The sequence below is a fragment of the Paractinoplanes hotanensis genome (assembly GCF_023717965.1).
Lineage (GTDB): Bacteria > Actinomycetota > Actinomycetes > Mycobacteriales > Micromonosporaceae > Actinoplanes > Actinoplanes polyasparticus.
Genome location: NZ_JAMQOL010000038.1, coordinates 172781 through 230166 on the forward strand (window position 1 = coordinate 172781; position 57386 = coordinate 230166).

The following is a 57386-nucleotide window of genomic DNA, read 5'->3' on the forward strand; positions in this document are numbered from 1 at the left end:
ATGAGCCGCGCGTCGATCTCGGCCGGCCGGCGTCCGGCGAACGCGGTGCCGAACTGGTCGTTGAGCCGGTCGGCGATGTCTTGCGGGATCGTCCAGGCGAGCACGGTCCGAGGCGTCGTCCGGGCCGGCCGATCGTCGGGTTCGCCGGAGGTCTCCGCATGCACTCACTATACGCCCGGGGGTATGCGGCGATCGATGATGAGAGAGGACGAACGGCCCGTCCGGTTCACCAGGCGGCACTGTGAGCGATTGACGTCTCGTTGGAGTCGGGACTTAATCCCCTACAGCGTCGTCCGCTCCGCCAATACCCTGGGGGGTATCCGAGATCAGTGGGAGGTGGCGTGATGCGACGGTTGCTCGTGCTGGGCGCCGGTACGGCGGGCACGATGGTGGTCAACAAGCTGCGACACCGGCTGGCCCGCGCGGACTGGCAGATCACTGTGGTAGAACCCAGCGACACGCACTTCTACCAGCCGGGCTACCTGTTCCTGCCGTTCGGCATGTACCGCCCGGAGCAGGTGGTCAAGCCGACCCGGCCGTTGGTCGCCGGCGGCGTGAATCTGGTGCGTGGCGAGGTCGACCGGGTGGCCGCGGCCGAGAACCGGGTGCTGCTGTCCGACGGCCGGTCCCTGCCGTACGACTATCTGGTCATCGCCACCGGCGTGACCCCACGGCCCGACCAGACCCCGGGCATGCGCGACGGCGGGCAGTGGCGCCGGAGCATCTTCGACTTCTACACCTATGACGGCGCCCTGGCTCTGGCGCAGGCCCTGGAGGCGTTCGAGGGTGGCCGCCTGGTCGTGCATATCACCGATATGCCGATCAAGTGTCCCGTCGCGCCGCTGGAGTTCGTTTTCCTCGCCGATGCCTACTTCCGCCGGCGCGGGATGCGGGATCGGGTCGAGCTGGTGTATGCGACACCGTTGCCGGGAGCCTTCACCAAGCCGATCGCCGCCTCCCGGCTCGGCTCGATGCTCGACGAGCGCAAGATCACCGTCGAGCCGGATTTTCTGGTCGAGCGCGTCGACGGCACGTCGCTGGTGTCCTACGACGAGCGGGAGATCCCGTTCGATCTGCTGGTCACCGTGCCGCTGAACATGGGCGCCGACTACGTTGCCCGGTCCGGGCTGGGCGACGAGCTGAACCTGGTGCCGGTCGACCGGGGCACCATGCTCGCCAAGGCGTACGACAACATCTTCGCCCTCGGCGACGCCAACGACATCCCGACCTCCAAGGCCGGATCGGTCGCGCACTTCGCCGTCGAGGTGTTCACCGACAACTTCGTCGCCTACGCGGCCGGCAAGCCGATGACCGGCAGCTTCGACGGACACGCCAACTGCTTCATCGAGTCCGGCGACGGCAAGGCGCTGCTGATCGATTTCAACTACGACACCGAACCGCTGCCGGGCCGCTACCCGGCGCCGGGCCTGGGCCCGTTCCGGCTGCTCGACGAGGCAGCCGTCAACCACTGGGGCAAGCTCGCGTTCCGGTGGATGTATTGGAACGTGCTGCTGCCCGGGCGGCCGATCCCGTTGCCGGCACACATGTCGATGGCCGGCAAGCACATCCCGCAAGCCGAGGAGTGAACACCATGCCTGTCACCAGCATCGCCGGCCACGACGTCCACGTCGATGCCGAGGGCTTCCTGACCGTCTACGACGAATGGACCCCCGACCTGGCCGAGCAGCTCGCCGCCCAGATCGGCATCGACCTCACCGACGCGCACCGCAAGGTGATCGCATTCCTTCGCGACGACTACGCCGCACAGGGCGAGACGGCCACCCTGCGCCGGGTGTCCTCCCTCAGCGGGGTCGGCACCAAGGAGCTGTTCGCCCTGTTCCCCAAGAAGCCGGCCAAGAAGATGGCCTACATCGCCGGCCTGCCCAAGCCACACGGCTGCGTCTGAAACGGAGCATTGCCATGACCAGTACCGAAGCCGTTCCGGCGATCGTCCCGAATTTCGACGACGACCGCACCGAGGGCCGTAAGCTCGCCGTCATCTGTTCCAAGGGCACCCTCGACATGGCCTACCCCGGCCTGGTGCTCGCCAACGCCGCGCTGGGCGAGGGCGTCGAGACCCATCTGTTCTTCACGTTCTGGGGCTTCGACATGATCACGAAGTCGAGGATGGGGAATCTCAAGTTCACCCCGCTGGGCAACACCGCCACCCATCTGCCGCAAGGTGTCGGCGGTCTGCCCGGGATGACCGCGCTGGCCACCCGCCAGATGAAGAAGCAGATCGCCGATGTCGGGGTGCCCGAGGTGCCGGAGTTCCTGGAGCAGATCGTCGCCTCCGGCGGCCACCTGTGGGCCTGCCGGATGTCCGCCGACATGATGCACCTGAGCAAAGACGACCTCTACGACGGCGTGGAGGACATCATCAACGCGGCCGATTTCATCGAGAAGACCGACGGCGCCCAGCTGCTGTTCATCTGACCAGCGGTGCGTTGCGGCCGCGGACAGGTCGACGACGGCCGACCCCGGCGACGCAAGCGGTGCAGCCGGAGCAGAGTGACTGGAACGGGAGAGGCAGCGAGGAAGCTGCGCGCCGGCGGTCGTCGTGCGGCCTGTCGCATCAGTGCCCACTGTGTACCGATCTCAGACCAGGAAGACGGGGCATCCAGCGTGTTGGACCATGGCTCGGCTCACTGATCCGAGCATGGTCACGGGGTGCCCGCCGAAGCCGCGCCTGCCGACCACAATCGCGGCCGCTCCGTGTGAGAGGCCGGTCAGTGCGGATGCGGGGTCGGTGGCGGCGGTGCGGTGGTGCACGAGCACGCCCTGGATGGTTTCCGTGCGGCCGGCTGGTGCGAGGCCGTGGCGGGCGCTGAGCATCACCAGGTCGCAGCCGCGTAGGCCGGCTTCCTGCAGAGCGAACAGCGCTGCCGGGGTGATGACGCCCGGCTGTTCGACACCGACGACAACGGGACGCGTGCCGAAGCCCGTTCCGGTTGGCCGGCCTGGCATCCGGACCACCATGATCACTCCGTCGTGGTGGCCGGCCAGCCGGTCGGCGACACTGAGCCCGATGGCCGCGCTGGCGGCGCCGTGGCGATTGCCCACCACGAGCAGGTCAGCTGATGTGGACTGGGAAAGCAGCAGGGATGCTGGCGAACCGACGACAAGATGGCTGGTAACCGCTATCGATGGCGAGCACGCGTGCACGCGGTCGGTCAGCCGTTCGAGGAGCAGGGCGCCGGCGTCGCGCGCAGAGCTGAGCGCCCGTCGGGGCTGGACGTGCACGATGCGCAGGTTCCAGCCGCGCAGTTCGGCCTCGATCGCGGCATGGTCCACCGCCGTGTAGCCGGCGGGTGTTTCGTCCGCGCCGACCACAACGACACCGGTCGACGGGGTCGCTGCGAAGGGGGGCTCGGCGGGTGCACGCTTGGACTCGATGGCCTCATAGCCGGCGGCTCCGAGGTACCTGTTCAGGGCGTCCGCGTACCGCGTGGGACGGTTGACATCGCCGCTGTCTGCGCGGGCGTCCTGCTGTGTTCGGCGGTTGTCGAGATCGCTCACGGTGGACCTCCCGGAACGGTGTCTGTACTCCCATGACACCGCGAAGAAAGGCTGGTCACCAGAGCATTTGGTCCTGTTCGAGGCAGTCGGTCCGAAGGCGTGTTCGTCGGATCGGATCACCACGATCGGGCAGGGCGCGTGGGTCGGGCAGGGCCCGGCTGACCGATCCGAGCACGAGTTCATTCAGGGTGGGGTCGTGCCCTCGTGCCGATGACGAGCAGGTCGTACGGGGCGCAGGCGGCACGTAGCCGGTCGCGAAGCCGGCTGCGGCGCACGGTGCCGCACTCCTCACGCCTGCGCTTCGGCGTGCGGAACGATCATCGTCAGGTGGTGTGCCCGGTGCAAGGTGCTCATCGCGACGCTGCCGAGAATGATCTCCCGCACCGCCGACCGGCCCCGCGATCCCAGCACGAGTACCGCTGCTTCCCGCTCTCGAGCGGCCGCGGCCAGGGCGTCGGCGATTGCGGGCGCCGAGCCTTCGTGCCGGCTGCGCACCCGCACGACGGGGGATGGCGGCTCACGGAACTGTCCAGCCGGCGGATCGACGTCGATGTCCACACTGACGGGTACGACCTGCCGGCCGGGCATCAGGCGCATCGCCGCCTCGAGCGCGGCCGCCGCACCGTTTGACGCATCCCAGCCGACCAGTGCCGGCCCGGCCGGCAGGGCCGCGTATTCGGCGGCGAGCAGAGGATACGGACTCACCAGCACCGGCTGCGTGGCGTAGTGCACCACCATGTCGGACACGCTGCCCAGCACGGCGTGCGCACCGCTCAGCCCTCGTGCTCCGACCACGATCACGTCGGCGTCGTGTCGTCGAGCGAGATCGGTCAGCTCGAATCCCTCACCGCCGTAGGTGCGAGCCACCAACGGCTCGGCCACCCATCCCGCTGCCTGCGCCAGCGTGACACCCATCCCGGCGATCCGGTCGGCTTCCCGCCGGCCTTCGCGCTCCACCGCGGCGACGAATTCGTCGACATGGGCGGTTCCGCGCCAGAGCCGCCGCCGTAGTGGCTCGCTGGCGAGCGGGGGCGTCCACACGTGCGTCACCCAGACCGCCGCGGCGGGAAGCATCCGGGCGCCGATGTCGATCGCGGTACCGGCCGCGAGCGAGCCGTCGTACCCGGCCAGCACACGCACTGACGAGTCACCCATGGACGATCACTCCCTACCGCTGCCTTCTCGGATCGAGTCGATCTCAAGGATGTCGGTGCGGCGGCCGTACCGGCAGAGACGGTCGACCTGAGCCGCCGGGCCGATTTCCCCGCCCGAGAATCACCGCGCCGTCGGTCCTGTCACCAACGGCACTCATTCGGCACACCTGCGATGGGACTATCGCCTCTACCAGCCGGGGCCCACCGCCGGTGATCGTGGAGAACGAGTCGATCTCGGAGCATCACCACCCGGATCTGCTGCGACGACGTGATCGCGCGACTCGTTCAGTCGGCTCGGGCTTCGTGGACCAGGAGAGAAGATGACTACCTCGGTATCCCGCTCCAGCAACGCTCACCATGGGCTCGCTGCTCACGAAGTCGTGCTGCTGCTGCAGACCGACGCGCGCGACGGCTTGAGCACCGCGGAGAGTGCTGCGCGACTGGCGCGGTTCGGGCCCAACAGCCTGCCCGCGGCCAAGGGCGCCGGGCTGCTGCTGCGGATCGTGAGCCAGTTCCATCATCCGCTGATCTACGTTCTGCTCGCCTCCACTGCGATTACCGCGGCGCTGGGCGAGTACGTCGATTCGGCCGTGATCCTGGGTGTGGTGCTGATCAACGCGATCGTGGGCTTCATCCAGGAATCCAGGGCGGAGGCCGCGCTGGAAGGATTGCGGTCGATGGTGCGCACCCAGGCCATGGTGGTCCGCGACGGCCGTCAGCGGATCGTGCCGTCCGAGGATCTGGTTCCCGGTGATCTGGTGCTGCTCGAGGCCGGTGACAAGGTGCCGGCTGATCTGCGGCTGATCCGGCTGGCCGAGCTGCGGGTCAACGAGTCGGCGCTGACCGGCGAGTCGGTACCGGTGGCCAAGGACGAGGTCGTGCTGCCCGACTCCATTCCGGTCGCCGACCGGCGCAACATGGCTTATTCGGGCACCCTGGTCACGACCGGGGCCGGCACCGGCATCGTCGTCGCCACCGGCATCGAAACCGAGCTCGGGCAGATCCACCGCCTGGTCGGAGCCGCGCAAACCCTCGCGACACCGCTGACCCGCAAACTCGCCGAGTTCAGCAAGATCCTTACCGTCGGCATCCTCGGTTTGGCCGCGGCGACGTTCGCCATCGGCTTGTTGCGCGGTTATGACGCGGCGGAGACGTTCACCGCCGCGATCGCGCTGGCCGTGGGCGCGATCCCGGAAGGGCTCCCAGCGGCGGTCACCATCACGTTGGCTATCGGCGTGGGCCGGATGGCGCGGCGACGGGCGGTGATCCGCCGGCTGCCCGCGGTGGAGACGCTGGGCGGCACCACGGTCATCTGCACGGACAAGACCGGCACGCTGACCGAGAACCAGATGACGGTGCGGGCCGTGTGGACACCGGCGGCCGGCTACGAGGTAACTGGTTCCGGGTACGCCCCGGACGGCAGCCTGCGCACCACTGACGGTGCACCGGCGTCCCTCGACGGTGATGAGGCGCTGCGCTGGTGCTTGGTGGCCGGCGCCGCCTGCAACGACGCCACTCTGACGTCCGACGACGGGCGATACGGCATTCTGGGCGACCCCACCGAGGGCGCGATGCTCGTCGCCGCCCGCAAAGCCGGGATCGGTGCGGACCACGTCAGCCAATTCCTGCCGCGGACAGCGACCATCCCGTTCACCGCCGAACGCGGCTGGATGGCGACGCTCCACCGCTCCACCGGCCCGACCGCTGACACGCACGTACTGCTGGCGAAGGGAGCCGTGGAACGGGTGCTGAAGCTGTGCGGAGCGCAGATGGACGCCGACGGCACCAGCCGACCGCTCGATAATCACGGGGTGCTGACCGCTGCCGAGGGGCTTGCCGGCCGCGGACTACGGGTGCTGGCCACCGCCGTACGCCCCGGGTCCGACGAATTCGACGAGGAGACGCTGACCGGCAGCATGATTCTGGTCGGGCTGCAGGCCATGTTCGACCCGCCCCGGCCCGCCGCCACCGCTGCGGTCGCTGCCTGCCACACCGCAGGCATCGCCGTCAAAATGATCACCGGGGACCACGCCGCCACCGCTACCGCCATCGCGGAACAAACAGGCCTTCTCGGTCGCGGCGCGGGGGGCGACGGCGCCGTGTTGACCGGCACGGATCTCGCCGCGCTGCGTGCCGACGACTTCCCGGACGCTGTCGATCGTGCCGTTGTGTTCGCCCGGGTGTCGCCGGAGCAGAAGCTGCGGCTGGTCGAAGCGCTGCAATCGCTCGGTCACGTAGTCGCGATGACCGGTGACGGGGTCAACGACGCCCCCGCCCTGCGGCAAGCCGGCATCGGCGTGGCCATGGGCGCCGGCGGCACCGAGGTGGCCAAGGACGCCGCCGACATGGTGCTCACCGACGACGACTTCGCCACCATCGAAGCCGCCGTCGAAGAGGGCCGCGGCGTGTTCGACAACCTCGTCAAGTTCATCACCTGGACCCTGCCCACCAACATCGCCGAGGGCCTGGTCATCCTGGCCGCCATCGTGGCCGGCGCCGCGCTGCCGATCCTGCCCACCCAGATCCTGTGGATCAACATGACCACCGCGGTCGCGCTCGGTCTGATGCTCGCCTTCGAACCCAAAGAGGCCGGCATCATGACGCGGCCACCCCGCGACCCGGGTCAACCCTTGCTCACCCGCGCCCTGATGCTGCGGATCCTGTTGGTCTCCGCGTTGCTGGTCGCCGGATCGTGGTGGCTGTTCCAATGGGAACGCAGCAGCGGAGCCACCCTCGCCGAGGCACGGACCGCGGCGATGAACCTGTTCGTCGTGGTCGAGGCCTTCTACCTGTTCAGCTGCCGCTCACTGACCCACTCCGCCTGGCGGATCGGCCTGTTCACCAACCCCTGGGTCACCGCCGGCGTCACCGTCCAAGCCATCGGTCAGCTCGCCATCACCTACCTGCCCGGCATGAACACCCTGTTCGGCACCGCACCCATCGGCGCCGACGTGTGGTTGCGGATCCTGGCGATCGCAGCGGTGGCCAGCCTCGTGGTCGCCGTCGACAAACGCCTCCGCAGGCCCGCTTGACGAAGGCCCGCTTGACGAAGGCCCGCTTGACGAGCCGCGCGACCGCCGGCCGTGCGCGTACGGAGGTCAGTCCCGCTGCTGCTCGTCGCGGACGACCGCGACCGGGCAGGCGGAATGAAAGATCAGATGCTGGCTGACCGAACCGATCAACAGACCGACGAAGCCGCCATGGCCCCGATCGCCGACAACAATCAACTGCGCCTGACGCGACCATGAAGCCAGTACCGGCCCGGCCGCCCCCCGGCCCAGCTTCCGCTGGATCGGCAGGCCGGGATGGCTGTCGGCCAGGCCCGCCACCGCCGCCGACAACCTGCGGTCTTCTTCAGCCTCGAGCACGTCGAGGTCGTAGACCAACGGCATCGTGTCACCCGCTCCGGCCACCGCCGGTATGCGCCAGACATGCACGGCCACGAGCTCGGCGCCGCGCCACACGGCTTCGTCGGCGGCGAGTTCGAGCGCCCGCAACGACCGCGTGGATCCGTCGACACCGGCCACCACCGGCCCGTCATGCCTCGGCTTGCCCTTGACCACGATGACCGGACTGGATCCGTAGGTGGCCAGCTGCGTAGCGACCGTGCCGGCCAGCATGCCCTCGAACCGGCCCAGGCCCCGGTCGCCGATGACGACCGCAGCCGCGTGGCGGCTGCGTTGCAGCATGACGTACGCCGCAGGCCCGTCCGCCACCTCGGTCGTGACCACAATCTCGGGCGCCGCCTTCTCAGCGTGGGCTTTCGCCTCGGCGACGATCGCGTCGGCGTGGGCTCGTACCAGGACGGCCGGTTCGGGCGCGCCTTCCGCGGCCGGCCGTGCCGCGACCAACGCAGCCGGCCAGACGAACGCGTGGACGATGTGCAGCCGGGAACGACGCAGTTGGGCTTCGGTCGCGGCCAGTTCGACAGCGTCAAGACTTGACGATGATCCGTCGACACCGACCACCACGGGTGCGCTGGCAATGGCCGTCATCTCAGCCTCCGTTGCGATACTGGGCCGGTCGGGGACGCAAGATTCGACTCGGCGGCCCGTGGACGATCGGATCGGTACGCCCCCGGGGGTGCAACCTCGACGAGCGTCTCGGCAATCGTGACGCCGGATCGGCGCCGTCGGTAGGGCCGATGGTCCCGGTCCAGCGGCGCACGACAGGCGTCATGTAGGTGGGGCTGGAGGTGGCAGCGGCCCGCCCGCTGACTCGAAGTTACATTCTGTGTTGTTCTAGTATCCGAAAGTGGCCGGCATTGAGTCGTGGCTAGATCATGGTGACAAGCTCGGGTCGATTGTCGGTGCGCTGACGGCAGTGATTACGTTCTTTATCGACCGCCGATCAAGGGCCGCCAAGCGTCCGCAGGCCGTCAGGCATCGCGCCGGCCTCCCCACGGTATTCGCCCTGACTCTTCTCGCCGTCGGCTTGCTACTCGTGCCGGATCTTCCTGTGGCGCTGCGGGCCGCTGCGATGTGGACCCTGCCGGCATTGGGCGTCGTCGCGCTGATCATCGTGCTCAGGCCGCAACCAGCGGCGCGGCTCGCGAACCGGGGCCGACCGCCCGAGCTGGACCAACTGCTCATCCTCCAGCAGGCGGAGGTGTTCCACCGCTACAAGTTCATCGGTTTCCACGCTCCAGCACTGTCCGCGATCCACGTTCGCCAGTGGATGTCGGGACGAGGCGCGCTCGACGGTGTCCGGGCGGCGCCGGTCAGCGTCGACGACCTCTTGGAGCGGCAGGTGCACACGCTGATCCTCGGGGACGCCGGATCGGGGAAGTCCACCATGGCCGCATCGCTGGTCCAGGAGGCGGCGCGGCAGGTATCGTACGGGCGCTCCGCACAGATGGCCGTGGCGTGTCTGGCGGCCGACCTCGTCGGCCGCAAGCTGCCGGAGGCACTGCACATCGCGACTGGCCGCGACTTCGGTGTGGCCGTCACCGCCGCGACGTTTCAGCGGCCACCCTGGCCGGGCGGCACCTGGCTGGTGATCGTCGACGGCGTGGACGAGGTCATCGCGAGCGATGCCCGGGACCGCACGCTGTGGGACCTGCACGACCTTCTCGAGAAGGACGTCACGCTCCACCGGATCCTCGTCACTTCCCGGCCCCTACCCGCTGTCGAGCTCGCCGACCTGCGGCTGCCCGGCGTCGCAGAGTACGAGTTACGCCCGTTCGACCGCGCCGACCTCAAGAAGTTCGCCCAGCTCTGGTTCGACGCCCGGCTGCCCGGCGACCCGGACGAGGCGGCCCGCAATGCCACACGTTTCCTGGGCCGCCTCTCGGGAGCGCGGCTGGGCCCCGTGACCCGGATACCGCTACTGGCCTCGATCGCTGCCATGGTCTTCGAGCAGGACGAAAGCCAGGCATTGCCGACCAGCCGAACGCTGCTCTACGAATGCTTCGTCGACCACCTGATGAACGGGCGTCACCAGCTGTCCGCGGCGCGCGACGGGCTCGTGACGGCTTTGAGGTCCCGCGACCTGACCGCACGAGAGGTCGCCGACTGGGTCGAGGCCGACTTCAACCAGATCATCGGTCGGCTGCTGAACGCCGTGGGAGCGGCCACGTTCGACGACCCGTCCGCCGACCTGCTCGATGTCGCCCTCGAATGGCTCGACCGTAGCGCGCCGCACCCCCTGACTACGCTCCTGCCAGGAGAGCGGCAGCTCATCGACGGCGTCCTGCGGGCGACCGCGCTGCTGGCTCCCCGCCAGGGCCGGCTGTCCTTCACCCACCAGAGCTTCGCCGACTTCTTCGCCGCCCGCGCCACCGCCGGCAGCTTTGACACCGCTACGTGGCATGCCCTTGCCGCCGATCCCGCAGCCCGGAGCCGAGCAGCCTTCTCCGCCGCCGGGCAGCCCGCGTCTGCGTCCGATCACCTCGTGCAGGCACTCCTCGACGAGCACGATGACGCTGTCACGGCCGGTGACATGATCGCCGACGGGGTCCCGGTCGACGATCGCACCCGGCACCGGGTCGTGAAAGCCCTGGTCGAGCAGCTCAACCAGGAGACGCCGGCGACCGCCGAGTGTCTGCGCGTGCTCCGGGAACTGTGCGCTGACCTCGGTGCACTCGCTCAGATCGCCGAACTGGCGGACGACACCGGCACCAAGCCCTGGGCGTGCGCGATGCTCGGCGACGCGATCATCGACATCGACCGGACCGCCGGCGTACGCGTGCTCCGGCGCCTCATGAGTTCCGCACCGCCGGACGTCAACGGCTGGGTGGCCACCGTGCTCCACGAACGCGGTATACCGCTCGATCCCGTCCGCGAGGCGATGGACGCACCGGACGCCCGGCCGCAACAGCCTCTCGGCCGGATCGGCCGGCTGGCCCTCTCCCGCCGGGCCAATGATCCGACAGCAGGCGACCGGCAGCGGCTGGCGGCGGCGATCCGGCTCTGGGCCGACGGAGACACCGAGCCGCTGCAAGCATTGTTCGACGAGCCCGAAACCGACCTCGTCGTGCGGCTGCGGGCCGCCGTCGTGCTCGCCGGCCACGGCGACTACACATCCCTGCGAGCCCTGGCCAGCGGCGACAACCTGCTCACCGGCGCCAGTTCAACCACCTGGCTGCGGTTCCTCGCGGTCCTCGAACTCACCCGCAGCGACCCCCACGGCACCGGTGAGATCCTGCGTGTGCTGGTCGATGACTCCGGCCAAGTGCCACTCACCTACGGCGTGGCGGTCCTGCTCGCCCAGTCCGGCGATCCCGGGATCCTGGAGCAGATGACGTCCGAACCGGTTGCCGGCTCCTCCTGGCAACAGTCACCGGCTGTCCCGCTCGTCCTCGGCATCGCCGCCGCCGAGGCACTCGCCCGGCGCGGCGACCCGGGCAGCCTCCGCCGGGCGCTCACGGGACAACCAGCACCGGCCGCGCGGGCACTGCTATTGGCGGGACTGGTCCGGCTCGGCGACATTCCCGCGAACGAGCAGCTCCGCGATCTCCTGCGATCCCGTGGCCGATCCTGGCGGCATCACATCCATCCGTGGGAACGGCGACTGAGCTTGCGGGCACTGCTCGCCCAGCACGGCGACGATGACTCCCTGCGGTGGTTGCGGAGCCGCGCCCATCCACTGATGCCGCCGGCCAGGCGACTCGCCGTCGCCACCGTCATGCGCCGCGTCGACCAACCGGCCGGTACCGAAGCAATGCGCCGGATCGCCGCCGGCCGGTCGCAGCCGCCCCGCGTTCGAGTATTGGCGGCGGAACGCCTCGGCGCAGGTCCAGCAGAAGCCAGGCTGGCGCTTCGCGAGCTGCACGGCTCGCCCCGGACCAAGCTCGCCGCTGCGACCCGGCTGGCCCGGGTTCATCGGGACGACGAACTCGTCAATGCGATGCTCGACGATGCTGCCACCGCCACCCGCCACCGTAAGTACATTGTCGCCCTTCTCACCGACGGCCTCAGCGAATCCTGGCACGACAAAGAGGAGGCGTTGCTCGACCACGGTGAGTGGAAGAGGTTCGGCCGACCCGACCTGCTCTCGCCGGGCTTCCCGTTCCCAGCCCGGCCCCGGCACCCTCGCGCGCGAGCCACCCAGTTCCAGCGCCTTGCCGCAGACCCGGCCACTCCCATCGGTCTGCGCATCACCGCGGCCGCCGCACTGCTGCCCTCCGCCGCCGGGATCGAAGCTCTCAGTTCTCTGACCCGCGATCCCGATCTTCGCGGTCGGCACCGCCGTAAAGCGATGATCGCCATCGCGGCTTGGGATCCCGGCTCGGCACGTCCACTCGTCGTCGAAGCCATACGCCAGCGATGGCTGCCCCGCGCCCAGACGTGGCAGTTGCTGATAGCGCTGCTCGACCTTCCCGCCAGAGACGAGGACGGCGTGCTGGATTCGCCGGAGTTCGACACCATCGCCCGGCGAATCTTGACGTTCCTCGACGGAGCGCGGATCACCCAGCCGTATCTACTGGCACGCTTGCTCGCCGGCCGGCCCACACTGGATCCGCTCCGGCGATCTCCGACGTCAAGATCCTGAGAATTCTCGTCGGTGGCATGGCCGGTACTTCTGGCCCTGGTGACGGAGCCGGCCATCGGGTGATGGTGACTCGGCTCCCCATCCGAACGATCCGGCACGGCGCTGATGTTCTGCGCGTCGAAGCAATCGGCGACCTCGACGAGGAAACCGCGCGGATGCTGCGGGACGCGCTGACCCGGGCGGCGCTGCAGTCCCCCGCCGGCTGGAGGTAGACCTTGGCCGGGCCATATTCTTCGCGCCCGCGAAGCCGTCAGCCACGAACATGTGTGGCGCAGTCCTGCGCGGCCCTATCAGTCGGCCGGCCAAGTCGCGGTGTGTATCCCACCCTTTATGTCGTTGCCGGGTGTGCCGCCGGCACACCCGGCAACGAAGACTACGCGGGTAGCCGATCTATACGTCGCCCATCCCCATCGTTGTCAATTGACCGCCCCGCGACAAACCGGCTGACCACCGGTCAGTAGCCGTCGGCGGCTGTGTCGTTCTTGGGCGCGCCGTAGCCGTCGTCCTTCGGCTTGTCGTCCGATTGGTGGCTGTGGTCCATCCAGCCGCGGTCGCGCTCGACAGTGAGAACCCAGCCGCCTCGGCTGAAGCCGACGCGCACGGGGTCGCAGCCGTAGTCGTCCCAACGGCCCTGCAACTCACCGATGTGACCAGCGATGTCGCAGGTGGACAACGAGCGGAAGTAGCCGACGACGTCATCACGACCGATGTGTTGCTGCGCGCCGGCCTTGACGTCCGATTGCGCCCCGTTACCGGCGGCCAGAGCCGGGCCGGCGCCGATCGCGACGCCGGCCATCAAGCCCATGGCGGTCGCCGAAATGATGCGAACGGTGTTGGTCAATTCCGTACTCCTTAACGTGAACCGCGGACACTTCCGCAAGATCAGCAGAGCACGCGAACCGGCCGGTGAAGGCCTTACGACACACCTAGGTCGCGCCATCGGATGAAAGGGCTGTGCCGCCTCAATCGGTGGAAGTCTCGGAAAGCCGCTTCGCGCATCCGTCCGGCCCGTCCGGCCCGGGCATGGACCCAGAGCCTCGGGCGGCGAGGTGGAAGAGGGCGTGATATCCATGGGCGTACCCGTCGCGGAAGGCGCGGTCACGGTCCATGCCATGCATGTACCACTGATGAATGCGTCCGGCGCCGTAGGCGCCTAGCACGGAAAGCACGACGCAGGCGATGATCTGCAGAGAGCCACTGTTACCGATCGGCATAATTTGACCCTAGAACCCGGGCGTATACGAGCGATATGCGGCCGGCAGCGCTCGATGAAAAACCTTGGTACAGGATTTCTGACCGATCATCCATGTTTCGTCGACGGGTCGCTGTCAATCGCATTCCGAGCACCTCGGAACGAAGTTGAAGGGTGTCTTTCCCGGTTCGCGGAGGAAAGACACCCTTCAACTGTCTGGGGCGACGGGTCGACGCCAATCGGTTCAGTATGACGTATGTACTCCACGCTCCGTCGGATGGGCAACGGGTTGCGCCGGACCTCCCGAATTCCGGTCCCTCATCATGGTGATGATCGACCGCGACGCGTTGTCATATCCGGTGCGGTACGCCTCGTCCCGTTCAAGGCCACGTTTGTGCCATTGATGGATCCGGCCGAAGGCGTACGCGCTGGACAACAGGAAACCCAGCGCAAGCGTCAACATGACTATCTCATTGCCGGGTGCAATCATCCTTCGCCTGCCATGCGGTGGTTACCTTTCAATCGGTCAAGTGGCATTGACGGCCGAGGTCGATTACCGCCGCCGGCGCAGAAGGCAGCTCCTGGCCAGATTTCTGTGGCGGCAGGCTGGGCGGCGCCGAGGTAGCGCGCCGGCTGCTGGGAACGTCGGCGAGGGACCGGCCGGGCCCCGAGATTGACTGGGGTGCGAGAGCGACTGCTTTCGTGGACGTCGTGGCGCCGCTGGGTGATCCAGCCGTTGGCTCTCGTCCCGCCGACTGAGTGCGAGGGCAAAGACCATCAGTAAAGCCAGTAGCTCAACCTTGCTCACCGGATACCCGCGCTCCTCTCCCGACTTCACAGTGCTGCAACCGGGGGCTCCCGCAGGGGGGCATTGGGAACCCCCGGTGGGTTCGCGGCGCGATGTCGGTCACGCCTGCTCGCCGCCGGCGGGGCCGCCGGTTACGGGCTTGCTATTCGGCGAGGTGGCACCGGCCGCTGTGAACCGCTTGTTGCAGGAGGTAAAACGCGCGTCCCGCAACGAGGGATTTCGGTCGTGGGTACCGCCGTGACGGAGAGTTGTTTACCTGCGGCTGACCGATCGGATGAACGCCTGCGTAGCGAGGATTTCGCAGATGGTGTCCGGCGTCGGTTTCGGCCGGGATCGGAGTCCGCCGCTGGGCCGTCCGTGCACTTTCGTGCGAACGCCGGCCCGCGAGCTTTCTTTATCGCCGCTGATTAGCCACAATACTGACCCGCCCGTCCTGCCGTCCTCCGCCCACGTGCTACCGCCGTCGTAGGCCGTGGAGCGGCAAGATTTCCGTGCGGACAGACCCTTTACGGTCGGGGTTCCCGGACCGGCGCCGAGCAGTCGCTGTCATGAGGGTCGGGATGGTTTGTCATGCTGCAGACCCTGTCTTTCCAAAAGCTTCTCGAGGAGTTCTGGTGTGGCTTAAAGGGTTCACTTCTCTGCGCATCTTGTCCGTCTGCGCAGTGATCGCCGGCCTCTTTCTTGTCGTCATGGCCGTGGCGACCTGGTATGCGCGGGGACAGATCTCCCACCCATTCCTGCTGATCTTCTGGTGGGTCGTCAATGGCGTGTTGATCTATCACCTTTATCCCCTCACCAGGCAGCGCCGCCGGCCGAGCGGTATTCCTGCCACCGGCCGTGTCGTCGCCATTGTCGGGGTGCACGAGCAGAACGAGGACGAGCTGCGCGCCTGTATCTGGTCGATTCTCAACCAGCGCGGGATGGTCGTCGCCGAGGTTCATGTCGTCGACGGCGGATCTGTCCGTATGCCGGTGCGGCCCTTCTCGCACCCGCGTATCCGCTGGCACCGCACGGGAAGCGGCGGCAAGCGGGCCGCTCAGCTCTACGTTCTCGACCGCCTCGAGCCGGCTGACTGGGACTTCGTCCTTGCCGTCGACACCGCCTGCGTGCTCGACGAGCACGCGATGGAACGCCAGCTCATGGAATTCTCGGAGCCGTCTGTCATGGCGACGACCGCGATGGTGAGCATGCGCAACGCCGGGCAGAACATCCTCACCCGGCTGGTCGACCTGAGCGTCGGCATCAGCGTCATCGGCCCGGCAAGCCGGTCGGCATTGCACGCCATGCAGCTCACCCCCGGCGCTCTGGCCGTCTACCGCGCACACGTCCTGTTCGGGTACAAACCCCGCTACCCGGCCTCGTCCACCACCGACGACTCCTGCCTGGCGGTGTATCCCCACCTGCGAGGCGAAGTGGTGCGGGTGACCGAGGCGACCGTCTGGTCCACAGCACCCGCCGATGCCGGAAGCGTCTACCGGCAATCGTTGCGTGCCGAGAGAGCGTGGTGGCGGACGACGGCGAGCGCGTTGAGGAAGGACCCGTCGCGGACGGCGTTCGACCGCATGCTGCTTGTTGTGCGGCTTTCCTTCGCCCTGGTCCGATCGGCGGGTCTTGTCGTCGTCCTGGCGGAGGCCACCTACAGCGGAACACCGCGCCTGACCTGGCTGGTCCTTTACGGGGCGTTGTATATGACGGTGCGTTATGCCAGAGCGGGCGTCTATCTCGCGGAACGCCCGGCGATGAGCCGTTCGCAAAGGTTGTGGACGTGGATCCTGTTGACCCCCGTGGAGGCGGCTTACCACCTGCTGTGTGCCGGCGTGATCAGGTACATCGCGCTCCTCCCGCATCACACGCGTAGCGGATCGACTCAGGAACCCGGCACAGGTCTCCCTGGCACCGGATCGCCTGCCGCAACCAGCGCTGTCTACTACAGCGGCTTCGCGTCGGAGAGGACGCAGCCGTGACCGCGATGGGGTCGGAAGTCGGAGACGGGACATGACTGACGAACAATCTTCCGGGCGGGCTGAGGCTCTGCCGGACAGCAATAGCGCGGTATTGACGATGGCCCGGCGCACAGCCGAGGAATATGTCGCTGTCGCCGAAGAACGTGCGCGCAAGATGCGGGCTGGAGCTCGGGCAAGTGCCGAACGAACAAGAAGCGATGCCCGGCTGTGCGCTGAAAAGATCCGCAGTACGGCGGAGGATGCGCTGACCGAGGCTCAGGCTGAGGCCGTGCGCAACAAGCGCGATGCCACCCGGCGGGCCGCCGACATCCGCCATCAGGCCGAGCTGGTGTTGACCGAGGCCCACGTCGAGGCCGAACAAATCCTGGCCGCTGGTCGCGACGAAGCCGAGCGGCTGAGGCTGCGGGCACAGCAGCGGTACGAGGACACCGTCGGCGTTCTCCCGGCAAAACGAGCAGCCCTGCTGAAACAAATTGAAGACCTGAAGTCTTTCGGCAGCCAGTACCGGCAACAGCTGATCGAATCGATACAACAACAATCGCGACTGTTGCGGGCCGCCGGCCCTGAGGCCGCCGCGAAGAAGTACGGCCTCCCGGCGCGTTTCCCCGAACATGCCCGCGAGCTGGTGCCCCGTCCTTGACCTCACCGACTGGACCCTGAAGGGCCGGCTTTTGCGTCGCGGTAGCCGCGACGCAAAAGCCGGCCCTTCAGGGATTTGAATAACGTCGTCAATGTGCTTCTGACTGACGCAGATTCCGGCGCCTCATGTCGATCTCGCGCCAGTTGTCCGGGATGTGGGCGATGAACAAGGACTGGACCGGGGAGAGGCTTCCGGTGGACGCGAGAAGTTTCTGTTCGCGGATCCACCGGCGCGTGTCGGTTCGCAGGCGTTGTGCGCGAGCGCGAGCGCGGGCGTCCTGGGGATCGTTGTACGGCTGGTCGCTCTCGATCAGCTCCAAGGCTGCCTTGTAAGCCGCCCGCCATCTGGCGGGGAGGATGATGTTGTTCGTCCGCATCAGGTGTTGTCCTTGCTCTATCAACGATATTGTCGCGCGGCGACCCGAGCCGGGCTGTTCTGAAGCCCGGTCAACTGGTCGAAGTCGGGTTGCCGGAATGCAGGGAGGATCGGCCGCCCGGCGCGCGCTCGAGCGGCCGGTCGACGGCTCGGCCGCTGCCCGAGATCCTCCGGATACGACGAAGGGCGCAGTTTCGGTAAGCCGCATCCCGGCTATTGCCGACAGCGGCCGGAACGGCTCCCATGGATGCCTTCGACGTGCGCGTGCGGGTTCTTACCTGCGCGCGGAAGATGGATTTGGAAGAACGTCAGTAGAGCGAGATGGCACGTTTTATCTCTCGTTTTGCGCGGTGTGGCCCGGTGGTTCTAAAGATGTGGGCCGCCAGCGCGGAGATATCGATCTCGCAGCGTTTGGCAAGCATGGCCGAAGTCGGCCCGGCGGGAATCAGGCCCACGGGCCTCCTGTCTTTCTGAATGGCAATTTCTGCCAGATTTCCCTGACTGCTTCGCGCGGATGGTAACGATTGCGCATCCACGTTTTATCAGCAGAAGACGCTGGAGAGCAATAGGGCGCGGAATCCGACGGTAATCGTTCGGGGGAGTAGCTACAGAAACGGCCGACCCGCGGCCAGGGAACTCATCGGTATTTCGCGGCGCGACCCGGCCGATAGGGTGAGCAGGGCATCCGGAAGGTTCCTTCGGCCACCTGTTCGTACTACGCCGGAGGGATGTCAGCGACGCGCCCCGGGCTTCTGACGCTCCTCCGCGCTGATTCTCCGGAAAGGCCGCGGGCGCGCTGTGCCCGAAGGCGGATCCGATATCAGTGGCGAGTTCGTAGCGGCACCTCGCCACTCACCGAGCCCTTGTTCGTCCTGCGTGGCGGAGCTTCGACGTGGTGCGGACAAGGGTGGCTCGCACGTTCGCGGTGGCGCGGGCGTCGCGGTGATCGGCCGGCGACCGGTGGCTCGAGTGAGCCGGTCGCCGGAGTGCAGCTCGTCTCATCGCGTACCGCCGCCTGAAATTCCGTGCGGGGCCGAGCCTTCTGGCCCCGGAACGGCAGGACAGGGGGGCCGAGAGCTGCGAAAACAGTCGATTCCGTGCTTACCGGGTGGGGCATACCGGTCCGGAAAACCCCCAAAACGGTCAACCGAACGGCTATCGACCGACGGCCGTTCCGGCCCTCGATGAAACACGCACGCTCGACATCCGCCGTAGACGAAATGGGGTTTTCCATCCCGTAAGACACCGCGCAAGACAGTACGAAAGGGAGTTCCATGAACAAGCTCACCCGCGCCATCACTATGGGAGGCTTCGGCGTGCTCGCCGCGCTGGCCGTCGGCACCGGGCCGGCCCAGGCGGGCACCTCCGCCGGCGCTGCCGTGGAGAGCAAGTCCACGGCTGGTCAGGTCTCCCAGTGGCGCGACGGCACCCAGGTCGTCGGCTTCTACCGCTCGCTGCGGGACTGTGAGCTGGCCGGCCAGTTCGGCGAGCGCGTCGGCGCGTGGGACGACCACGACTGTGACCCGGTGCACCTCGGCGTTCGGCGGGGCACGTGGGCACTCGAGGTGGCGGATGACGACAACTGGGGCCCGGCCGGTTTCGGTCGCCCGTTCAACGTGGTCCGCGGCTTCCCGAGCCAGTTCCGCCCGGGCTGGTGGGGTCAGGTCCGGGCCGGTAGCCCGGGGCACTTCCGCCCGGGTCAGGTCCGTCCGTGGTTCCGGGGGCCGGTCGTCCGGCACGGCCACGGTCCGATCATCCGGCACGGCCACGGCCCGATCGTTCGCCCCGGCAACCACGGCCCGATCGTCCGCCCCGGCAACCACGGCCCGATCGTCCGGCCAGGTAACCAGGGTCCGATCGTTCGCCCGGGTAACCAGGGTCCGATCGTGCGTCCCGGCAACCAGAACGGTCGCCCCTGACCGGTGCCGGCTACCTCAGCGGTGGGGTCATCAGGCCCAACCGCCTCGGCAACCGGCGCTGCCAGGAGCAACGTCCGATCTTCTCCGGCGCCTTGCCACAGGTCACGTTGGTAGAGAGATCGTGACGCACCGACAACTTTAGTCAACGGGGAGGCACATCGCACGAACCTTCCGAGTGAAACGCCTTGAACTACCCCTGGTGCCGCTGGGTGATCCCCGTTCACTCAGCGGCACCAGCCTTAAGAGAACGACGGGACACATCCGTGAATGACAACCCGATAGCCGGGCGCGTCCGCCTGTTGCTCGGCCGCACTTCCATCGACAGCGTGACGGCGGTGTATCCCGTTATCCCCTCATTGACTCAGTCCCCGTCCCCGTCCCCTTCCCCGGAACCAGAAAGCGTCTCCTCCTGCCCGCCTTCGCCGGCGGTGGAGCCGGCGCAACCAGCACCGACCGCATTGCCCGATGAAGCGCTGCAGGTACTGACGCTGGCGCAGCGGACTGCGCAGGAATACATCGCCGCGGCGAGTGAGCAGGCGAGGGCCGTGCGGGAGGAGGCCGAAAAGAACGCCGACCACAGCCGAGAAGAAGCTCACGCGTATGCGGATCGGGTGCGCGCCGAAGCCGAGAAGTCGCTCACCGCCGCTCGCGTCGAGGCCGAGGCGACCAACCGGGAAGCGCTCGCCCAGGCGACCGAGATCAGGCGGCAGGCGGAACGATTGCTGGCCGAGGCGCGCGCCGAGGCGGACCGAATCATCGCCGGCGGAAATGATTCGGCCGAGCTGTTGGAGCGGCAGGCACAACAGCGATACGAGGACGCGGTCGGGGGCCTTTCTGTCAAGCGGACGGCATTGCAGGAACAGATCGAGACGCTTGAGGCGTTCGACGCCGAGTACCGCCATCGGCTCATGACCTTCCTGCAAGGTCAGCTTCGCGCTCTCTGGACCGATCGGCCGCAGCCGGTCGAAGTGCCGCAAGCGGAGCCGCCGGCACCGGGTGGCCCGACGTGACCTCCGGGGGTCTTTCGGCCCTGCCTGTTCGATCCTGTCCGGTACACGCTGGAGGACGGCGCACCGCCGACAGCTGACACGCTGTCGACGCTTGGACGGCGCCTTCGACGCCAGGGAGATCGGCATGCCTGACCAAGTCACCGAAACCGCTGCCCGGATCGTCGTCGGAGTCGACGGATCGTCAGGCGCCAAGATTGCTCTGGCGTGGGCGATGAACCAGGCGAAGCTGACCGGCGCCACCGTCGAAGCGGTGATCGCCTGGCAGGACCCGGCGATCTACGGCGCGGCCTACGGCTGGACGAGCGTCTCGTTCGAAGGCGACACGTACGGCGTAGCCATGACGAAATTGCTCGACGATTCGATCGCCGAGGTGGCCGGCGAGACAGGGACGCCCGTCCCGGTCCTTCCGAGGGTCGTGCAGGGCCACCCGGTCGAGGCGTTGCTGAAGGCCGCGGCCGGCGCGCAGCTGCTCGTGGTCGGCAGCCGTGGGCACGGAACTTTCGCGGGAATCTTGCTCGGCTCGGTCAGCCAGCACTGTGTACAGCGGGCGTCGTGTCCAGTTGTCGTGGTTCCGTCCGTGGCCGCGTCGCGGTAGGCCGAGATGATGACCGGAATTCCGGGTGGCTTCGATCGGCCGCGCCGTGATGTCGCCGCATTGCCCGACCTTCTGCACGGGCGGGCCGGCGCGGGACCGGTCCGCACCCAGCGGCCCGTCTATCTGGATCTGCTGCCGCCCTGCAACGCGGGTTGTCCGGCCGGAGAGAACATTCAGGCCTGGCTGGCGCAGATTCAGGCGGGCCGGCCGGAACAGGCGTGGCGCGCCCTGGTTCAGGACAATCCGTTGCCCGCCATCCACGGGCGTGTCTGCTATCACCCGTGTGAGAGCGTGTGCAACCGCGCCGAGCTGGACAGTGCTGTGTCGATCCACGGAGTCGAGCGGTTCCTGGGTGACCTCGCGCTGGAACGCGGCTGGCGCTTCGACCCGCCGGCCGAGCCGAGCGGACACCGGGTGCTCGTGATCGGCGGCGGACCGAGCGGCCTGTCCGCGGCCTATCACCTGGCCCGGCGGGGCCATACGGTCGAGATCCGCGACGCGAGCGACGAGCCGGGCGGGATGATGCGGTACGGCATCCCGGCCTACCGGCTGCCTCGGGACGTGCTCGCCGGCGAGATCGACCGGATCGCCGCGCTCGGTGTGCGGATCACCTGCGGGCATCGGGTCACGGATCTGGCCGCGGAGCAGCGCGACGGCGGGTTCGACGCGGTGTTCGTCGCGGTCGGGGCGCATCTGTCGAAGCGGGTCGACATCCCGGCCCGTGAGGCCGCCCGGATCGTCGACGCGGTGTCGTTCCTGCGCAGTGTCGCGGCGGGGGAGCGGCCGGTGATCGGCCGGCGGGTGGCGGTCTACGGCGGCGGGAACACCGCGATGGACGCGGCGCGGGTGGCCCGTCGGTTGGGCGCCGAGGAGTCGATGATCGTCTATCGGCGTACCCGGGGCCAGATGCCGGCGCACGCCGAGGAGGCCGAGGACGCCGAGCGGGAAGGAGTGCGGATCAACTGGCTCCGGACGATCGCCGCGGTTGACGGTCCCGAGTTGACCGTCGAGGTGATGGAGCTGGACCAGGCCGGGCGGCCGCAGGGCACCGGACGGTTCGAGACGCTGGCCGCGGACACGGTGATCCTGGCTCTGGGGCAGAGCACCGATTCCGGTTTCCTGCGCCGGGTGCCCGGGGTCGAGTTCACCGCGGACGGGACCGTCGTGGTGTCCCCGTCGCTGATGACCGGCTGTCCCGGGGTCTTCGCCGGTGGCGACATGGTGCCCAGCGAGCGGACGGTCACCGTCGGCGTCGGGCATGGCAAGAAGGCAGCGCAACACATCGACGCTTACCTGCGGGGCGCCGTGGTCACCCGGCCCGCCAAGCACGACGTGATCCAGTTCGACGGCCTGCACCCCTGGTACTTCGGTGAAGCATCCCGCCGTGACCAGACCGAACGTGAACCGGACGACCGGGTCACCGACTTCACCGAGGTGGTAGGTGGCCTGGACGACAGAGAGGCGGCCTATGAGGCCGGCCGGTGCTTGTCGTGCGGGAACTGCTTCGAGTGTGACGGCTGCCTGGGCGCGTGCCCGGAGACCGCAATCGTCAAGCTCGGTGCGGGCAACCGGTACCGGATCGACCTCGACCGCTGCACCGGCTGCGCCGAGTGTTACGACCAGTGCCCCGTCCACGCGATCGAAATGATGCCGGAGCAACAGGGGGTGGCGAACCAGTGATCCGGACGACGATCGACGGGAACGAGGCCGCGGTATCGGTGGCCTACCGGCTCAACGAGGTGTGCTGCATCTATCCCATCACCCCGTCCTCGGCGATGGCGGAACTGGCCGACGAGTGGTCCAACGCGCGGCGGGCCAACGTGTGGGGCACGGTGCCGACCGTGGTGGAGATGCAGAGCGAGGGCGGCGCCGCCGGCGCCGTGCACGGAGCTTTGCAGAGCGGAGCGCTGACCACGACGTTCACCGCCTCGCAGGGCCTGCTGCTGATGATCCCCAACCTGTACAAGATCGCCGGTGAGCTGAACGCGGCAGTGCTGCACGTGGCGGCCCGGTCCCTGGCGGCGCAGGGCCTGTCGATCTTCGGGGACCACTCCGACGTGATGGCGGTCCGCCAGACCGGGTTCGCGTTGCTGGCCTCGGCCTCGGTGCAGGAGGCGCACGACCTGGCCTTGGTGGCACAGGCCGCCACGTTGCGGACGCGGGTGCCTTTCGTGCATTTCTTCGACGGGTTCCGCACCTCTCACGAGCTCAACACCGTCGAGATGCTGTCCGACGATGACCTGCGCGCCTTGGTGCCGGTGGACCTGGTACGGGCGCACCGCGGGCGCGCGTTGTCGCCGGAGCGGCCGTTCATCCGCGGCACCGCGCAGAACCCGGACGTGTACTTCCAGGGCCGCGAGACGGTCAACCCGTTCTACGCGCGGGTGCCGGACGCGGTGACCGAGGCGATGCGGGAACTGCACGCGCGAACCGGGCGGCGGTACGGCATCGTCGACTACGACGGCGATCCGGATGCCGAGCGAGTGCTGGTGCTGATGGGATCCGGTGCGCAGACCGTGCAGGAGACCGTGGCCCACCTGCGAGCGCGCGGCGAGAAGGTCGGTGTCCTGCAGGTGCGGCTGTACCGGCCGTTTCCCGCGGCGGCGCTGCTGGCAGCCCTGCCGGCGAGCGTACGCCGGATAGCGGTGCTCGACCGCACGAAGGAACCCGGTTCGCTCGGCGAACCGCTGTTCCTGGACGTCGTGACGGCGCTCGCCGAAGCGCACTCGGCCGGCGAAAGGCCGGCGTTCCCCACGATCATCGGTGGCCGCTACGGCCTGGGTTCCAAGGAGTTCACCCCCGCCATGGTCGCCGGGGTCTTCACGGAGCTGGCCCGCGAACGCCCCCGGTCCCGGTTCACGGTGGGGATCACCGACGATGTCGGCGGCACCAGTCTGCCCTACGATCCGGGATTCGACATCGAGCCGGCGCAGACCGTGCGGGCGGTCTTCTACGGCCTCGGCTCGGACGGCACGGTCGGCGCGAACAAGAACACGATCAAGATCATCGGAGCGGATGCGGGCCGGCACGCGCAGGGCTATTTCGTGTACGACTCGAAGAAGTCCGGCTCGCAGACCGTGTCCCATCTGCGTTTCGGTCCGGAGCCGATCCGCGCGCCATACCTCATTGCTCAGGCCGGCTTCGTCGGCTGTCACCACATCGGCCTGCTGGAGCGGGTCGACGTGCTGGGCCGAGCTGCTCCGGGCGCGACCTTGCTGCTCAACTGCGCCTATCCGGCGGCGGACGTCTGGGCGCGGTTGTCGCGCCCGGTGCAGGAGCAGATCCTGGCCAAGGCCCTCGACGTCTACACCGTCGACGCGGACCGGGTCGCCGACGAGGCCGGAATCCCCGGACGCACCAACACCGTCCTGCAGACCTGCTTCTTCGCCATCTCCGGCGTGCTGCCTCGAGACGAGGCGATCACCCAGATCAAAGCCTCGATCACCAAGACGTACGGCCGGCGCGGAGCGGATGTTGTCGCCCGCAACCACGCCGCGGTTGACCAGACCCTCGCCGCGCTGCACCGCGTCGCCGTACCCGGCAAGGTCACCGCCACCCGTGGGCTGCCGCCGACCGTGCCGGCGGGCGCGCCACCGTTCGTCCGGGACGTCACCGCGACCATGATGGCCGGGCACGGCGACGATCTGCCGGTGAGCGCCCTGCCGGTCGACGGCACCTATCCGAGCGGCACCACGGCCTTCGAGAAACGCAACATCACGGACATGGTCGCGCTGTGGGACCCCGGCCTGTGCATCCAGTGCGGCAACTGCGCCTTCGTCTGCCCGCACAGCGTCATCCGATCGAAGTTCTACGACAAGAGCCGGCTGGACGTCGCACCGGAGGGCTTTCCCTCGATGCCGCTGGAGGTACGAGGGCTACCGGACACGTCCTACACCCTGGCGGTCTCCCTCGAGGACTGCACCGGGTGTGGCCTGTGCGTGGAGGCCTGTCCGTCGCAGGCGCCCACCGACCCCACCCGCAAGGCCATCAATCTCGCGCCCCGGCAGCCGCAGCTGGACGCCGGCCGCGAGAACCTCGCATTCTTCGACGGACTGCCGGTCAATGACCGCTCGAGCGTGGACTTCGGCACCGTGCGCGGCACCCAGTTCCTGCTGCCGCTGTTCGAGTTCTCCGGCGCCTGCGCCGGCTGCGGCGAAACGCCGTACCTCAAGCTGTTGTCGCAGCTTTTCGGGGACCGGCTCATGGTCGCCAACGCGACCGGCTGCTCCTCGATCTATGGTGGGAACCTGCCCACCACCCCGTGGACCACCGACGCTCATGGCCGCGGGCCGGCCTGGTCCAACTCGCTGTTCGAGGACAACGCCGAGTTCGGGCTCGGTTTCCGGCTGGCGGCGGACCTGCATCTGCGGCTGGCCCACCAGCGGCTGACCGAACTGCGCGACACGGTCGGCCCCGACCTGGTGGACGCCGTCATCAACGCCCCGCAGCGGCGCGAGTCGGAGTTCGCCGCCCAGCGCGATCGGGTCGCCAGTGTGCGGAGCCGGCTGACCGGGCTGGACCGGGCCGCCCCGGCCGTCGCCGACCTGCTCAGTGTGATCGACCACCTGGTCCGCCGCAGCGTCTGGCTGGTCGGTGGCGACGGCTGGGCCTACGACATCGGCGCCGGCGGACTCGACCACGTCCTGGCCACCGGTCGCAACGTCAACGTCCTGGTCCTCGACACCGAGGTGTACTCCAACACCGGCGGCCAGATGTCGAAGGCCACCCCACTGGGCTCGGTCGCCAAGTTCGCCGCGGCCGGCAAGACCACCCCCAAGAAGGACCTCGCCCTGCAGGCCATCGCCTACGGCAACGTCTACGTCGCCCGGGTCGCGATGGGCGCCGATCCGCAGCAGACCCTGCGAGCCTTTAGGGAGGCCGAAGCCTACGACGGGCCGTCACTGATCATCGCGTACAGCCACTGCATCGCCCACGGCATCGAGATGCGCACCGGAATGGACCAGCAATACCGGGCCGTGGCCAGCGGATACTGGCCGCTGATCCGATACGACCCGGTCCTGCGCGCGGCCGGCCGCAACCCGTTCCTGCTCGACTCGCCACGGGCCCGCATCAGTCTGGCCGACTACACCCAGCGCGAGCTGCGCTACCGGCTGCTGGCCAAGTCCGATCCGGCCGAGGCGGACCGGTTGCACGCCCTGGCCCAGCAAGCAGTCGACCAGCGCTGGCAGGTGTACGAGGAGATGGCCGCGCGGGGCGCCGAGCGGTTCCCCAGCGACGCGAGCAGGACCAGCTGATGGACCTGACCACCGACTACCTCGGTCTGCGGCTGCGTAACCCGCTGGTCGCGTCCGCCTCGCCGCTCTCGCAGAGCGTCGCCGGTGTCCAGCGACTCGCGGACGCCGGAATTGGCGCGGTCGTGTTGCCCTCGCTGTTCGAGGAGCAACTGCGCCGGGAGGCTGACAGGGACGCCCGGTTGGCCGAAGCCGGCACCGACAGTTTCGCCGAGTCGCTCAGCTACCTACCGCCCACAGCCGACGTCGAAGCCGGCTCGTCACAGTATCTGAGCCTGCTGAGCCGGGCCGTCGCAGCGGTCGACGTCCCTGTGATCGCCAGCCTCAACGGTGTCACGGCGGCGGGCTGGGCCGACCACGCGACCGCGATGCAGGACGCCGGTGCGGCCGCGATCGAACTCAACATCTACTACCTGCCCGGCGACCCGGAGGTCAGCGGCCGCGAGGTCGAACAACGCCACCTCGACATCCTCGCCAGGGTCAAGTCGGTCGTGAGCGTCCCGGTCGCCGTGAAGCTGAGCCCCTACTTCAGCTCCACCGGCGCGGTCGCCCGCCGACTCGCCGAGTCCGGCGCTGACGGCCTCGTGCTGTTCAACCGTTTCATGCAACCCGACATCGACCCGGAGCGTCTCGCCGTGACCAGCGGTGTGCAGTTGTCCAGCCGGGCCGAGGCGCGGATGCCCCGGTCGTGGATCGCCCTGCTGCGCGAGCGGGTGACGGCCTCGCTGGCGGCCACCACCGGTGTCGAGGACGCCGGCGACGTGGCCGCGTACCTGCTGGCCGGCGCCGATGTCGTCATGACGGCTTCGGCGCTGCTGCGCCACGGTCCGCAGCACACGGGGGTTCTGCTCGCCGGCTTGACCGACTGGATGAACCGCAAGGGCTTCACGTCGGTGGATCAGGCGCGCGGCCTGTTGAGCGTTCCGTGCACATCGGACGGTTCGGCGTACGAACGCGCCGGGTATCTCGCGGCGATACAGCAGGCGACCATCCGCTACGGCTCCTGAGGCCCTCAGGCGCTGGGCCCGGCATCGGCGACAGGACTTTCGGCCCTGTCCCGCACCACTGCGAGGTGTGATGTTGAGACGGCTGGTACCGAACAGCGAAGCCGTCTCGCGGACACGTCTCCGGCTCACTGGCCAGAGCTTTGTTCACCCGGCGGCCCTCATCGCGAAGGAGCCGTCATGTCCGGAAAGTCCCCGCGGAAGGACAGCGAGAAGAAGAAGGGCAAGACCCTGAAGGAGAAGCAGCACGCGAAGCAGATCAAGCGTGCCCTGCAGACGGGTCGGACCTCGAACATCCCGCCTACAGGTCATTGAGAGCGCCGCCGTGCCCCCGGAGACGCACGAAGGCTCGGCGCCGCGCGTGATCATCGATGCGGCGGCGCTGGCTGAGCTCTTCTCCGCGCTGCACGCGCGCGGCTACACGATCGTCGGGCCCACCGCCCGCGACGGGGCGATCATGCTGGCCGAGCTGTCGTCCGCCGCCGAGCTGCCGTACGGCTGGGGTGTCGAGACGGAGGCGGGCCGATATCGCCTGCGTGCCCGTGGAGACCAGGCGGCCTTCGGTCATTCGGCCGGACCGCAATCGTGGAAGGACATCCTGCGCCCGTCTCGGGAGAAGCAGTGGTCGGCGGACCGCACCTCCGACGGTGTGGTGGTCACCGAAGCGGTGGAGCGACACCGGTACGCGTTGCTCGGCGTCCGCCCGTGCGACATCGCGGCGATCCGGATCCTGGACCGCGTGCTGACCGGCGGAAGGCACACGGACCCGCAGTACGCCGGCCGCCGGGACGGCAACTTCGTGATCGCTGTGGAGTGTACGGAGCCCGGCGCCACCTGCTTCTGCACGTCGATGGGGACCGGTCCGCATGCGGACGCGGGTTTCGATCTGGCCATGACCGAACTGGTCGACGGCGGCGACCACCGGTTCGTCGTGCGAGCCGGCACCGCGGTCGGGGCCGAAGTCATGTCTGTCCTGCCGGGGCGGCCGGCCGATGACGCGACGGTGTCGCACGCCGCCGGCGCGGTGGCGCAGGCCGCGTCGATGATGAGCCGGTCGATGCCGGTCGACGGCCTGCCGGGGCTGCTGGCGGCGAGCCGCGAGTCGCCGCACTGGGACGATGTCGCCTCCCGGTGCCTCACCTGCGGCAACTGCACCATGGTCTGTCCCACCTGCTTCTGCAGCACCACCGAGGACGTCACCGACCTCACCGGTGACCACGCGGAGCGGTGGCGGCGGTCGGACTCGTGCTTCGACCTCGACTTCTCGTACCTGCACGGGGGCAGCGTGCGTACCAGCGGCCAGTCACGGTACCGGCAGTGGATCAGCCACAAGCTCGGCACCTGGCACGACCAGTTCGGTTCGTCCGGGTGCGTCGGCTGCGGCCGGTGCATCGCCTGGTGCCCGGCCGGGATCGACATCACCCAGGAGGTGGCCGCGCTGTCGCTTCTGCAGCTGGCGGCGCCTCCGCCGGAGGAGGAGCCGTGAGCAACGATCTCGCCGACCGCGTGTCGGCCCTGCCGTTCTTCGCCGGGCTCGCGCCGCGCCTGCTGGACGACCTCTGCGCGGCCGGCCGGCCGGTGACGTACAACCCAGGCGAGCGATTGTTCGCCGAGGGCGGCGAGGCGGACCAGTTCTGGCTGATCGAAAGCGGCACCGTGGCCTTGGACCTGCGGGTGCCGGGGCGGGGTGACCACGTGATCGAGACCCTGACCGCGGGCACGGTGGCCGGCTGGTCCTGGCTGTATCCGCCGTACCGCTGGAACTTCGGCGCGACAGCGCGTACACCGCTGCGGGCCGTGGTGTTCGACGCCGTCGCGGTGCGCGGCCGGTGCGACGCGGATCCGGCGTTCGGCTATGCGATGCTGCGCTTGTTCACGCCGGTCATCGCCGAGCGCCTGCAGGCCACCCGGCTGCGGCTGCTCGACCTGTACGCGACACCGGCCCAGGCGGGGAAGCCGTGAGCGCCCCGGCGCCGGCCGTAGAGATCGGCTTGTCGGTGCCCCGGACGTACCGGGTGACCTCCCGGCGAATCGACACCGACGACACGGTCACGCTCGCCATCGAGTCCGACGCCGACCCGCTCGCGCAGTTCGCGCCCGGGCAGTTCGCGATGCTCACGGCGTACGGGATCGGTGAGGTACCGATCTCGGTGAGCGCGATCGGCGAGCCGGAGCAGGGCCGGGCCCGCCGGCTGGTGCACACGCTGCGGGCGGTCGGCGCGGTGACCCGGGCGCTGCACGCCGCCCGGCCCGGCGACGTCATCGGCGTGCGCGGACCGTTCGGCACCAGCTGGGACGTGGCCTCCGCGGCTGGCCACGACGTGGTGATCGTCGCCGGCGGGATCGGGCTGGCGCCGCTGCGCCCGGTCGTCCGTTCGGTGCTGGCCGACCGGGCGCGCTACGGACGGGTGGCGGTGCTGATCGGCGGGCGTACCCCGGCCGACCTGTTCTACCGCGACGAGGTGTCGTCCTTCGCGGCGGCCGGAGCCGAGGTGGCGGTGACCGTCGACCGGCCGGCGGACGGCTGGACCGGGCAGGTCGGCGTCGTCACCACCCTGATCCCGCCGGCCCGCTTCGACCCGGCCCGGACCGTGGCGTTCCTCTGCGGGCCGGAGATCATGATGCGGTTCACCGCGCAGGCGCTCATCGCCCGCGGCGTCGCGGCCCATCGGGTGCGGGTGTCGCTGGAGCGCAACATGCGCTGCGGCGCGGGCTGGTGCGGGCACTGCCAGCTCGGCCCGATGCTGGTGTGCCGGGACGGCCCGGTGATCGACTACGCGCGGGCCGAACCGCTGATCTCGGTGCGGGAGTTGTGATGACCGACGTGAGACCGACCTTGGCCGTGTGGAAATTCGCTTCCTGCGACGGGTGCCAGCTGACCCTGCTCGACTGCGAGGACGAACTGCTCGCGGTGGCCGACCGGGTGCACATCGCCCACTTCCTGGAGGCGAGCCGCTCGGTCGAGCCCGGCCCCTACGACGTGTCCATCGTGGAGGGTTCGATCACGACGGAAGCCGACGTCGAACGCATCCATCGGGTCCGCGAGATGTCCGGCACCGTCGTGACGATCGGCGCCTGCGCCACTGCGGGCGGCGTGCAGGCGCTGCGCAACTTCGCCGACATCGACGAATTCACCGCCCTGGTGTACGCCCGGCCGGACTACATCTCCACCCTCGCCACCTCCACCCCGATCGCGGCACACATCGACGTCGACTACGAGCTGCATGGCTGCCCGATCGACCGCCGGCAACTTCTGGAGGTCGTCACGGCGCTGCTGGTCGGCCGCAAGCCCAACATCCCCGCGCACAGCGTCTGCTTCGAGTGCAAGCAGCGCCACAACGTCTGCGTCGTCGTCGCCCACGGCATTCCGTGCCTGGGACCGGTGACCCACGCCGGCTGTGGCGCGTTGTGCCCGGCCCACCACCGCGGCTGCTACGGCTGCTTCGGCCCGATGGAAACCCCCAACGCCGCCGCGCAGGCCGGACTGCTGCGAGCCACCGGGATGTCCGAGGACGACGTCGTACGCGCCTACCGCACCTTCAACACCTCGGCGTTCATCGAGCTGTCGAAGGTCACCGTCGGTCCTCCGCCCGGGGCCGGCCCCCACGACGTCCCACGGGAGCCGAGATGACCCACCGATCCGATCGCACGCTCGACGTACGGGCCTTGGCGCGGGTGGAAGGCGAAGGCGCGATGCACGTCCGCGTCCGCGACGGCTCGGTCGACCAGGTGCGCCTGGAGATCTACGAACCGCCCCGCTTCTTCGAGGCGCTGCTGCGCGGCCGCCGGCACACCGAACCTCCTGACATCACGGCCCGCATCTGCGGGATCTGCCCGGTGGCTTACCAGATGAGCGCCTGCGCGGCGATCGAGGACGCCTGTGGTGTGCGGGTCGAGGGCTCGATCGCCGCGCTGCGCCGCCTGCTCTACTGCGGCGAGTGGATCGAAAGCCACACCCTGCACATCTACCTGCTGCACGCCCCCGACTTCCTCGGCTACCCCAGCGCGCTGGACCTGGCCAAGGACCGGCGCGACCTGGTGGAACGGGGCTTGGCGTTGAAGAAGGCCGGCAACGACATCCTGGAACTGCTCGGTGGCCGGGCGATCCATCCGATCAACGTCCGGGTCGGCGGCTTCTACCGCACGCCGCTGCCCCGCGAGCTCGTCCCGCTGCGCGACACCCTTCGAACGGCCCTGGACCAGGCCCTCGACACGGTGCGATGGGTGGCTGGATTCGACTTCCCGGACTTCGAGCACGATCACGAGTTGCTCGCCCTGACCACACCCGGCCGGTACGCCATCGAGACCGGCACCGTGGCCACCACGGGCGGACCCGGATTCACCCCGCAACAGTTCGAGGAGCACGTGATCGAGGAACACGTGCCGCACTCCACCGCCCTGCATGCCCACCTCGCCGGTCGGGGCGCCTACCTGACCGGGCCGGCGGCCCGCTACACGCTGAATCGGCAGTGGTTGTCGCCGCTGGCGGCCCAGGCGGCCACCGCCGCCGGCTTGGGCGCCGATTGCCGCAACCCGTACCGCAGCATCGTGGTGCGGGCGGTCGAGACCGTTTACGCCGTCGAGGAGGCGCTGCGGCTCATCGACGAGTACGAGCCGCCGCCCCAGCCGTACGTGGACGTGCCGCCGCGGGCGGCCGTCGGCTACGGGGCCACCGAAGCGCCCCGGGGCACCCTGTTCCACCGCTACGGCCTGGACTCCGACGGACTGATCACCTCGGCCCGGATCGTCCCGCCCACCTCGCAGAACCAGGCCGCCATCGAGGACGACCTGCGCCGGTTCGTCGCGGCCCGGCTGGACCTCGACGACGAGCGCCTGACCCGGGACTGCGAACAGGCGATCCGCAACTACGACCCGTGCATCTCGTGCGCCACGCACTTCCTCGATCTGACCGTGGACCGGGGGTGATCGGCGTGCCCGCGATGCGCCGGGTGGTGATCGGGGTCGGTAACGAGTACCGGTGCGACGACGGGTTCGGTCCCCTGGTCGTCGCGGCGCTCGCCGACCGGCGGTCCCGGGACCCGCAGCTCGCCGGCGTCGACTTGCGGATCAGTGACGGCGATCCGGCCCGGATGCTGGACCTGTGGGCGGGCGCGGGCCTGGCGGTGGTGGTCGACGCCGTGCGGGACGGGGGCGGCACCCCGGGCCGCGTGTATGAGCTGGTTCTCGACGAACTGGACGGCTTGGCCGAGAACGCCTCCGCCAGTTCGCACGGGATCGGACTGGGTAGCACAGTGGCGCTGGGCCGGGCCCTCGACCGGTTGCCCCGCCGGCTGGTGGTGCTCGCCGTGGCTGGGCGCGAGTTCGGCTTCGGTGTCGAGCTCACTGCGCAGGTGGCCGCCATGGTGGAGCCGGTGGCCGACCGTGTCGGTGAGCTGGTGGCCCGGGCCGGGGTGGGGCCGTGACGGCCGTCGTCGGGGAGGCCGCGGCCTGGTCGGTCCGGGTCCGGGGGACCGTTCAGGGCGTCGGGTTCCGGCCCTTCGTGTATCGGCTGGCCAGCGAGCTGGGACTCGATGGCACGGTCCACAACGACGGCGGAGAGGTGGTCATCGAAGTCGCCGGTCCCGATGACCTGGTGCGGCAATTGGTCGACGCGCTCCGGCCGGGCGCACCGGCGGCAGCCGACGTCACCGAGGTCACCGTCAGCAGAACGGCCACCCGGCCACCATCCGGCTTTCAGGTCGTCCACAGCGAGGCCGGGGCCGTACCGCCAGGATTCACCGGCCTTCCCGCCGACCTCGCCACCTGCGCCGACTGCCTGGCGGAGCTGTTCTCGCCGGCTGACCGCCGCTTCCGGTACCCGTTCATCAACTGCACCGCCTGCGGGCCTCGCGCCACCATCGTCGACGAATTGCCGTACGACCGGGCCCGTACCGCGATGACAGGTTTTCCGCTCTGCCGGCGTTGCGCGGCCGAATACCACAACCCGGCCGACCGCCGTTTCCACGCCGAGCCGGTCGCCTGCCCCCGGTGCGGTCCTCAGCTGACGTGGAGCGCCGGGCGCCGGACCGCGTCCGGTGGTCAGGCGCTCTCCACGGCGATCGGCGCGATCTCGGTCGGCCGGATCGTGGCCGTGAAGGGCCTGGGCGGCTACCAGCTGATCTGTGACGCCGTCAACGCCGTCGCGGTCAGCCGGCTCCGGCGGCGGAAGCATCGGCCCCGCAAACCGTTCGCGGTGATGGTCGCCGACCTCACCGCGGCGGCGGCCGTCGCCGAACTCACCGACGCCGACCGCGAGACCCTGGTCTCTCCGGCCCATCCCATCGTCCTGGTCCCGGTACGGCCCGAGGCGGGACTGGCCGCCGGTGTCGCACCCGGGCTGGACCGGATCGGACTCTTCCTGCCTTACACACCGCTGCACCACCTGCTCCTACGGGCACTCGCCCGGCCGCTGGTGGTGACGAGCGGCAACCGCGCCGACGAGCCGATCGCCGTCGACGACTCCGACGCCGCGGACCGTCTCGCCGGCATCGGTGACGGCTTCCTCAGCCACGACCGGCCGATCCGTGCCCGCTACGACGATTCGGTGGTGCAGGTCGTGGCCGGCACTCGCCGGATCATCCGCCGTGCCCGAGGGTACGCGCCGGCGGAGCTGGCCCTGCCCGTCGCCGCGCCGCGACCGATCCTCGCGGTCGGCGCGCAGCTCAAGCACACCTTCACGCTGGCCCGCGGTGGGCGCGCCCTGATCGGCCCGCACGGTGGTGATCTGGCCGACGCCGACACACTCGCCGCCCTGCACGAGACCGTCGACCAGCTCAGCCGCCTGCACCGGTTCACGGCCGAAGTCGTCGCCCATGATCTGCACCCCGGATACCTCTCCACCGGGTACGCCCGGGCAGCGACGCCCGGCGACCGGGTCGGCGTGCAGCATCACCATGCCCACGTGGTGTCCTGCGCCGCCGAGCACGGGGTCGAAGGGCCGTTCCTCGGCGTCGCCTACGACGGGCTCGGGTACGGCGACGACGGGACGCTCTGGGGTGGCGAGGTGCTGCTCGCGACCTATACCGGCTTCCGGAGGCTGGGCCGGTTCGGGCGAGCGCCGCTGCCGGGCGGTGAGGCCGCGATCCGCCGCCCCGCCCGGATGGCGCTCGGATACCTGTACGGCGGCGAGTTCCCCCTGCCGGCGGCGCCCCCAGCCGCCCTGGTCGGCCGGATGCCCGTTGCGGAGCAGGCGACGATCCTGCGGATGATCGAGCGCGGAGTGCACAGCCCGCACGCCTCCAGCGCCGGCCGCTTCTTCGACGCGGTGGCGAGCCTCCTCGGGCTCTGCGACGACGCGGGTTACGAGGCGGAGGCGGCGGTCCTGCTGGAGACGGCCGCACATCGGGCCACCGGGCCGGTGCGGTCGTTGCCCTGGCGGGTGGCCGAGTCGGGTGGGCTGTGGGTCTACGACTGGTCGCCGACTTTCGCCGCCCTGCTCGACCGGTCCGCAGCCGGCGTGCCGGTCACCGAACTCGCCGCCGCGGTGCACCGTACCGTCGTCGAGGTGACCGTGGCACTCTGTGCCCGCGCCGCCGAGCGCACGGGCGTCACCGTCGTCTGCCTCTCCGGCGGCTGCCTGCAGAACCGCATCCTCGCCACCGACCTGCCCGTCGCGCTACGAGCCGCGGGATTGACCGCACTGCTCAACCGGAACGTGCCGGCCAACGACGGCGGCATCAGCTACGGGCAGGCCGTGGTCGCCGCGGCCCGGCTCGCCGAAGGAGACTGACATGTGCCTGGGGATTCCCGGCCTGATCACCGAGGTCGAGGAGAGCGACGGCCTGCGGACCGGCACGGTCGACTTCGGCGGCGTCCGAAAACGGGTCTGTCTGGTTTACACCCCGGACGCCGGACGCGGCGACTACGTGATCGTCCACGTCGGTTTCGCCATCAGCGTCGTCGACGTCGCCGAGGCCGAACGCACCCTCGCCGTGCTGCGCGCCATGGACGGCGTGCTCGAACGGGAGCTGAACCCGTGAAATATCTCGACGAGTACCGCGATCCCGTTCTGGCCCGGGCGCTCCTGGCGGAACTGGCCGAGGTGACCACCCGTCCGTGGACTTTGATGGAGGTCTGCGGCGGGCAGACCCACACCATCGTCCGCCAGGGCATCGACGAGCTGCTGCCCGGCGGCATCCGTATGATCCACGGCCCGGGCTGCCCGGTCTGCGTCACGCCGCTGGAGGTGCTCGACCAGGCCATGGCGATCGCCCAGCGCCCCGGGACGATCCTCACGAGCTTCGGCGACATGCTGCGGGTTCCCGGCTCCCACACCGATCTGCTGTCGCTGCGGGCCCGCGGCGCCGACGTCCGGGTCGTCTACTCGCCGATGGACGCCGTCGACCTGGCCCGCCGGTCACCGGACATGCAGGTCGTCTTCCTCGCCGTCGGGTTCGAGACGACCGCGCCGGCGAACGCGATGGCCGTTCTGCACGCCGCCGCCCTGGGATTGACCAACTTCACCGTGCTGGTCAGCCATGTGCTCGTGCCGCCGGCCATGACCGCCGTGCTGCGCGCGGCAGACTGCCAGGTGCAGGGATTCCTGGCCGCCGGCCACGTCTGCGCGGTGATGGGCTGGACCGAGTACGAACCCCTCGCCGTCACCTATCAGGTCCCGATCGTGGTGACCGGCTTCGAACCGCTGGACCTGCTCGAGGGCATCCTGATGGCGGTCCGCCAACTCGAACAGGGCCGCCACGAGGTCGAGAACCAGTACGTTCGCGCTGTCCGCCGTCAGGGTAACGAGGCGGCACAGGAGGCGATCCGTCGAGTCTTCCGGGTCACCGACCGCGCCTGGCGCGGGATCGGCACCATCCCCGCCAGCGGACTCACCCTCACCGACCAGTTCGGCGCCTTCGACGCGCTGCGCCGCTTCGGCGTCGGCCACCTCACCGCGCGGGAACACCCGGACTGCGTGGCCGGCGACATCCTGACCGGCACGAAAGTCCCGACCGACTGCGTCGCCTACGGCACCTCGTGCACACCACGGACGCCGCTGGGCGCGCCCATGGTGTCGACCGAGGGGACCTGCGCGGCCTACTACAGCGCGGGACGCCGCGCCGTGCCCAGCGAAGGAGGAACACGATGACCGCGGTGGATCCCGCAACCGGCACGTGCCCGGTGCCGCTGCCGGAAACCGAGCGGGTGCTGCTCGGGCACGGATCCGGGGGACGCCTCTCGGCCGAGCTGATCGACGAGGTGCTCCTGCCCGGCCTCGGCGCGGCCGCACCGGGTGGCCCGCTGGAGGATGCCGCGGTGGTCACCCTCGCCGGATCGGACCTGGTGCTCAGCACCGATGCGTACGTCGTGGATCCGCTCTTCTTCCCCGGTGGCGACATCGGCGTGCTCGCCGTGCACGGCACGGTCAACGACCTGGCGATGCGCGCTGCGATGCCGATCGCGCTGACGGTCGCGTACATCGTGGAGGAGGGCCTGCCGATCGAAGATCTGCGCCGGGTGGCCGCATCCGTCGGCGCTGCCGCCGTGGCCGCCGGTGTGCCGGTGGTCACCGGCGACACCAAGGTTGTCGGCAAGGGCGCCGCCGACCGCCTGTTCGTGATCACCGCCGGGTTGGGCCGCCGGCTGCCGGGGGCGGCGCCGACTGCGGCGGGCGCGCGCCCGGGCGACGCCGTCCTGATCTCCGGCCCGATCGGCTGCCACGGCATCACCGTGCTGAGCACCCGGGAGGGCCTGGGCTTCGAGGCGGACGTCGCCTCCGACACCCGGCCGCTGCACCGGCTCGTCGCAGACATGGTCGATGCCGGCGGCCTGAACCTGCACACCTTGCGCGACCTCACCCGCGGGGGATTGGCGTCGGCGCTCAACGAGATCGCCGCCGCCTCCAAGGTCGGCATCGAGATCGAGGAGTCCGCGCTGCCGGTTCCCGAGCCGGTCCGGGCCGCGTGCGAGATGCTCGGCCTTGACCCGGCCTACGTGGCCAACGAGGGCTGCCTGGTCGCGTTCGTCGCGCCGGGCGCGGCGGAGGCGGTGCTGGCCGCCATGCGGTCGACTCCGGAGGGCGCTGAGGCGGTCCGGATCGGTGTTGTGCACGACCACGGGCCGGTTCTGGTGCGTACCGCGGTGGGATCGCGCCGGGTGCTCGACATGCTGCTCGGCGAACAGCTGCCGCGGATCTGCTGACGGTCCCGGCCGGTCGCGGTCGTCACGCCGGGACGTTGGGCCCGGATCGGACGGCCGATGGGCCCTGCCGTCCGTGTGCGGTCCGGTGAATGCTGAGGGGGACGGGCGGAAACGCTCGAATCAAGGCCGGTAGACATGCGGCAACTACCCGAACAGGGTGAGGCGGACCGAGGGACTCCCCGCGCCTACATGCGAGGTTCGACTCCTCGCCCGGCCACCGCAGGTCCGCGGCGCCGTGTCACCGTTGTCAGCCGAGGCCAGTGGGGACGAGAAGCACCGCACAGGTGGCATTGGTCGCGACATCCTGGCTGACCGAGCCGAGCGTGAAGGGCGATCGCCGATCTGGTCGGCGTGGGTCGCGGGCGCCCAGCACGATCAGGTTCGCCTGCTGGGCGGCCATGAGCAGCACCGTGGCGGGGTCGCCATAGCGGACGTCCAGGTGGACCGCGGTGGGGGGCCGCTCGTCGTCGAGATGTTCGCTGAGGTGCTGACGCAGCTTCACCGTGACGGCTTGAATGCGGGCCGGACGCGGAGCGAGGGCCGCAGGGGCATCGGCATCGACGAAGGGAAGTCCTGCGGTGAGGACATGAACAAGCGAGAGTTCGGCCCTGCTCCACCATGCGTGCTCGAGAGCTGCCGTCAGGACCGGATTGTGATCGAGATCGATGCCGTCGATGCCGACGACGATGCGCTGGGATGATGCCTTCACGGTGTTCGCCTCCACCCGTGAGGGTGGGGGAGATGATCAGCGACGGACAGAGGCATAGGTCACATGATGACTGCCTTTCGCCGGATGTTCAGTGATGTTCCGTGCCGGCGTCGCGGCCCCGGGTGGACGCCGCATCCGGGCTCTTCCGCGGTGAGCCGGCGCCCAGCGAGTACACGACGTTGCGGATGTCCCGGATGATCGCGTCGACTTCGCTGATCTGATTCTGCACGGCGGCGCGCTGGGTGGGGTGCTCGATACGCGCGGCGGTCGTCTGCAGTTCGAGTCCGAGGGTGAACAGCCGATGGATGACGTGATGGCGGAGGTCGTCGCCGATCTGCTCCCGGTCGGAGAGCCGCTGCAGCTCGGCATTGTCGGTGCGGGTCCGGCTCAGCTGCAGGGCCAGAGCGGTGTGCGAGGCGACCGCGGTGACCAGGTCCAGGTCGAGTTCGTCGAACGGGTCGGCCTCGGGAGCACGGGAGACGGTCAGGACGCCGTCGACGTTGCCTTCGCGAAGGAAAGGGACCGCGACGGTCTGCCCGATGGTGGCGCCGGTGCGTTCCGCGGTCGCGGTGGTGCGCGGATCGGTGCCCGGATCGGCGATGACCACGAGCTTCCCGGTGGTGACGGCGGTCCCGCTGACCGAATCGGCGATCGGCACCAGGGCGTCCTGCCAGGCGTCGTAGGCGCTTCCCTCGGTGGCGGCGACGCGCAGTTGCCGTGGGTCGCAGGTCGGCACCAGTACGCCGGCGCCGGTGCCGGCAAGTGTGTCGCAGGCATGGCGGACCAGTTGCTGAAGCACCTCGTCAGAGTCCGTGCCGGCGAGCAACTGAGTGCTGACGTCGATCATGGATGTCTGCCAGACGTGCCGGCGCCGGCTGTCGTCCAGCAGGGTGGCATTGGTGATCGCGGCGGCCGCCGCGGTGGCCAGAGCCTGCACCAACTGTTCGTCGTCCGCGGTGAACTCACCACCGTCGCGTTTGTCGGTCAGATAAAGGTTGCCGAAGACCCGGTCACCGTCCTGGACAGGCACTCCGAGCAGCGTACGCATCGGCGGGTGGCCTTCCGGAAAGCCGGCCGAGGCGCAGTGTTCCGTCATGTCGGCCAGTCTCAGGGTTTGCGGGTGTTCGACGAGCAGTCCCAGCAGTCCCTTGCCTTCGGGCAGGTGCCTGATGCGCGCTACCTCATCCGGGTCCATGCCGGTGTGGACGAACTGAACCAGTCGGCCGTGCTTGACGACGCCGAGGGCGGCATAGTGGACGTCGACGAGACTCCGGGCGGCCTCGACCACATGCCGGAGAACCTCGTCGAGGGTGTTGGCCCGTCCGACCTCCAGGAAGGCCTGCAGCAGTCCCCGAAGCCGGCCTTGGGTGTCCTGGAACTCCCGGGCACGCAGGAGGAGCTGCTCCACAACCTCGTCCAGTTCCAGCCGAGCGGCCTGGACGAACGGCATTCCCGTCGGTGGATTACCGGCCTCGCGACCGTCGGCATCATTGTGATCATGAGCAGGTGAGCCGCGCATGATGTCACCACCTGACTGCGCCGGCGTCGGCGCCGACACCAGCGGCCAGTCTTGCAGGGGACGGGCCGGCGCGACAGTGGTGGGCATAACTAGAGCTAGATCATTTGTCATGATTGTGGCTTTATTGCCGTTATGCCTGGTCCGAAGCGTCGACCGGTGCCAATTTAGGCAGGTTTAGACCGCCTGCGCCTTACTGGAGGGGCTGATTCGCTGATCGTCGTCCAGCGGTTCCATGCCGATCGCGACGGCCTCGGGTGCGGGCTGCTGCTCGGCGATCTCCTGCGGATCGATGCCGAGGGTACGGAGCAGGGACGCATTGCGTGCGGTGTCGACCAAGGGGGATAGCTGCCGGTCGACCCAGTCGGCCCGCTCAGGCAGTCCCCGGGCGCGCAGGTTCGCGACGATCGCCGCCTTGTCGATGTGCATGATCTGACTCCTCCTGGGCTCCCGAGGCCGTGCCGGCGACGCCGGCGGTGGGCCTGAGTGGTGCGCCCGGTTCCAGACTGGTGTCGCAGGCTCCCGGTCGCCAGGGCCATCGGACCTTGAGATTCTTGTGGGCCGGCGGCGCGGTGAAGAAGCGCGGCTCTTCCGAGAACGGCGAGCCCGCCCTTCCAAGGGTGCTGTTCGGCCCTGGTGCGCACCGCCCGCGGGAAGGAACCTGGGTGCCGGGAGGGGCTGATGACGGTCGATACCGAAATCCCCGCGCCGAGCGCGCACGGTCGGTCGCGGCGTGGGGAGGACTTCATGCGCGGGTGGTGGAAACGACGGGAGCAGGTTCTGTTCGCGGTGACGACGCTGCTGTTGATGGTCGGCGCGGTGGTCGCGATCATGGGAGCTACGAGCGCGGCGAACGCGGTGTGGACGGCCGCGACCCTGATCGGGCTGGTGTACTCGACGGCGTCGTTGATCGCCGCGGTTCGGCGGCGCCAGCCAAGCGTTGATGTGATCGCGTGGCTGGCGCTGGCGGGCGCGTTGTGGGTCGGTGAAGCACCCGCCGGCGCCGTGATTGCGGTCATGCTGGCCAGCGGTGTGCTGCTGGAAGCGCGCGCCGCGGCCCGGGCCCGCCGTGAGCTCAGCGCGCTGGTGGCCCGGGCCCCGCGCACCGCGCGGCGGGACACGGCGACAGGGCCGATCGAAGTGCCGGTCGCCGAGGTGGTTGTCGGGGACCGGCTCGTGGTCGGCTCGGGAGAGATCGTGCCGGTGGACGGGCGGCTGCGCGGTCCCGCGGTGCTCGACGAATCGGCGCTGACGGGAGAACCGCTGCCGGTCGAGCGCCGGGCGGGGGAGGACGTTCGCAGCGGAGTTGTCAACGCCGGGAGCCCGTTGCGGCTGACGGCCACCGAGACGGCTGAGGCGTCGACCTACGCCGGCGTGGTGCGTCTGGTCGAGCAGGCACAGGCGGCGAGCGCGCCGTTCGTGCGCATCGCCGACCGTTTCGCGGTGGCCTTCGTGCCGGTGACGCTGGTCCTGGCCGGTGTCGCCTGGGCGATCACGGGCGATCCGGTACGGGCGGTGGCGGTCCTCGTGGTGGCCACGCCCTGCCCTCTACTGCTGGCCGCACCCATAGCGATCATGTCGGGGATCTCCCGAGCCGCCCGCAACGGCATCGTCGTCAAGGGCGGCGAAGCTCTCGAACGGCTGGCCGCCGGCCGGGTCCTGCTGTTCGACAAGACGGGCACGTTGACCGCCGGTCGGCCGGTCCTCACCGACGTGGTCACTGCCGCGAACGGGCAACTGGCCGCCGGAGAGGTGTTGCGCCTTGCGGCGAGCCTGGACCAGGACTCCGCACACGTCCTGGCCAGCGCCATAGTCACCGCCGCCCACGACCGCGAACTGCGGTTGACGTCGCCGCGGGAGGTGCGCGAACGCCATGGCTACGGGGTGGAAGGTGTTGTCGACGGGCACCGCGTACGGCTGGGCAAGGCGACGTGGATCGTCACCGGTGAGTCACCGGCGTGGGTTCGACATGCCCGCCGGCGAGCTGCTCTCGACGGCTCGTTGACCGTGTTCGTTGCGGTCGACGACGTACCCACGGCCGTTCTGTTCCTGGAGGATCCGCTACGGCCACAGGCGCCTCGCATGGTCCGGGCGCTGCGGGCGGCGGGGATCACCCGCGTCCTGCTCGTGACCGGAGACCGCGCCGACACGGCCGAAGCCGTGGGACGTGTCGTCGGCGTCGACGCGGTGCGCGCCGACTGCGACCCCGGCGACAAGCTGGCCCTGGTTCGGGCCGAGCAGGAATCCGCCCCGACCATCATGGTCGGCGACGGCATCAACGACGCGCCGGCGCTGGCCGCCGCAGGCGTGGGGGTCGCTCTCGCGGCCCGGGGAGCCACGGCGTCCGCCGAGGCCGCCGATGTGGTGCTGACCGTCGATCGTATCGACGCGCTGGCCGACGCCATCCTCATCGCCCGGCGCTGCCGGAGGATCGCCCTCTGGGCGGTCACGGCCGGGATGGGGCTGTCGGCGGTGGCCATGGTCGCGGCCGCGATCGGATATCTGCCGCCCGTCGCGGGCGCTCTGCTGCAGGAAGGGATCGATGTCGCGGCCATAGGCATCGCCTTGACCGCCCTGCTGCCCGCGCCGTCGCACACCGTGGCGATGAAACCGGCCGACATCGCCACGGCCCAGCGGCTTTACGCCGAGCACCGTGAAGTGCGCCCGCTGGTGGAACAGGTGCGCACGGTCGCCGACGCGCTGAACCGGCCGCCGTACGACCTGCGTCCGGTCCGCGAGCTGCTGGACGACCTTGAGAGCCGTTTGCTGGTCCATGAACACGCGGAGGAGGCCGAACTACTGCCGATCATGGCCCGGGCGCTCGGCGGGGTCGAGGTGACGAGCGGGCTCAGCCGTACTCATGCCGAGATCGACCATCAGACCGCACGCCTGCGCCGGACGGTGGACGACCTTGTGCAAGAAGCGGAGCCGGAGGACGTCACCGACGTGCGGCGGCTGCTCTACGGTCTCTACGCGATACTGCGGCTGCACAACGCGCAGGAGGAGGAAGGGGCCTTCAGCCTCGTACCCGAGCGTCGCGCCGACGCGGAGCGGACCCGGCCATGAGCGTTCTCGATCGCCTGCCGGCGTCCGCGCGGGGCCGGTGGCTGGTGCTGACCGGGGCCGCCACGGCGTGGAGCCTGGCCTATTGGGTCAACGGTTGGCTGTGGGACGTGTTGCTCTACGACACGATCGGCATGGCGCCGGCGGCGCGATCGACCGAGATGATCCACTTCTTCCTGTACGACAGCATCAAGATCACGTTGATGCTGGTGGGGATCATCTTCGTGGTGACCGTGTTGCGGTCGTACATGACCATCGAACGGACGCGTGCCCTGCTCGGCGGCAGGCGCGCGGGCGCCGGCAATGTGATGGCGGCCGGTCTCGGCGTGGCTACACCGTTCTGTTCGTGCAGCGCGGTGCCCGCGTTCATCGGGTTCGTTGCCGCCGGGGTCCCGATCGGGGTCACCCTCAGCTTCCTGATCGCCAGTCCGCTGGTCAACGAGATCGCCGTGGGCATGCTGTTCGCCATGTTCGGCTGGAAGATCGCGGCCGTCTACGTGACCGCCGGTCTAGCGGTCGCGATCGTGGGAGGCATCGTCCTGGGCCGTCTGGGCGCCCAGCGGTGGGTCGAGCCGTTCGTGTTCGAGACCAGGCTCGGCGGGCAGATCATCGACTCCACCGCCGGGCTCGGCCTCGACCAGCGGATCCAGATGGGCGCCGAGGAGGTCGCCGCGATCCTGCGCAGGATTTGGTTGTACCTGCTGATCGGCATCGGTGTCGGTGCGGTCATTCACGGCTGGGCGCCGGAGTCGTTTTTCGCCACCTACGCCGGATCCGGCGACGTCTTCGGGGTGCTGATCGCCGTCGTCGTCGGCATCCCGCTGTACTCCAACGCTGCCGGCGTCATGCCGCTGGTGCTGGCCCTGCACGAGAAGGGTCTGCCGATGGGCACTCTACTCGCCTTCATGATGAGCGTCGTGGCGCTGAGCCTGCCGGAGCTGATCCTGCTGCGCCGTGTGCTCAAGCCGCAACTGCTGGCCGCGTTCGTCGGTGTCGTGGGGGCCGGCATCGTCGCGGTCGGCTACCTGTTCAACGCCATCCTCGTCTGATCGACTGTCCTGAAAGGACACTCATGATTATCACAGTGCTTGGTCCCGGTTGCGCCAAATGTGTGGCCTTGGAGCGCCTCACTCGCGAGGTGGTCGACGCTCTCGGGGTGGAGGCCACCATCGAGAAGGCCGACGACTACGCCACGATCCTCGGCTACGGAGTGACGGCGACGCCGGCGCTCGTGGTCGACGGGAAAGTCGTCGTCTCCGGACGAGTGCCGACTGCCGCCCGGATCCGCGAACTGCTCAGCCCGTCGGCAGCCAACGGCGAACGGTGAAGACCGCTCCGCCCGGCCCGGCAGATGATCGGGCGCTGCATGGCTCACCAGAGAGAGGTGACGACACCGAGATCGCCGTCGAACCTGCGGTACAGGACGATGGCGCGGCTCGACCCGATGCCGGTGAACGCCAGGAAGGTGGCGTGCCGGGTATCGAGCAACCGTACCGCTTCCGGCACAGTCAACGCCGGCAGCCGGTCCGGGCGGTCCGGTCCGGGCACCCCGGCGGCAGCAACTGGGGACGGGCGGCTGCCAACCGGAACCCGGCGGCGCCACCCCGCACCACGACGGTGTCCTGGCCGCTCACGTCTTCCACGAACAGATGGAAGTCGTAGTCCCGTAGGTCCAGCGCCAGGGTCGCGGCGCCCATGTCCTGTACGGCCAGCGGGAAAGCCTTGTGCCGGGTGATCCGCCGGGCCGTGCTCTTGGCCGTGACGGCCTGCGTCGGGCCACGAGCTGCCCGCCGGTCCCATGGCTCGTCGCCGAAGGACGGTGGCCCGATCTCATCGGCCGCGAGGCGCCGTTGCAGACGCCGGATCCGGGGTGCCAGCGAGGATACGACGCGATCGACGGCCAGCGACAGCACCCCCGCTGTGCTCTGGGACCGCACCAACCGGCCGTCGAGCTCGACGTTGACCTGAACGACGGCAAGAGGCCTCCGACCCGAGCTGTGGTACTCGGCGAGCTTCACCCGAGCGTGTTCCGCCGCGGGTATCGAGCGCAGCAGCCTCGTGAGGGTGCCGTCGGTGTACGCGATGTCTTGTGCGGTCACCGAACCGCGGACGAGGATCGCCACGTCGCGGTCGGCGGTGACGACAGTCCTGAATCCCGGCATCAGCACCTCCTGTGCCGATCTACTGTCGGTGACGGAGAGATCACCCACAAGGGGCCGAAGGTCCCGTCCGGCCGTGGCGTCGCGACGGCTGACGCGAAGGGGTCCCGGCCGCCGGATGCGACGGCGACCGGGACCGGGAGATCTCAGGACCGGTTGACGCCGGGGAGCAACGACGCCGGAGGGTCGGAGCCGTTGGTCGGCGCCACCTCAGCTGCCGGGCGCCGGCTGGCGGCCGCCTCGCGGGTGAGGAAGGTGCCGAGCTCGCCGATGGTGCTCATCAACGGCGCCGGGAAGACGACGGTGGTGTTCTTGTCCACACCGATCTCGACCAGCGACTGAAGGTTGCGCAGTTGCAGGGCGAGCGGGTGGTCCATCATCGTGTCGGAGGCGGCGCCGAGAGCGGCGGCCGCGAGCGATTCACCCTCGGCATTGATGATTTTGGCCCTCTTCTCCCGTTCGGCCTCGGCCTGCTTGGCCATCGCCCGCTTCATCGCCTCGGGCAGCTGGATGTCCTTGAGCTCGACCAGGGTGACCTCGACACCCCATTCCACTGTCGTGACATCGAGAATTGTGCGGATGTCCTCGTTGATCTTGTCTGTTTCGGAGAGGGTTTCGTCGAGGGTGTGCCGGCCGACGACCTTACGAAGTGTGGTCTGCGCGATCTGGTTGATCGCCGCATGCACGTTCTCGATCGCCACCACCGACTTGATGGCGTCCACGACGCGGAAGTAGGCGACCGCGGAGACGTCGACACTGACGTTGTCCCTGGTGATGATTCCCTGCGACTGGATCGGCATGGTGACGATGCGCAGCGAGACGCGGCGCATGACGTCGATGATCGGGATGAGCAGCCGCAAACCAGGGTCACGTGCGCCGACGACGCGGCCGAGGCGGAACACCACGCCACGCTCGTACTGCTTGACGATGCGCACCGACAGAACCAGGCCCAGCAGCAATATGGCCGCGACGACGATGAGGACTGTGGTCGTGGTATTCATCGGGAACTCCTTTCCGCACGAGCCGGGGGCATGGAATGCCCGGGCGCAGTACGTGCTCCACTCCACAGTCGTGTCGTCCGGGAGCCGCAGGACAGAGCCGAACGTCCCGAGATGGGGCGTCCCAGGCCGCGGGCAGGCTGTCTCGGATCCCCGCGGTGGCCTGGCCCGTCAGGGCCGGGTTTCGATGCGGCAGGTCGTCGCCGCAGCCGACCGTCCCGTGTGCCGACGATGTCGGTCTACTCAGATCCGGGCGCCGTCGCGCGAGGTCGCCGGCAAACACGCAGGGTGGGAGCCCGAAAGCCTCGGGTCCTCGGCCTCTGACCGCGGTGGCCGCGGGCGTGCACGATGGAATCATGACTGAGGTGCTGTTTCGCGATCGGGTGGCGGCCGGCCAGGCGCTGAGCCGCCGGCTCGCCCGGCTGCGGGACGCCGACGCGGTTGTCCTCGGTCTTCCGCGAGGTGGGGTGCCGGTGGCGTTCGAGGTCGCGGCGGCGCTGCGGCTCCCGCTGGACGTCATCATCGTCCGCAAGGTCGGCGTGCCGGGTGACCCCGAGCTGGCCATGGGAGCAGTAGCGGAGGACGACGCGACGATCGTCAACTCCGGCGTCGTGGCGACGTACCGGGTGAGCGATTCCGACCTGGCTTGCGCCCAGCAAGCCGCTCGGGCCGAAGTGGCACAGCGGGCACGGCGACTCCGTGGCGGGCAGCCGCGGAAGCCGGTCCGGGGCCGGACAGCGATCATCGTTGACGACGGAACGGCGACCGGTGCCACCGCACGCGCCGGATGCCACGTAGCGCGAGAATGGGGAGCGTCGCGGGTCGTGGTCGGTGTCCCGGTCGGTGCCCCCGATGCGGTGGCCGCCCTCGCGGCGGTGGCTGACGAGGTGACGTGCCTCGGGCAGCCGGACCCGTTCCTGGCGGTCGGCAGGTACTACGAAGACTTTGCTCCGACCACGGACGCCGGAGTGGCCGCACTGCTCGAACGCGCCGGCCGGCGGACACCCGGCGTACAGGTCGCCGCCCGGCCACCGTTCGTCGTGCGGACGACGGTTCATGCGGGTGGCGCGACGCTGGAAGCCGAACTGGACGTGCCGCCGAGCCCCCGAGGTGTTGTCGTGTTCGCTCACGGCAGCGGCAGCAGCCGGCACAGCCCGCGAAATGGGGCTGTGGCCCGCCAGTTGCGTGCGGCCGGGCTGGCGACGGTGCTGCTGGACTTGCTGACAGCCGACGAGGACCGGCACAATGTCTTCGACGTCGCGTTGCTGGCCGGTCGGCTGGCCGAGACAGTCCGTCAGGTCCATCAGTGGTCGGCCACGGCCTCTCTGCCCGTGGGTCTGTTCGGAGCCGGCACAGGCACTGCGGCGGCGCTGCAGGCGGCGACCGATCGCGACCTGCACATCGCCGCGATAGTGTCCCGCGGCGGTCGCCCGGACCTGGCCTGGGACAGCTTGGCCGAGGTCGTCGTGCCGACCTTGCTCGTCGTCGGTGGGGCCGACCATTTCGTGGTCGAAGTGAGTCGTCGCGCCGAGGCACGACTGCGCGGCCCGAAGCGCCTGGTGGTGCTGCCCGGGGCGGGTCACCTTTTCGAGGAGCCCGGCGCGCTGTCCGTCGTGGCCGAAGTCGCCGCCTCCTGGTACGCCCGCTACCTGGGCGGCGTCCCGGCTGCTGAGGGCACTCGGCAGGGCGGGTAGCCAGAGGCTGCCCGCGCGGCTGATGCACTGCCCCTCGATCCACTCATGGGGCGGGGACCAATGACACCCCGGGGCGGGGACGGAAGCCTCTAGTCGGCCGGTCGTCGTGTGGGGATGGTCGGCTCAGGGCCGCTCTCAACGTTGGGTGCGTTCCGGTGGGCGAAGGGCGGCAACGATGCAGACCTGGGATCCGATTCGCAAGACATCAGCGGAGCGCGCGAGCGCGAACATCGCGGACTACGCGCTGACCAGGGAGACCTTTCCTGGGAAGAGGCACGTGCCAGGCACCTGAGCTGGCTGCCGAGCGGTCGTCTCAACATCGCGTACGAGGCAGTGGACCGGCACCTGGAGACGGATCGCCGGGACCGGGTGGCGATCCGCTGTCTCGGCCGGCACGACCAGGTGACCGAACTGACCTATGCCGACCTGGCCCGCCAGACCGGACGCTTCGCCAACCTCTTGGGCGAACTCGGTGTGCGCCGCGGGGAGCGAATCTTCCTCCTGCTCAACCGCAGCGCCGAGCTGTACGTCGCGGCGCTCGGCACGCTGAAGTTCGGGGCGGTGCTGTCACCGCTGTTCCCGGCGTTCGGACCGGAACCCGTGCGGGAACGAATAGTCCGCGGCGACGGGGTGGTGCTGGTGACCACTCCTGAGTTGTACGAGCGCCGGGTGGTGCCGATCCGTGACCGGCTGCCCGGCCTTCGCCACATCCTGGTGACCGGCGACACGAACCCGCCGGCCGGCACGACGAGCCTGACCGCGGGGCTCGCCCGAGCGGCCGACAGTTACCCGGTCGCGCCGACCGGACCGGAGGATCTCGCTCTGCTGCATTTCACCAGCGGAACCACCGGCCGGCCCAAGGGCGCCATGCACGTGCACGGCGCCGTGCTGGCCCACTACGTCATTGCCCACTACGCCCTCGACCTACGTCCCGACGACGTCTTCTGGTGTACCGCTGACCCGGGCTGGGTGACCGGAACCTCGTACGGGATCATCGCACCTCTGGTCCACGGCCTGACCATCGTCGTCGACGCGGCCGACTTCGACGCGAAGCGGTGGTATCGCATCCTGGAGCAGCAGCGGGTCTCGGTGTGGTACACCGCGCCCACCGCTCTGCGCATGCTGATGCGGCACGGAGCCGCCCTTGCTCAGAACCACGATCTGTCGGCGCTGCGCTTCGTCGCCTCCGTCGGTGAGCCGCTCAATCCCGAGGTGGTGGTCTGGGGCAGTGAGGCGCTCGGTCATCCGGTGCACGACAACTGGTGGCAGACCGAGACGGGCGCCATCATGATCGCCAACTTCGCCGGCACCGACATCAAGCCGGGGTCGATGGGACTTCCCATGCCGGGCGTGGAGGTGGGCCTGCTCGAGCGTGGAGCCGACGGGCGCGCCCTGGTCACCGACGGCCACGTACGCCCGATCGAGCTCCCCAGCGTCACCGGCGAGCTGGCCCTGCGGCCCGGTTGGCCCTCGATGTTCCGCGGCTACCTGCACGATGCCGAGCGGTCGGCAGAATGCTTCGCCGGGGGCTGGTACCTCTCCGGCGACCTCGCGACCCGGGACGCGGACGGCTATCTCTGGTTCGTCGGCCGGGCCGACGACGTGATCAAGTCGGCCGGTCACCTCATCGGGCCGTTCGAAGTCGAGAGCGTTCTGATGGAGCATCCGGCGGTGGTGGAGGCCGGCGCCATCGGTGTGCCCGACCCGGTGGCAGGAGAGGTCGTCAAGGCGTTCGTCACACTGCGGCCGGGCATTGCGGAGTCCGAGGACCTGCGGCTCGAGTTGCTGGGGTTCGGCCGGCGCCGGCTCGGCGCGGTCGCGCCCAAGACCATCGCGTTCGACCAGCACCTGCCGCACACCCGCAGCGGCAAGGTCATGCGACGCCTGCTCAAGGCCCGCGAGCTCGGACTGCCCGAGGGCGACCTGTCGACTCTGGAGAGTGTCTGATGACCAGCACACACACCGCCTCGAAGCACCACGCCGCGGTGGCCCAGCGCACCGATCTTTTGCGCCGGATGCTGCTCATCCGGCGCTTCGAGGAGCGCTGCATCGAGCTCTACAGCGCCGCCAAGATCCGCGGCTTCATGCACCTGTACATCGGCGAGGAGGCAGTAGCCGCCGGGGTCATGCCGGCGCTGACGCCCGCCGACGCCGTCGTGTCGACCTATCGCGAACATGGGCACGCGCTGGCCCGCGGTGTGTCCGCCGAGTCGATCATGGCCGAAATGTACGGACGGGTCACCGGGTGCAGCCGCGGCCGAGGCGGCTCCATGCACCTGTTCGACGCCGCCACCCGGTTCTACGGCGGAAACGCCGTGGTCGGCGGCGGTATGCCGCTGGCCATCGGCTTGGCCTTGGCCGACGCGATGGCGCACCGGCCGGTGGTCACCGCCTGCTTCTTCGGCGACGGGGCCGTCGCCGAGGGCGAATTTCACGAGTGTCTCAACCTCGCCGTGCTGTGGCGGCTGCCGGTGCTGTTCTGCTGCGAGAACAACCGGTACGCGATGGGCACCGCGATCGAACGCACGCACGCCGTCACCGACCTCGCCAAACGGGCGTCCTCCTACGGCATCGACGCCAAGGCGGTGGATGGCATGGACGTCGAGGCGGTCGCGCGCGCGGCCAGCTCGGCGGCGCACGCCGTCCGGTCCGGCGACGGTCCGCGCTTCCTCGAACTCAAGACCTACCGCTTCCGAGCGCATTCGATGTACGACTCCGATCGCTACCGGGACAAGGCCGAGGTCGGTGAATGGCGCCGTCGGGATCCGATCGACCTGCTGGTCAACCGGATGCGGGAGAGGAAGCAGCTCGACGAAGACTCGCTGGCCCGGCTGGAAAGCGAGGTGGCGTCCGCGGTCGACGTCGCGGTGGCGTTCGCTGAGGCGGGCGGCCTGGAACCGGTCGAAGACCTGACCCGCTTCGTCTACGCCGAAAGGACCGGCCGGCCATGACCGCCATGACGTACCGGGAGGCGATGCGTGAGGCTATCCGCACCACCATGCAGGCCGATGAGCGAGTTTTCCTCATGGGGGAGGACGTCGGCCGGTACGGCGGCTGCTTCGGCGTCAGCCTCGGCCTGTTGGAGGAGTTCGGCCGGGAACGCGTCCGGGACACGCCGTTGTCCGAGTCCGTCTTCGTCGGTGCGGGCATCGGGGCCGCGCTCGGGGGGATGCGGCCGATCGTGGAGATCATGACGGTCAACTTCAGCCTGCTGGCGCTGGACCAGATCTTGAACAACGCGGCCACGTTGCGCCACATGTCCGGCGGCCAGTTCGGTGTGCCGCTGGTCATCCGGATGACGACCGGCGGCGGCCGGCAACTCGCTGCGCAGCATTCGCACAGCCTGGAAGGCTGGTATGCGCACATCCCGGGCCTGCGGGTGGTAGCCCCGGCGACAGTGGCCGACGCCCGAGGGATGCTCGCTACCGCGCTCGACGACCCGACCCGGTACTGATCTTCGAACACGGCAGCCTCTACAACACCTCCGCCGAGGCGCCGGACGCTTGCGTCGCCGACATCGACCGCGCTGTGATCCGCCGTCCCGGCCGGGACGTCACGCTGATCGGGTACGGCGGGACGGTTGCCACCGCGCTGACCGCTGCCGGCCTGCTCGCCGGCGACGGGATCGACGCCGAGGTGGTGGACCTGCGGATCCTGCGGCCGCTGGACGACACCACCATCATGGCCTCCGTCGCCCGCACGCACCGGGTGGTCGTCGTGGACGAGGGATGGCGCACGGGTAGCCTGGCCGCCGAAGTCAGCGCCCGCATCGTCGAGCAGGCCTTCTACGAGCTTGATGCCCCGATCGCCCGGGTCTGCTCGGCCGAGGTTCCGATGCCGTACGCGGCACAGCTGGAACGGGCGGCGCTGCCGCAGCCGGAAGGTGTCCGGGCCGCGGTCCGCGAACTGGTGACCACCGATGGCTGAGTTCCGGATGCCTTCGCTCGGCGCCGACATGACCGACGGCGTGTTGCTCGAATGGCTCGTCAAGCCGGGCGTCGCCGTCCACAAAGGCGACATCGTCGCGGTGGTGGACACCGACAAGGCCGCCATCGAGGTCGAGTGCTTCGACAGCGGCACCGTCCAGCAAATCCTGGTCGAACCCGGCACCCGGGTGCCGGTCGGTGCGCCGCTGGCTGTCATCGCATCGGGGGAGCAGGCCATCGAACCGGCGGCCGGCGAACAGCCCACCTCCGGCCCGGCCCGGCCTGTCAGACCAGTGCCGGACGGCGAGCCTTCCGCCGTACTGTCCCTGCTGGTACGCCACGACGCGTCGACCTTGCACGTCGATCTGAGCACCTTGCACGGCACCGGGCCGGGTGGCCGGATCACCCGGATTGACGTCGAACGGGCCGCCGCCGAGCCAACGGTCCCGACAGCACCCGCCCCACCGGCCGGCCGGGACCGGGCCAGAGTCTCGCCCCGGGCCCGGCGACTCGCCCGTGACACCGGGGTCGATCTGTCAACCGTGACCGGCAGCGGTCCGGCCGGCGCGGTCAGCGCCGCCGACGTCCAGCAGGCGACCAGACCGCACCAGGCCGCGTCGCAGCCGACCACCACGGCGACGCCCACGACCGGCGAGACCAACGCCACCGAGCAGGCGGCACAGCGTGCAGCAGCCATGCGCAACACCATCGCCGCGCTCATGGCACGGTCGAAGCGCGAGATCCCGCACTACTACCTGACCGAGGCCATCGACCTGACCGACGCCCTCAGCTGGCTGCACGACCGGAACCAGACACTTCCCGTGCCGCAGCGGACGGTGCCGGCCGCCCTGTTGCTCAAGGCGGCTGCCCGTGCCGCCAACGAGGTTCCCGAGCTGAACGGATTCTGGATCGACGACCACTTCCTGCCCGCCCCCTCCGTGAACCTGGGAGTCGCGGTCTCCCTGCGCGGCGGCGGCCTGGTCGCACCGGCCATCGCCGACGCCGACGCACTGAGCCTCGACGACCTCATGAACCGCCTCAAGGACCTGGTGACCCGCACCCGAGCCGGCCGGCTGCGCGGCAGCGAGCTGTCGAGCCCCACCATCACCGTCTCGAATCTCGGCGAGCAGGGCGTCGAGTCCATCATCGGGGTCATCTACCCGCCACAGGTGGCGCTCGTCGGCTTCGGGACGGTCACCGAGCGGCCCTGGGCGGTACATGGCCTGCTCGGCATCCGCCGAGTGGTCACGGCAAGTCTCGCCGCCGACCACCGAGCCACCGACGGCGCCACCGGCTCCCGATATCTGCGGACCCTGGCCCGTTTACTGCAACGACCGGAGGAGCTGTGAATCGCACCGACACCCTCGCCGCCGTCCGGGCGGCGCTGCACGAGGTCGCGCCCGAGGCCGACCTCGACCGGCTGGAGGCCGCCACGGACATCCGGGAGTTCCTCGAGCTCGACTCGCTCGACTTCCTCAGGTTCGTCGAACTACTGAGCGAACGCACCGGGCGCCGCATCGACGAAGACGACTGCCCACGACTTGCGACGACTGGCCAAGCCTGCGAGTTCCTCGCGCACGCCGCCTGATCCGCGCCGGTCGGACAGCAGATCGAGGTCGGGCCGGACGACCCTGTCCGTAGCCCGTGGACAACGATATATCGGAAGGAGCAGAGAGTTGCTCTGGTGGTTCGTCTACCTGAGAACCGTCCCACCGGTGCACTCGGCGTATGTGGGGGAGGTGGGTGACGGTGCAATCACCACGTTCCGTACCCGTGGTCGTCGGCGTGGACGGGTCGCCGTCCAGCCTGTCCGCGACACTTCTCGCCGCCCGGCACGCGGCCGCGTACGAGTGTCCCTTGCATATCGTGCACGCGTTCAACTGGCTCCCCCGTCGGCCGGCGCCCATCGACGCCGGATGGAGAGGCACTGACACCGAGACTGTCACGGGGCCGGGTGCCACCGCCAAAGACGTGATCCGACGCGCCGTGTCCGCGGCTCACACTGCCGCGCCCGGCGTGGTGATCACCACTCGGCTGCTGGAAGGTGCCGCCACGTCGACGCTCCTGCGTGAGGCCCGCCTCGCCGCCCTGATAGCCGTTGGCGACGGTGGCTTGTCCACCCGCGTTTGCCTGCCGACGCACTCCGTCGCGGTGCACATCGCGGCCCGCGCCGCCTGTTCGGTTCTGGTGGCCAGGTCGGCGGCCCCGTCCGGCGGGCCGATCGTCGTCGGAGTCAACGGATCGCCGTCGTCGGAACGGGCCCTCGACTTCGCCTTCGACCTGGCCGCCCGGCGCCGGGCCGAACTGGTCGTCGTACGAGCCTCGATGCCCATCCCCGGAGCCGGCACGCGAGACTATGACGAACTGCGCGTCCTCGTCGATCTCGTCGCCCCGCGTGAGGACAAGTATCGGCTCACGGCGCGTGTCCGCCTGCAACGCGGGGAGCCGGAAGCAGTGCTGGTCGCTGCGTCGACGAGAGCCCGGCTCATCATCATCGGCGCCCGCGGCCGGCAACCTTATCGAGGTCTGCTCGGCTCGGCGGCGCAAACGTTACTGCATCACAGCCCGGCACCGATCATTCTGGTACGCGGCTTGATGCGAGCCCGGCTCGAGGGACCACGCGCTGTGGTCCCTACCGGGTGACGCTTGGATGCTGACGGTGGACAAGTGGTATCCGGTCTGTCGGCCGCGATGGACGACGCTGTCCTGGCGGTCGTGGTCGTTGATGAGCAGATGGAAGTCGTAGTCGCGCAGGTCCATAGTGAGCGCGGCGGTGGCCGCGTTCTGTATGGCCAGCGGGAAGGCCTTGTGACGGACCAGCCCCCGTGGCTGCCGGCGTGGCCGTGCGTAGGTGGGAATGATTCGTGGCGTCCGCCTGTGCTGCCATTCGTCGCCGCTGAATGTCGGTGGACCGGCGCCGTGCGCCAAACGGGCTCCGAGGCGCTGCAGAGCCCGCGGCACTGATGTCGTGACCTGCACGACGCACAGGGGCGCCTGGCCGCGACCGCTGTACTCGGCGATCTTGATTTTGAGGTGCCGTGGAGGTGGTCCCGTGGCGACCGCACCGGCCACTGCCCTCTGGGCGTAGACGATGGTGGGTGTGTCGACGGGACCGCGAACATAGATGTCGGAGATCTGCGGCGAGGCCGCAGTGGTGTTGCGAAACCCTCGCATGCGTTCCTCCCGCAGACCACCGTTGCCCAGCCGATTCCAAGTTTCCAGGGCCGAAGGTCCCGTCTCGCCGAAGCCGACCACGATGGACCGCGCAGCCTCCTGACGCCGAGGAAGCAGTTGCGCAACGAGCGGGAAAGGGATGGCGGTGTCTGCTCGGCGGCACGACGCGGAAGCTCGTGACTGTCGTCATCGGCCCGCTGCGTGGTGGTGGACGGAGTGGTCCTGAATCATCGGGTCCCGCGGACCGTGTTGTCGAGGGTCCGTCGTCCAGGTGGTCGTGGTCAGCTCGGCCACCAGATCGGCGGGGGAACTCGCGCGGTTCCAGGCTTTGCGCTGGCGTTCTGCTCCGGCACCGCGGCCGGCGACCACGCGCAGCAGACGACGCGCGGTTCGCTCGTCCCCGAGACTGGCGAGCGTGGGGCCGATCTGGTCGGCCAGGCGATTCACCAGGTGCCACGGATCAGTGCGGAGACCGGTCCACGGGTCGATGGCGTAACCTGCGAGTCCGTATCGTGCGGCTGCCTGCAGACTCGTGCGAACTGTCGTCCCGTCCACCGAGGGGACCGGTTCGCCCGACCGTGATTCGGCGATGCACGTCGCGACCAGTCCGCGGACGAGCACGGCCACCAGCACAGCGGTGTCGATGTCGGGGCAGACGTCGGCGACGCGGACCTCGACGGTCGGGTATCGGGGTGACAGCCGAGCGAGCCAGTAGACGCTGCCTTCGTCGAGCGCCGCACCCCGCTCGATCAGTCGGTGCAACGCGCGGTCGTAGGCCGCAGCGTCCGGCCAGATCGACGGTGGCCGCCCGGTCGGCCAGCGAGCCAAGGCAGGGTACCGGCGGCTCGCCCAGCCGGTGTCCCGGCCCTCCTCCAGCGGCGAGTTGGCGCTGAGCGCGAGCAGGGTCGCCAGCCATGGCCGCAACCGGTTGAGGACCTGCACGCCGGTGTCGCGCGACGGCACGCCGACATGAACGTGGCAGGCGCACGTGCCGGAGACGGCGGTGAGTACAGGATAGCGTCGTGCCAGCTCCCGATATCGGGGGTTCTCGGTGAGCGCGGACAGGCCCGGCGCGGGGTAGGGCGAGGTGCCGCTGGCCACGAGCCGGCAACCGCAGGACCGAGCGGCATCCGATGCGATTTCGCGCAGGCGTCGCAGTTCGGCGCGCAACTCGTCGGTGGTCGCGCAGACCCGGGTCGCCACCTCGACCTGGTATCGCATCAACTCGGCGCGGGGTCCGGGCTGACCGCGGAGCAGACGGAGAACGCGTGGTGCTTTCGGCACTGGCCGACCGTTGTGGGGATCGAGCAGTAGGAACTCTTCTTCCACGCCGAAGGTCGGCGGGCTCTGGTCCTTCATGGGGCGTGCCTCAGCTCGGGCAACGGACGGCGTACCGGGTTCTGGTCCGATCGTGTCGGTGTCGGCGGGATCGGACTTCGGTCCGGCACGGCGGTCGCAACACCGCCTCGCCCGGTCCGGTTCGGACATCGGGACGATCGAGGACGAGGGTGCGGCGCTTGGCTGGTTGTTCGGGCTCGCTGCTGCAGTGCACGATGCCCCTCCTCTCGCCGTTCGCTTGACTCCACGTTCCGCCCAGGCCGCCGCCCGTGGCAGAGCCGGCGGGCCCGGTCATAGGGGTAGTTCTGCCCTGCTTCATCGACTGAGATCACTGATGTCGGCCCTTGAGGTCCGGCCCGGCGGCTTTCCGCCGACCACAGACCGGCCGGACTGGTACAGAACTCGGTGTGTGGGCGTTGGTCTCGTCGACGCCCTGAAACCGGGACGAACGCCTCTGTCGGCAAGGGAGTGGGGACGGTGACGGTGGTAGACGGGATCGCCCACCAGCGGCGCCGGGGGGAGGAGTCACGGCCGGTGCGTTGCGGGTCGAGACCATCGGTACACCGGCTGTTCGACCGTGAATGGGGTTCACATGATCCAGGACATCGTCGACTTCTCGTCGATGCAACACGACCGGATCCGGCGGCTCTGCGACGAGGTGGATACGGCGGGCCGTTCCGGCAAACAGCGTCTGTTCAACCAGCTCGCCGAGTTGGTGAGTCGCCACGAATTCAGTGACCGCAAGGTCATCTATCCGTCGGTCGTCGATCACACGACGGGTGGTGCGGCGGACGCCGTGGCGTGCATGGTGGAGGCCGGCAACATTCTGCGCGAGCTGTCCGGTCTTCAGCGGGTCGCGGCGGATGACGTCACGTTCGACGCGAGATTCGCGAACCTGCATCGCGTCCTGCTGAATCACATGGCCCATGAGGAACGCGCGGAGTTCCCACTGCTGCGTCTATACGTTCCTGCGCAACGCCTGCACGCCATGGCCAATGAGGCCCATGACGTGCAGACCATGCGTAGACGCGGGAGCGGCCGATCTGGTACGAGCCCTGCAGCGTCGAGAGGAGCTCGCTGAGGTAACGCGAGTCGTCAGGTTGCGGGCCGAGGCGCAGCACGCGTCGGTGGCGTTCCAGCAACGATCGCCCCGGTCGTCGGTCGACTAAGGGCTCGCCGAGAAATAACACGTTGGTTGGATCTTTATCGGGCGGGGTTTAGGACCGTTTGGTGCCGGCCGCGAGT

Annotated in this window: 53 protein-coding genes and 1 pseudogene (1 of these 54 cut by a window edge); 38 read left to right on the top strand and 16 right to left on the bottom strand. The window is 69.3% G+C overall.

Features of this window, described 5'->3' with window-relative positions:
• A protein-coding gene (locus LXN57_RS26980) for a DUF302 domain-containing protein (RefSeq protein ID WP_251801018.1) crosses the window boundary here: on the bottom strand, window positions 1-164 show its beginning. 541 nt of this gene lie to the left of the window's left edge; 164 of the gene's 705 nt are visible here — the first part of the coding sequence; the start codon lies at window positions 162-164; its stop codon lies beyond the left edge, outside the window.
• 180 nt (window positions 165-344) lie between these two features.
• On the opposite strand from LXN57_RS26980, the gene sqr reads away from it, so the two are divergent.
• Genes sqr through LXN57_RS26995 form a run of 3 tightly spaced genes read left to right on the top strand, consistent with a single transcriptional unit; the run spans window position 345 to window position 2436 of the window.
• Complete coding sequence (sqr, locus tag LXN57_RS26985) at window positions 345-1586, top strand: type III sulfide quinone reductase, selenoprotein subtype (RefSeq protein ID WP_251801019.1); 1242 nt, start codon at window positions 345-347, stop codon at window positions 1584-1586.
• Between the two features lie 5 nt (window positions 1587-1591).
• The gene (locus LXN57_RS26990; RefSeq protein ID WP_251801020.1) at window positions 1592-1906 is read left to right on the top strand and encodes a TusE/DsrC/DsvC family sulfur relay protein; all 315 of its coding nucleotides are present in this window, start codon (window positions 1592-1594) and stop codon (window positions 1904-1906) included.
• 14 nt (window positions 1907-1920) lie between these two features.
• Window positions 1921-2436, top strand: coding sequence for a DsrE/DsrF/DrsH-like family protein (locus LXN57_RS26995; RefSeq protein ID WP_251801021.1), 516 nt, complete (start codon window positions 1921-1923; stop codon window positions 2434-2436).
• A 162-nt stretch (window positions 2437-2598) separates the two neighbouring features.
• Here the strand turns inward: LXN57_RS26995 and LXN57_RS27000 are convergent, their stop codons facing one another.
• Both LXN57_RS27000 and LXN57_RS27005 read right to left on the bottom strand, forming a co-directional pair.
• The gene (locus tag LXN57_RS27000; protein ID WP_251801022.1) at window positions 2599-3519 is read right to left on the bottom strand and encodes a universal stress protein; all 921 of its coding nucleotides are present in this window, start codon (window positions 3517-3519) and stop codon (window positions 2599-2601) included.
• 288 nt (window positions 3520-3807) lie between these two features.
• Entirely contained in the window at window positions 3808-4674 is an 867-nt protein-coding gene (locus LXN57_RS27005) for a universal stress protein (RefSeq protein WP_251801023.1), read from the bottom strand.
• A 319-nt stretch (window positions 4675-4993) separates the two neighbouring features.
• Here LXN57_RS27005 and LXN57_RS27010 point away from each other — a divergent pair, with 319 nt between their 5' ends.
• On the top strand, window positions 4994-7705 hold the full coding sequence (locus tag LXN57_RS27010) for an HAD-IC family P-type ATPase (RefSeq protein WP_251801024.1): 2712 nt from the start codon (window positions 4994-4996) through the stop codon (window positions 7703-7705).
• 66 nt (window positions 7706-7771) lie between these two features.
• On the opposite strand, the gene LXN57_RS27015 is transcribed toward LXN57_RS27010, so the two are convergent.
• Window positions 7772-8668, bottom strand: coding sequence for a universal stress protein (locus LXN57_RS27015; RefSeq protein WP_251801025.1), 897 nt, complete (start codon window positions 8666-8668; stop codon window positions 7772-7774).
• A gap of 448 nt (window positions 8669-9116) precedes the next feature.
• Between LXN57_RS27015 and LXN57_RS27020 the strand changes: the two genes are divergently transcribed.
• Together LXN57_RS27020 and LXN57_RS27025 are read left to right on the top strand one after the other, a co-directional pair.
• The gene (locus LXN57_RS27020) at window positions 9117-12665 is read left to right on the top strand and encodes an NACHT domain-containing protein (protein WP_251801026.1); all 3549 of its coding nucleotides are present in this window, start codon (window positions 9117-9119) and stop codon (window positions 12663-12665) included.
• Window positions 12666-12727: 62 nt separating this feature from the next.
• Window positions 12728-12877 carry a hypothetical protein gene (locus LXN57_RS27025; protein WP_251801027.1) on the top strand — a complete coding sequence of 50 codons (150 nt, stop codon included), beginning with the start codon at window positions 12728-12730 and terminating at the stop codon, window positions 12875-12877.
• Between the two features lie 242 nt (window positions 12878-13119).
• Here the strand turns inward: LXN57_RS27025 and LXN57_RS27030 are convergent, their stop codons facing one another.
• Both LXN57_RS27030 and LXN57_RS27035 read right to left on the bottom strand, forming a co-directional pair.
• Entirely contained in the window at window positions 13120-13506 is a 387-nt protein-coding gene (locus LXN57_RS27030; RefSeq protein WP_251801028.1) for a hypothetical protein, read from the bottom strand.
• A 121-nt stretch (window positions 13507-13627) separates the two neighbouring features.
• Complete coding sequence (locus LXN57_RS27035) at window positions 13628-13879, bottom strand: hypothetical protein (protein ID WP_251801029.1); 252 nt, start codon at window positions 13877-13879, stop codon at window positions 13628-13630.
• Window positions 13880-15279: 1400 nt separating this feature from the next.
• On the opposite strand from LXN57_RS27035, the gene LXN57_RS27040 reads away from it, so the two are divergent.
• The gene (locus LXN57_RS27040; protein WP_251801030.1) at window positions 15280-16629 is read left to right on the top strand and encodes a glycosyltransferase family 2 protein; all 1350 of its coding nucleotides are present in this window, start codon (window positions 15280-15282) and stop codon (window positions 16627-16629) included.
• 31 nt (window positions 16630-16660) lie between these two features.
• Window positions 16661-17269 (top strand): hypothetical protein, encoded by a 609-nt coding sequence (locus LXN57_RS27045; protein WP_251801031.1) that lies wholly within the window; start codon window positions 16661-16663, stop codon window positions 17267-17269.
• A gap of 88 nt (window positions 17270-17357) precedes the next feature.
• Here the strand turns inward: LXN57_RS27045 and LXN57_RS27050 are convergent, their stop codons facing one another.
• Both LXN57_RS27050 and LXN57_RS27055 read right to left on the bottom strand, forming a co-directional pair.
• Window positions 17358-17645 (bottom strand): hypothetical protein, encoded by a 288-nt coding sequence (locus LXN57_RS27050; protein WP_251801032.1) that lies wholly within the window; start codon window positions 17643-17645, stop codon window positions 17358-17360.
• 307 nt (window positions 17646-17952) lie between these two features.
• Complete coding sequence (locus LXN57_RS27055; protein WP_251801033.1) at window positions 17953-18180, bottom strand: hypothetical protein; 228 nt, start codon at window positions 18178-18180, stop codon at window positions 17953-17955.
• Window positions 18181-18918: 738 nt separating this feature from the next.
• On the opposite strand from LXN57_RS27055, the gene LXN57_RS27060 reads away from it, so the two are divergent.
• The 17 genes from LXN57_RS27060 (at window position 18919) to hypE (ending at window position 37564) form a co-directional block, all read left to right on the top strand.
• Window positions 18919-19563, top strand: coding sequence for a hypothetical protein (locus tag LXN57_RS27060; protein ID WP_251801034.1), 645 nt, complete (start codon window positions 18919-18921; stop codon window positions 19561-19563).
• A 263-nt stretch (window positions 19564-19826) separates the two neighbouring features.
• Window positions 19827-20573: a hypothetical protein gene (locus LXN57_RS27065; RefSeq protein ID WP_251801035.1), complete on the top strand. Its 747-nt coding sequence runs from the start codon at window positions 19827-19829 to the stop codon at window positions 20571-20573.
• A 124-nt stretch (window positions 20574-20697) separates the two neighbouring features.
• The gene (locus tag LXN57_RS27070; protein ID WP_251801036.1) at window positions 20698-21168 is read left to right on the top strand and encodes a universal stress protein; all 471 of its coding nucleotides are present in this window, start codon (window positions 20698-20700) and stop codon (window positions 21166-21168) included.
• 9 nt (window positions 21169-21177) lie between these two features.
• Complete coding sequence (locus tag LXN57_RS27075) at window positions 21178-22848, top strand: NAD(P)-binding protein (RefSeq protein ID WP_251801037.1); 1671 nt, start codon at window positions 21178-21180, stop codon at window positions 22846-22848.
• On the top strand, window positions 22845-26423 hold the full coding sequence (nifJ, locus tag LXN57_RS27080; protein ID WP_251801038.1) for a pyruvate:ferredoxin (flavodoxin) oxidoreductase: 3579 nt from the start codon (window positions 22845-22847) through the stop codon (window positions 26421-26423). Before LXN57_RS27075 ends, nifJ begins: the two co-directional genes overlap by 4 nt.
• Entirely contained in the window at window positions 26423-27427 is a 1005-nt protein-coding gene (locus tag LXN57_RS27085; RefSeq protein WP_251801039.1) for a dihydroorotate dehydrogenase-like protein, read from the top strand. The genes nifJ and LXN57_RS27085 overlap by 1 nt, the downstream gene beginning before the upstream one ends.
• A 177-nt stretch (window positions 27428-27604) precedes the next feature.
• Complete coding sequence (locus LXN57_RS48005; protein ID WP_285904680.1) at window positions 27605-27739, top strand: hypothetical protein; 135 nt, start codon at window positions 27605-27607, stop codon at window positions 27737-27739.
• A 46-nt stretch (window positions 27740-27785) separates the two neighbouring features.
• Window positions 27786-28910: a 4Fe-4S dicluster domain-containing protein gene (locus tag LXN57_RS27090; protein ID WP_251801040.1), complete on the top strand. Its 1125-nt coding sequence runs from the start codon at window positions 27786-27788 to the stop codon at window positions 28908-28910.
• Window positions 28907-29386, top strand: a complete 480-nt coding sequence (locus LXN57_RS27095) for a cyclic nucleotide-binding domain-containing protein (RefSeq protein ID WP_251801041.1) — start codon at window positions 28907-28909, stop codon at window positions 29384-29386. The genes LXN57_RS27090 and LXN57_RS27095 overlap by 4 nt, the downstream gene beginning before the upstream one ends.
• Entirely contained in the window at window positions 29383-30240 is an 858-nt protein-coding gene (locus tag LXN57_RS27100; protein WP_251801042.1) for an FAD/NAD(P)-binding protein, read from the top strand. The genes LXN57_RS27095 and LXN57_RS27100 overlap by 4 nt, the downstream gene beginning before the upstream one ends.
• Entirely contained in the window at window positions 30240-31055 is an 816-nt protein-coding gene (locus LXN57_RS27105; RefSeq protein WP_251801043.1) for an NADH-quinone oxidoreductase subunit B family protein, read from the top strand. The genes LXN57_RS27100 and LXN57_RS27105 overlap by 1 nt, the downstream gene beginning before the upstream one ends.
• Window positions 31052-32350: a Ni/Fe hydrogenase subunit alpha gene (locus LXN57_RS27110; RefSeq protein ID WP_251801044.1), complete on the top strand. Its 1299-nt coding sequence runs from the start codon at window positions 31052-31054 to the stop codon at window positions 32348-32350. Before LXN57_RS27105 ends, LXN57_RS27110 begins: the two co-directional genes overlap by 4 nt.
• A 14-nt stretch (window positions 32351-32364) precedes the next feature.
• Entirely contained in the window at window positions 32365-32847 is a 483-nt protein-coding gene (locus tag LXN57_RS27115) for a hydrogenase maturation protease (RefSeq protein ID WP_251801073.1), read from the top strand.
• The gene (hypF, locus tag LXN57_RS27120; protein WP_251801045.1) at window positions 32844-35153 is read left to right on the top strand and encodes a carbamoyltransferase HypF; all 2310 of its coding nucleotides are present in this window, start codon (window positions 32844-32846) and stop codon (window positions 35151-35153) included. The genes LXN57_RS27115 and hypF overlap by 4 nt, the downstream gene beginning before the upstream one ends.
• A gap of 1 nt (window position 35154) precedes the next feature.
• On the top strand, window positions 35155-35403 hold the full coding sequence (locus tag LXN57_RS27125; protein ID WP_251801046.1) for a HypC/HybG/HupF family hydrogenase formation chaperone: 249 nt from the start codon (window positions 35155-35157) through the stop codon (window positions 35401-35403).
• The gene (gene hypD / locus LXN57_RS27130; protein WP_251801047.1) at window positions 35400-36512 is read left to right on the top strand and encodes a hydrogenase formation protein HypD; all 1113 of its coding nucleotides are present in this window, start codon (window positions 35400-35402) and stop codon (window positions 36510-36512) included. The genes LXN57_RS27125 and hypD overlap by 4 nt, the downstream gene beginning before the upstream one ends.
• Window positions 36509-37564 carry a hydrogenase expression/formation protein HypE gene (gene hypE / locus LXN57_RS27135; RefSeq protein WP_251801048.1) on the top strand — a complete coding sequence of 352 codons (1056 nt, stop codon included), beginning with the start codon at window positions 36509-36511 and terminating at the stop codon, window positions 37562-37564. The genes hypD and hypE overlap by 4 nt, the downstream gene beginning before the upstream one ends.
• A 247-nt stretch (window positions 37565-37811) precedes the next feature.
• On the opposite strand, the gene LXN57_RS27140 is transcribed toward hypE, so the two are convergent.
• From LXN57_RS27140 to LXN57_RS27150, 3 genes are all read right to left on the bottom strand, one after another.
• On the bottom strand, window positions 37812-38288 hold the full coding sequence (locus LXN57_RS27140; protein ID WP_251801049.1) for a universal stress protein: 477 nt from the start codon (window positions 38286-38288) through the stop codon (window positions 37812-37814).
• Between the two features lie 73 nt (window positions 38289-38361).
• The gene (locus tag LXN57_RS27145) at window positions 38362-39903 is read right to left on the bottom strand and encodes a GAF domain-containing protein (RefSeq protein WP_251801050.1); all 1542 of its coding nucleotides are present in this window, start codon (window positions 39901-39903) and stop codon (window positions 38362-38364) included.
• Between the two features lie 63 nt (window positions 39904-39966).
• Window positions 39967-40218, bottom strand: a complete 252-nt coding sequence (locus LXN57_RS27150) for a hypothetical protein (RefSeq protein WP_251801051.1) — start codon at window positions 40216-40218, stop codon at window positions 39967-39969.
• A gap of 318 nt (window positions 40219-40536) precedes the next feature.
• On the opposite strand from LXN57_RS27150, the gene LXN57_RS27155 reads away from it, so the two are divergent.
• Genes LXN57_RS27155 through LXN57_RS27165 form a run of 3 tightly spaced genes read left to right on the top strand, consistent with a single transcriptional unit; the run spans window position 40537 to window position 44179 of the window.
• The gene (locus LXN57_RS27155) at window positions 40537-42855 is read left to right on the top strand and encodes a heavy metal translocating P-type ATPase (RefSeq protein WP_251801052.1); all 2319 of its coding nucleotides are present in this window, start codon (window positions 40537-40539) and stop codon (window positions 42853-42855) included.
• Entirely contained in the window at window positions 42852-43901 is a 1050-nt protein-coding gene (locus LXN57_RS27160) for a permease (protein ID WP_251801053.1), read from the top strand. The genes LXN57_RS27155 and LXN57_RS27160 overlap by 4 nt, the downstream gene beginning before the upstream one ends.
• 23 nt (window positions 43902-43924) lie before the next feature.
• The gene (locus LXN57_RS27165) at window positions 43925-44179 is read left to right on the top strand and encodes a thioredoxin family protein (protein WP_285904681.1); all 255 of its coding nucleotides are present in this window, start codon (window positions 43925-43927) and stop codon (window positions 44177-44179) included.
• 44 nt (window positions 44180-44223) lie between these two features.
• On the opposite strand, the gene LXN57_RS27170 is transcribed toward LXN57_RS27165, so the two are convergent.
• The 3 genes from LXN57_RS27170 to LXN57_RS27180 form a co-directional block, all read right to left on the bottom strand.
• Window positions 44224-44358: a hypothetical protein gene (locus LXN57_RS27170; RefSeq protein ID WP_507185054.1), complete on the bottom strand. Its 135-nt coding sequence runs from the start codon at window positions 44356-44358 to the stop codon at window positions 44224-44226.
• Between the two features lie 2 nt (window positions 44359-44360).
• Window positions 44361-45014 carry a sigma 54 modulation/S30EA ribosomal C-terminal domain-containing protein gene (locus LXN57_RS27175; protein WP_251801056.1) on the bottom strand — a complete coding sequence of 218 codons (654 nt, stop codon included), beginning with the start codon at window positions 45012-45014 and terminating at the stop codon, window positions 44361-44363.
• 143 nt (window positions 45015-45157) lie between these two features.
• On the bottom strand, window positions 45158-46012 hold the full coding sequence (locus LXN57_RS27180) for a slipin family protein (RefSeq protein ID WP_251801057.1): 855 nt from the start codon (window positions 46010-46012) through the stop codon (window positions 45158-45160).
• A gap of 353 nt (window positions 46013-46365) precedes the next feature.
• Between LXN57_RS27180 and LXN57_RS27185 the strand changes: the two are divergent.
• The 9 genes and pseudogenes from LXN57_RS27185 to LXN57_RS27225 all read left to right on the top strand — a co-directional run.
• A pseudogene (locus LXN57_RS27185) lies at window positions 46366-46872 on the top strand (phosphoribosyltransferase); the annotation flags it as partial.
• A 177-nt stretch (window positions 46873-47049) separates the two neighbouring features.
• Complete coding sequence (locus LXN57_RS27190; RefSeq protein WP_251801074.1) at window positions 47050-47703, top strand: dienelactone hydrolase family protein; 654 nt, start codon at window positions 47050-47052, stop codon at window positions 47701-47703.
• A 114-nt stretch (window positions 47704-47817) separates the two neighbouring features.
• Window positions 47818-49650 carry an acetate--CoA ligase gene (acsA, locus tag LXN57_RS27195; protein WP_251801058.1) on the top strand — a complete coding sequence of 611 codons (1833 nt, stop codon included), beginning with the start codon at window positions 47818-47820 and terminating at the stop codon, window positions 49648-49650.
• Window positions 49650-50654 carry a pyruvate dehydrogenase (acetyl-transferring) E1 component subunit alpha gene (gene pdhA / locus LXN57_RS27200; protein WP_251801059.1) on the top strand — a complete coding sequence of 335 codons (1005 nt, stop codon included), beginning with the start codon at window positions 49650-49652 and terminating at the stop codon, window positions 50652-50654. The genes acsA and pdhA overlap by 1 nt, the downstream gene beginning before the upstream one ends.
• The gene (locus tag LXN57_RS27205) at window positions 50651-51157 is read left to right on the top strand and encodes an alpha-ketoacid dehydrogenase subunit beta (protein WP_251801060.1); all 507 of its coding nucleotides are present in this window, start codon (window positions 50651-50653) and stop codon (window positions 51155-51157) included. The genes pdhA and LXN57_RS27205 overlap by 4 nt, the downstream gene beginning before the upstream one ends.
• A 74-nt stretch (window positions 51158-51231) precedes the next feature.
• Window positions 51232-51630, top strand: coding sequence for a transketolase C-terminal domain-containing protein (locus LXN57_RS27210; protein WP_251801061.1), 399 nt, complete (start codon window positions 51232-51234; stop codon window positions 51628-51630).
• Entirely contained in the window at window positions 51623-52978 is a 1356-nt protein-coding gene (locus LXN57_RS27215) for a dihydrolipoamide acetyltransferase family protein (RefSeq protein ID WP_251801062.1), read from the top strand. The genes LXN57_RS27210 and LXN57_RS27215 overlap by 8 nt, the downstream gene beginning before the upstream one ends.
• On the top strand, window positions 52975-53217 hold the full coding sequence (locus LXN57_RS27220; protein ID WP_251801063.1) for an acyl carrier protein: 243 nt from the start codon (window positions 52975-52977) through the stop codon (window positions 53215-53217). The genes LXN57_RS27215 and LXN57_RS27220 overlap by 4 nt, the downstream gene beginning before the upstream one ends.
• A 140-nt stretch (window positions 53218-53357) precedes the next feature.
• Complete coding sequence (locus tag LXN57_RS27225) at window positions 53358-54272, top strand: universal stress protein (RefSeq protein WP_251801064.1); 915 nt, start codon at window positions 53358-53360, stop codon at window positions 54270-54272.
• Here LXN57_RS27225 and LXN57_RS48375 read toward each other — a convergent pair.
• Entirely contained in the window at window positions 54180-54803 is a 624-nt protein-coding gene (locus tag LXN57_RS48375; RefSeq protein ID WP_369077295.1) for a sigma 54 modulation/S30EA ribosomal C-terminal domain-containing protein, read from the bottom strand. The two genes, LXN57_RS27225 and LXN57_RS48375, sit on opposite strands and share 93 nt — an antisense overlap.
• 186 nt (window positions 54804-54989) lie before the next feature.
• Window positions 54990-56162: a carboxylate-amine ligase gene (locus LXN57_RS27230; RefSeq protein ID WP_251801065.1), complete on the bottom strand. Its 1173-nt coding sequence runs from the start codon at window positions 56160-56162 to the stop codon at window positions 54990-54992.
• Between the two features lie 571 nt (window positions 56163-56733).
• Here LXN57_RS27230 and LXN57_RS27235 point away from each other — a divergent pair.
• Window positions 56734-57222, top strand: coding sequence for a hemerythrin domain-containing protein (locus LXN57_RS27235; RefSeq protein WP_251801066.1), 489 nt, complete (start codon window positions 56734-56736; stop codon window positions 57220-57222).
• The last annotated feature ends 164 nt before the right edge of the window (window positions 57223-57386 follow it).

Excerpts from the sequence above, each read along its gene's own strand:
- LXN57_RS27145 (WP_251801050.1), bottom strand. The coding sequence starts at position 39,903 with ATGACAAATGATCTAGCTCTAGTTATGCCCACCACTGTCGCGCCGGCC.
- LXN57_RS27155 (WP_251801052.1), top strand. The coding sequence starts at position 40,537 with ATGCGCGGGTGGTGGAAACGACGGGAGCAGGTTCTGTTCGCGGTGACG.
- LXN57_RS27015 (WP_251801025.1), bottom strand. The coding sequence starts at position 8,668 with ATGACGGCCATTGCCAGCGCACCCGTGGTGGTCGGTGTCGACGGATCA.
- LXN57_RS27025 (WP_251801027.1), top strand. The coding sequence starts at position 12,728 with ATGGTGACTCGGCTCCCCATCCGAACGATCCGGCACGGCGCTGATGTT.
- LXN57_RS27115 (WP_251801073.1), top strand. The coding sequence starts at position 32,365 with ATGCGCCGGGTGGTGATCGGGGTCGGTAACGAGTACCGGTGCGACGAC.
- LXN57_RS27085 (WP_251801039.1), top strand. The coding sequence starts at position 26,423 with ATGGACCTGACCACCGACTACCTCGGTCTGCGGCTGCGTAACCCGCTG.
- LXN57_RS27060 (WP_251801034.1), top strand. The coding sequence starts at position 18,919 with ATGAACAAGCTCACCCGCGCCATCACTATGGGAGGCTTCGGCGTGCTC.
- sqr (WP_251801019.1), top strand. The coding sequence starts at position 345 with ATGCGACGGTTGCTCGTGCTGGGCGCCGGTACGGCGGGCACGATGGTG.
- LXN57_RS27150 (WP_251801051.1), bottom strand. The coding sequence starts at position 40,218 with ATGCACATCGACAAGGCGGCGATCGTCGCGAACCTGCGCGCCCGGGGA.
- LXN57_RS27070 (WP_251801036.1), top strand. The coding sequence starts at position 20,698 with ATGCCTGACCAAGTCACCGAAACCGCTGCCCGGATCGTCGTCGGAGTC.
- LXN57_RS27160 (WP_251801053.1), top strand. The coding sequence starts at position 42,852 with ATGAGCGTTCTCGATCGCCTGCCGGCGTCCGCGCGGGGCCGGTGGCTG.
- LXN57_RS26995 (WP_251801021.1), top strand. The coding sequence starts at position 1,921 with ATGACCAGTACCGAAGCCGTTCCGGCGATCGTCCCGAATTTCGACGAC.
- LXN57_RS48375 (WP_369077295.1), bottom strand. The coding sequence starts at position 54,803 with ATGCGAGGGTTTCGCAACACCACTGCGGCCTCGCCGCAGATCTCCGAC.
- LXN57_RS27125 (WP_251801046.1), top strand. The coding sequence starts at position 35,155 with ATGTGCCTGGGGATTCCCGGCCTGATCACCGAGGTCGAGGAGAGCGAC.
- acsA (WP_251801058.1), top strand. The coding sequence starts at position 47,818 with ATGGTCGGCTCAGGGCCGCTCTCAACGTTGGGTGCGTTCCGGTGGGCG.
- LXN57_RS27165 (WP_285904681.1), top strand. The coding sequence starts at position 43,925 with ATGATTATCACAGTGCTTGGTCCCGGTTGCGCCAAATGTGTGGCCTTG.
- LXN57_RS27005 (WP_251801023.1), bottom strand. The coding sequence starts at position 4,674 with ATGGGTGACTCGTCAGTGCGTGTGCTGGCCGGGTACGACGGCTCGCTC.
- LXN57_RS27045 (WP_251801031.1), top strand. The coding sequence starts at position 16,661 with ATGACTGACGAACAATCTTCCGGGCGGGCTGAGGCTCTGCCGGACAGC.
- LXN57_RS27075 (WP_251801037.1), top strand. The coding sequence starts at position 21,178 with ATGACCGGAATTCCGGGTGGCTTCGATCGGCCGCGCCGTGATGTCGCC.
- LXN57_RS27010 (WP_251801024.1), top strand. The coding sequence starts at position 4,994 with ATGACTACCTCGGTATCCCGCTCCAGCAACGCTCACCATGGGCTCGCT.
- LXN57_RS27180 (WP_251801057.1), bottom strand. The coding sequence starts at position 46,012 with ATGAATACCACGACCACAGTCCTCATCGTCGTCGCGGCCATATTGCTG.
- pdhA (WP_251801059.1), top strand. The coding sequence starts at position 49,650 with ATGACCAGCACACACACCGCCTCGAAGCACCACGCCGCGGTGGCCCAG.
- LXN57_RS27205 (WP_251801060.1), top strand. The coding sequence starts at position 50,651 with ATGACCGCCATGACGTACCGGGAGGCGATGCGTGAGGCTATCCGCACC.
- LXN57_RS27050 (WP_251801032.1), bottom strand. The coding sequence starts at position 17,645 with ATGCGGACGAACAACATCATCCTCCCCGCCAGATGGCGGGCGGCTTAC.
- LXN57_RS27215 (WP_251801062.1), top strand. The coding sequence starts at position 51,623 with ATGGCTGAGTTCCGGATGCCTTCGCTCGGCGCCGACATGACCGACGGC.
- LXN57_RS27035 (WP_251801029.1), bottom strand. The coding sequence starts at position 13,879 with ATGCCGATCGGTAACAGTGGCTCTCTGCAGATCATCGCCTGCGTCGTG.
- LXN57_RS26990 (WP_251801020.1), top strand. The coding sequence starts at position 1,592 with ATGCCTGTCACCAGCATCGCCGGCCACGACGTCCACGTCGATGCCGAG.
- LXN57_RS27105 (WP_251801043.1), top strand. The coding sequence starts at position 30,240 with ATGACCGACGTGAGACCGACCTTGGCCGTGTGGAAATTCGCTTCCTGC.
- hypE (WP_251801048.1), top strand. The coding sequence starts at position 36,509 with ATGACCGCGGTGGATCCCGCAACCGGCACGTGCCCGGTGCCGCTGCCG.
- LXN57_RS27225 (WP_251801064.1), top strand. The coding sequence starts at position 53,358 with ATGTGGGGGAGGTGGGTGACGGTGCAATCACCACGTTCCGTACCCGTG.
- LXN57_RS27175 (WP_251801056.1), bottom strand. The coding sequence starts at position 45,014 with ATGCCGGGATTCAGGACTGTCGTCACCGCCGACCGCGACGTGGCGATC.
- LXN57_RS27235 (WP_251801066.1), top strand. The coding sequence starts at position 56,734 with ATGATCCAGGACATCGTCGACTTCTCGTCGATGCAACACGACCGGATC.
- LXN57_RS48005 (WP_285904680.1), top strand. The coding sequence starts at position 27,605 with ATGTCCGGAAAGTCCCCGCGGAAGGACAGCGAGAAGAAGAAGGGCAAG.
- LXN57_RS27110 (WP_251801044.1), top strand. The coding sequence starts at position 31,052 with ATGACCCACCGATCCGATCGCACGCTCGACGTACGGGCCTTGGCGCGG.
- LXN57_RS27230 (WP_251801065.1), bottom strand. The coding sequence starts at position 56,162 with ATGAAGGACCAGAGCCCGCCGACCTTCGGCGTGGAAGAAGAGTTCCTA.